Here is a 56598-nt window from a genome sequence, read left to right on the forward strand (position 1 = left end):
CGACGCGCAGGCGGCGCAGTGAGTCTTCAACTTCCTTGCGGATGCGCGCTGGGCGGGAGTCCCGGAAGACCTTCATGTTCTTTTCGTCTTCGCCAGCCCAGTGCAGACCGAGTTTGGTGGCGATATGGGCCTTGTTCGGCTTTTCGGCGAGGGCGCGACCGACGACTTCTTCCGAATGGCCAAAACCATAGACCGGGGCCGTGTCGATCAGGTTGATCCCTTCGTCGAGGGCCGCATGAATGGTGCGGACGCCATTGTCATCGTCGGGGCCGCCCCACATCCAGCCGCCGATGGCCCATGTGCCAAGAGCGACGCGGGAAAGGGGCGTGTCGATGCCGGGGATGAGGATGGTGTCGGATGCCATGATTGTCTCCACTCGAAATAGACAGTAACGAAAAAGCGCTTCGGACTGTAAGTGGTTGCATGCGAAGCCGAAACCTTCCATCCACTTAAGATGCGCTTCTCTCCTTCCACTGTGACCCGGATCGGCCGATGGGCCGCCCTGGTCCTGCCTCTGGCCTTGACGCATGTGCGCGTGGCAGGTGAGGCCGATCTTGATCTTCTGGCTGTTCTGCTGCTGCTCCATTCTTCGCTGATCGGGCGGCGTGAGGGCGGGTGGGACTGGCTCCGGGAGCCTTGGGTCATCGCCACGTTCTGCTGGTGGAGTTGGCAAGTTCTGTGCACGCTGTGGGTATCGCCGGGACATGGCGCGCTGGGTCAGGCGCTGCTGGCGATCCGTTTTCCACTTGCGGCGGCTGCGTTGGGCTGCTGGCTGCTCCGGGATGCGGTCTGGCGCAGGCGTGTGCTGTGGCTGACCTGTGCGTGCGGGGTTTACATTGCCGTGCAGATGCTGGTTCAGGCCGTGTTCGGGCGCAATTTGTTCGGAATCCCGCGCTTTCATGACGGAACGCTGACGGGACCGTATGAGCACCCCCGTGCTGCTGCACCATTGTCCCGACTGATCCTGCCGCTGTTGATGGTGGGCTGTGCGGTGGCGGAAAAGGCGCGAAGTCGTCTGATGCGGACGTTTGGACTGTGTGTTGCCACAATTCTGGCCGTCGGGATCATGGTGCTGGCGGGGCAGCGGATGCCGCTTGTGCTCTCGCTTCTGGGGATCGGGGTGTGTGCGCTGCTGTATCGGCCCATGCGTCCGGCCGCGCTGGCGGCGGCGGCGATGCTGCCGGTTCTGGTGCTGGTGGCGCGGGTGTTTTCGCCCGGCAGCTTTTTCCATCTCGTGACACTGGCGCGGCAGCAGCTCACGCATTTCGGTCAGTCGCCTTATGGGGAAATCTACACCCATGCGGTCGTGATGGCGCAGGCGCACCCCTGGATCGGGCAGGGCTATGACGCCTACCGGCATTTCTGCTCAGACCCGTCCACCTTTCATGGCCTGCCAGGACTGTCGGAGGCCGTGCCCGAGAGGGGGTGGCTGGATCTGTGTGTGCAGCATCCGCACAACCATTATCTTCAGGCGCTGGTCAATGCCGGAGTGCCGGGGCTGATCCTGTTCGTCTTGATGATTGCGACATGGCTGAAGGCGATCTGGCCGGGACGGAACGGCCATGCGATTGCGATCGGTCTGTTTGCGGCGGTGCTGATTCAGGAATGGCCCATCGCCTCCACGTCGGACTTCCTGAACCTGCCGCTGAGTGGCTGGGGGTTCCTGCTGCTCGGGTTGGCACTGGCCTATCGGGGCTTGCCGATACGGAACGGGTTTCAAGCGGACGGGGTCCGGCCTATATCGTAAGGCAGATTACGGAGGCCTTATGTCCAGCACCCCTGACAACACTGCGCCCGCACGAACCGGAACCGTTCCCGTGACGGTTCTGACCGGCTTTCTTGGCGCCGGAAAGACGACGCTTCTCAATCATATCCTGACGGCCGAGCATGGTCGCAAATATGCGGTTGTTGTGAACGAGTTCGGCGAACTCGGGATCGACAACGACCTCGTGGTGGATGCTGACGAGGAAGTGTTCGAAATGAACAACGGCTGCATCTGCTGTACGGTGCGCGGAGATCTGATCCGCATTCTGGGTAGTCTGCTGCGGCGTCGGAACCGGTTTGACGGCATCATCGTCGAAACGACCGGACTGGCCGATCCGGCCCCGGTCGCGCAGACGTTCTTCGTGGACGAGAACCTCCGCGAAAAGGCGCGTCTGGACGCGGTCGTGACGGTTGTGGATGCATTCAACGTCATGGAAACGCTGGATGAAAGTCCTGAAGCCATCAACCAGATCGCTTTCGCGGATGTGATCGTGCTGAACAAAATCGATCTGGCGGATGAAGAACGCCGCAAGGACATCGTGGCGCGTCTGAAGAAGATCAACGCCGTGGCGCAGATCCATGAGGCGCAGCATGGCGGCGTGAAGCTGACGGATATTCTGGACCGGGGTGGCTTCGATCTGGCGCGTGCGCTTAAGACGATGCCGGACTTTCTGGAGAACGATCATCATTCCCACGAGGAAGGTATCACCAGCATTTCCCTGAGCATCAAGGAGCCGATCGACCAGCCCCGTTTTCAGGCATGGATCGGAGCGATCCTTCAGGAGCAGGGCGCGGACATTCTGCGGGCCAAGGGCATTCTGCATTTCAAGGGCGAGCAGAACCGTTTTGCATTTCAGGCCGTGCATATGATGGCAGATGGGGATTTCATCGGCCCGTTTCGTGAGGGCGAGAGTCGGGAGTCCCGTCTGGTGTTTATCGGGCGCAATCTGAACCGCCCGCAGCTTCGGCGCGGCTTTGAAAGCTGCATTGCGGTATGATGCAGGATCTTCTGGCGGACCGGGGTGCTGAGCGCCGGTTCGAGAGCCCGATCGTTCATGTGGTCTCCTCCCGCGACGGGCGCAGCTTTGCGGCGCTGACGGTGGATGGGGAGCTTGTTCTCATTCCGCGGGATCGTCTGCGGGATGCGGAAAGCTGGACGGTCGTCTCCGTGCATGACGGCGGGTTATGTCTGGCTCAGGGCTGTGAGCCGGATTCGTTCCTGTCGGGCGGTGAGGACGGGAAGCTCGTCCGGACTTTTGCCGATGGGCGCACGGACGTATTGCACGAAGGGCGCCGCTGGATCGACTGCGTGGCCAGTACGACAGATCATCTGGCGTTTTCGTCCGGCAAGCAGATCGAGGTCCGTGCGGCGGAAGGGCACCAGACGCTCAAGGTTCTGGAACATCCCTCCACCGTGACTGGTATCGTGTTCGATGCGAAGGGCAAGCGGATTGCGGCGTCACATTATAATGGTGTGTCGATGTGGTTCGTGCAGGCCAAGGTCGACAGCGTGCGGCCGTTCGAATGGAAGGGCAGCCATATTGCGATTGCCATCCATCCGGGTGGTGAGGCGCTGGTGACGTCCATGCAGGAAAACGATCTGCATGGCTGGCGCCTGTCTGACGGGCACAATATGCGTATGAGCGGCTATCCGAAGCAGGTGAAGTCCATGGGCTTCACGCGTAACGGGCGCTGGCTTGCGACGGCGGGAGCCGATGCGATTGTGCTGTGGCCGTTTACGGGTGGTGGCCCGATGGGCAAGGCTCCGGCGGAACTGGCGCGGCTGCCGGGTCTGTTCGTCAGTGCGGTTTGCCCCAATCCCAAGGAAGACATCATCGCTGCGGGTTATGAGGACGGGACGGTCGTTCTGGCGGAAATCGGCGGCGGGGACCAGCGCGTTCTGCCGCTGTGCTCGGGACAGGATACGAAGCGCGGCAAGGTGACGTCGCTGGGCTTTACGCCGCAGGGTGGCGCGCTGGCCTTCGGGACGGAAGACGGGGTTCTGGCAGCAATCGATCTATCCAGCGGCGGTTGAGCTATGTTTGTGCCCGATGCGTACTGACGCAGCGGGTCAATTGTTGCTGGAGCGGAAACGCGGTATGTCTGTCTGATGCAGGACAGGGTTCCTGTTCAGGAGGCGGATCTGGAGACTCTATCATCGTCCGCCGTGCAACCGGGCAACTCTGCCGGGCTGGGCGCCTACGGAGACCTGGAAGCATTTTCTGATCTCGATCTGGACGATCTTGCCATCGCTGCGGCATCATTATGCCGCACGCCAATCGCACTGGTCAGTATTCTGGATGGAGATCAGCTCTGGTTTTCCGCGCGTGTCGGAACCGATCAGACCTATGGCGCGCTGGAAAATTCCGGATGTGCGGCTGTCATAGCTCGTCGGGCGCCGGTGGTGATCACCGATATGATGGCCGATCCGGAGACGCGCAGGAACAGTCTTGTCTGCGGTGCGCCGGGTCTGCGGTTCTATGCGGGATATCCGTTGTTTACAGCCGACAACGAGATTTTCGGGACATTATGCGTCGTAGATCTGCAAAAACGTCCGCAGGGGCTTTCACAGCGCGAGCATGACGGCCTGGCCGCTCTGGCCCGGCAGACCATGCGGCTGATGGAACTGCGTCGGGAGACGATCGCACAGGAACGGCGACTGGCTGCGCAACAGCTCCGTCGCAAGCGTGTTGCCCGAGAGGCCCGGCAGGCGGAAGCGGAACGGCGGCAGGCGCGCGAAAAATATGCACTCCATCAGGCTGCGGGCGCGGCAGGAGGCGTGGGTATTTATGAATACGATCTGGTCAGTGGGGACATCACCGTTTCTCCTGAAGTCTGTCGTATTATCGGCATGCCCGTCACCGAAGTCGTGACTGCACCACAATGGGCCCAGCGGGTGCATGAGGATGACAAGGCGCGGATTCCGCTTCTGTCAGAACTTCTGGACGGTTCTGCTCCCCTGAAACTGGAGTACCGGATTGTCCGGGATGATGACCGCAAAGAGCGCTGGGTTCTGCGTCAGGGCGTGTTGGACAGGGACGCGACCGGACGTCCGGTCCGACTGATCGGAACGCTTCAGGACATCACCCCGGAGAAAAACGCCACCAGTCGTCTGACCACGTTGCTCGCGGTTGAGGATGCCCTGCGTGCCGCCACGACCCGCAGGCAGGCGCTGACAGAGGCCTGCGAACTTCTCGGGCGCAGGCTTGAGGTCCAGCGTGTCGGGTTTGCGGCCATTACAATGCGTGATGAGGTTTTCACCATCGATCATGGCTGGTGCAGCCCTGATGTGCCGCCGATTTCGGGGGTTTTTACATTTCAGACGTTTCGCCGTACCTCCAATTTTCTTCGCAGTGGCGCTGTTCTCATTCTGGACGATCTTTCCAATCCGTCATGGATGGAGGAAGAACAGGAGGCCTGTCGCGCGTTGGGTGTGGAGGCGCAGATCATTGTTCCAAAAATGGATCATGGAGAACTGACGGGCTGTCTGTTTGTCCATAGCGCCACGCCACGAGACTGGACGCTGGATGAGACGTCTTTCATCCGCACAGGCTCTGACCGGATTTTTACGGCGCTGGACGAATGGGAGGCCGAGGCGCGGCAGGAAATCGTCAATCATGAAATCCTGCATCGTCTCAAGAATACGCTCAGCATCGTCCAAAGTCTTGCGCATCAGGGATTCCGGAACGTGGATGATCAGGGGCCGCTTGCAACGTTCACATCCCGTCTGGTGGCGCTCAGTGCGGCGCACGATCTGCTGATGCGCCGGAACTGGCAGTCCACCGATCTGGCCAGTCTGGTTCGCGGAGTGCTGACGCCGCTGGGCGTTGAAGAGCGGGTCGAGGTGTCCGGACCGTTTCTCAAGCTCGGACCCGATACGGCGACCTCCTTTTCGATGGCGCTGCACGAACTGGCAACCAACGCCGTGAAATATGGCGCCCTCAGTGTTCCGGACGGAAAGGTGTCCCTGAGCTGGACGATTACGGGCGCAGAGGCCGTGATGACGCTGAAGTGGCGGGAGACAGGCGGACCGCCCGTTACAGCGCCGAAGCGGACCGGATTTGGCGTCCGTCTTCTCAGGTCCGGACTGGGCCGACACGGAAAAACGGAACTTCATTACGCGTCAACGGGTTTATGTGCGGATCTGACTGCGCCGACCCTGTCGCTCGCAACACTCTGAGACTGACCGGAGACCTGTGATTTTTATGCCCCAGGACCCTGAGACACGGCCCACCATCCTGATTGTCGAAGACATCGTGTTCATTCGCATGATGACGGAAGACTATTTCGAGAGTGCCGGTTTCAGAACCCTGAGCGCGCGTTCGACGGCGGATGCCATTGCGTTGCTTGAGACAGACCCGACGATCCGTTACCTGTTCGCCGATATTCATCTGCCTGATGGAGAAGACGGTCAGAAGCTGGCGGAAATTGCACGCAAACGCTGGCCCCCCGTGAAAATCATCCTGACATCCGCGGACATGCCCGCAGATCAGGTCCGACTGCCGATACGCGGTCTGTTTGTTCCCAAACCCTATAGTCTCGATCAGGTCAGAAAGACTTTCGAGACAATGACCTGATCAGGACTGCTGACTTGAAGGGCGGTCGGTATGCCCAAGGTCCCGGTCGGGGGCGATGATGTCCCGCACGCGCTGTTTCAGGTCTTTCGGGCCGGGAAACCCTCCGTCACGTTTACGCTCCCAGATCAGCGTTTCGTCCACATGAATTTCGAAACGGCCTCCGGTATCGGGGATCAGCGCGACTTCGCCTAGAGCCTGACCGAATGTCGACAGCAGTTCCTGGGCCATCCAGCCGGAACGGAGCAGCCAGTTGCACTGTGTGCAGTAGCGGATGGAAATGCGGGGCGCAGTGGACGTCATGGGGCGATCCTGTCGGGCTCTGGAGCTTGGATACTGTCATGAGGGCTTCATGCGGAAAAGCCTTCGCATCAGAGGCGGCCGTCGTTAAGGGTATGGGTTATTACTCTCTGACGGGATGTTCCGGTCCATGCGTTCTGCCATTCGTTTGCCTGTTGCCTTGCTTTTATGTGCGACTGTTCTCTCTGCCTGTGCTCCGTCAGCGCGGCATAACGAGGCATTGCCTGAAAGTGCGGCACCGGACGAGCGGCTTGTTCTGGCGCCCCCTCCCGTGGCAGGCAGCGCGGCACAGCTTGACGATGACCGGGTGTTCCGTGCCACGCGCGCCCTGAAGGACACGCCGCGCTGGAAACTGGCGCAGAGCGACGCGGATCTGGACCCGGTGCATCTGGTTCGGGATTTCTCGTGTGCGGCAGGGTTCGATCTCGACCTCGCACAGGCGCCCCATCTGGCGACGGTGCTGGAACGGATCCGTCATGCCGTTGGCCGCCGGACGTCCGAAGCCAAGACATACTGGCACCGCACGCGCCCTTTTGTGGGCACGAATCTGCCGATCTGCACGTCTCCTGAAGGGCTCGGGCTGCACGCGTCTTATCCTTCAGGCCATACGACGGCGGGATATGGTATGGCGCTGCTTTTGGCACATCTGATGCCCGAACATGCCACGGCGCTGCTTCAGCGTGGTCGGGTGTTCGGGGAAAGCCGGATCGTGTGTGGCGCGCATTGGAAATCTGACGTTCAGGCCGGTTATCTGAACGCGTCGTCCCTGATGGATGCGCTTTTGGCCAATCCGGACCTTCAGGACGATCTGACAGCGGCACGGCGTGAACTGCTGGCGATGCAGGTCCATCCGGTCGCGCCCGATGCGGCACGTTGCGCGGTAGAACAGGACGCTGCGACGCACTCTTTGCTCAGCGAACCCTGAGGCGGGACGGACGGCACTCCTGAAAAAATCAGGGTGCCGGTTTTTGCTTGTCCGAGGGAGGCGGGCTGTGATGGGCGCCGCGATCGTTCGCTTCCATGAAGCGGTCGGCGAGGCAGCTATAAAGCGAATGCGGGCAGATCATTTTTGACACACCGAACGCCAGAAAGGACGTGGCCAGCAGTGCCAGCGTAACCTGCTGGTTGTCGCACATTTCCATGACGATGATGGTTGCGGTCAGGGGGGACTGCGACATGCCGCAGAAATACGCCACCGTACCCAGCAGGACGACCGCGCCGGGCGTGGTGTGCGGCAGGAACTGCTCCACCCAGCCGCCAATTCCTGCGCCGATGGCGAGTGACGGGGCGAACATGCCGCCGGGGATGCCGGAGCAGTACGAGACGATCATCGCCAGATATTTGAGGACGAAGAACGAGGCCGGATAATGCTCGGTGCCGTTGAAAATGGCGCTGGCCTGATCGTAGCCCGTGCCGTAGGTCGCGCCTTTGGAAAGGAGGCCGATCAGAGCGAGTATGAAGCCGCAGGATGCCGCAAAGGCGATCGGACGTATGGCGGCGAAGTGTCCGACCCACCCCGGAATGCCGCGTGAGGCTTTGATGAGAATGGCCGAGAAGCTGCCTCCCGCAAGGCCGCCGAGAATCCCGCAGGTCAGAACCGCGATCCATGCCGTGCCGACAGGAACGTCCACGTCCGCATGGCCGAAATAGGTGTAGTTGCCGATCAGGGCGATAGCCGTGACGCCAGACAGGACAACAACCGTGAGGGTACGGCCAGAGGTCTTCTGTTCGAAGGAATGAGAGAGTTCCTCAATGGCGAACATGATTCCAGCGAGGGGCGTATTGAACGCCGCGGCCATGCCTGCTGCGCCGCCTGCAAGGATCATGCTGCGCCGTGCGGCGATGTTCGACTGTCCCAGCAGACGCGAGAAGGCGTGCATGATGGACGCCCCAACCTGCACGCTCGGGCCTTCACGCCCGATGGACGCGCCGCAGATCAGGCCGAACGAGGTCAGCAGGATTTTACCAAGCGAGGTCTTGAGGGACAGCACACGGTCCACGACTGCAACGTTTTCGATGTGCAGGGTCGCGATTGTTTGAGGGATGCCGGAGCCCTGTGCGCCCTTGAAGATGGTCCGCGTGGCCCATGTGATGAGCGCCAGTCCGACCGGGGCTACGACCAGCATGGCCGCAGGGTGCCAGGCAATGATCTGATGGCGCACACTTGCCGCCCAGTCGCCCACTCTCGCAAACAGCACAGCCACGATACCGACCAGAACCGCGCCGAGCCAGTAGACCGCCGTGCGGCGCCACTGGTTTGTCGTTACTTGTGCCGAACGCTTCAGATGCAGAATGCGGTCTTTGCGGCGCATGGCATGGGCAGAGGAACGTACGTCCGTGGCCGGAGGCTCTGCGGGAACAGCAGCAACGGGAGAAGGAGGCGGTGTATCGGCCAATATTCGGACGTCCGGGAAGGAGGGTCGGGCTGTGGAGGATACGCCCGGTTCAGGCCCGTGCGCTGATGATGTGCACCTGCCACCAACGCGGGAGGAGGGTCAAGGGTTCTCCGCCGATGAGGCGCGAGGGGCTGAATCCGTTCCGGGCTGTGTCATAAACCGCACAGTCAGCGCCGCTTTGGCCATCTTCAGCTCAGGACGAGAACGCCGGAATGTTTGGCCTTGTCTTCAGGCTCGACATGGATGTGGATGGAGGCGCGGCCCAGTTCGGAGCGGATGGCGGCTTCGATCTGGTCGCAGATTTCGTGGGCGTCATGCACGGTCAGGGCGCTCGGCACCACGAGATGGAACTCCACGAAGGACAGGGCGCCGACCTTGCGGATGCGGAGGTCATGGGCTTCCAGCGCGCCGGTTGCGCTGGAGGAAATCACGGCCTTGACTGCTTCCATCTGTTCGGGTGACGGCGCTTCGTCCATCAGGCCGGACAGGGAATGCTTCATCATGGAGAAGCCGGCGCGCATAACGTTCAGAGCGACCAGCCCGGACAGAATGGCGTCGAGGCGGTCCCATTTGAGCAGCGGGATCAGCGAGACGCCGATCACGAGTGCCACGGTCGCCCAGACATCCGAAACAACATGTTCGCCTGCGGCCTGAAGCGCCTGTGAGGACTGTTTGCGCCCGACCGTGATCAGGATGCGGCCCCACACAAGATTGACCAGCCCGGCCAGCGCGTTCAGCGCCACGCCGGAGAGGGGCGCGCGAATGGGTTCGGGATGGCGCCAGTCATGAACGGCGATGACCAGAATGCCGATCGCCGTCAGGACGACCAGAACGCCTTCGAGGACGGCGGACAGATATTCCGCCTTGCCGTGGCCGTAGGGGTGGTTGTCATCGGCGGGAAGGGCCGCGACGGACATCGCCCAGAGCGTTCCGACAGCGGCCACGACGTTCAGGATAGTCTCGATCGCGTCCGAAAGCAGGGCGCTTGAGCCCGAGACCACATAGGCCGCGTATTTGATGGCGAGCACCACCACGCTCAGCGCGATGGAGGCTCGGGCGACCTTGATGCGGGTTGATGTCATGACGCGTCCTCAGCAGCAGGGCTGGTGCGTGTCGCAGACAGAGGGCTGTGTTTCAAGCTGGAAAGTGGGATGAGCGATGTCAAACTGCGTCCGCAGCAGCGCGGCGGCGTTGGCGATGATCCGGTCTGGAGAGACGGGATGTGCAGGATCGCACAGCAGATGGACGGTCAGGGCGGTTTCGGTCGTGCTCATGGCCCAGATATGCAGATGATGCAGCCCGGACACGCCTTCGACGGAAAGCAACGCGGTCTGAACGGCATCGGGATCGATCCCCGCCGGAACCGCATCCAGCGCCAGATCCAGCGAACGGCGGAGTAGGGACCACGTGCCGATGACGATGGAGGCCGAGACGATCAGGCTCATGATGGGGTCGATGATCGTATAGCCCGTAAAGGAAATGAGCAGACCGGCGATGACGACCGAGAACGCCATGACGGCATCTGCGGCCATGTGCAGGAAAGCGCCACGGATGTTGAGATCGTTCGAGGCGCCTTTCATGAACAGCAGGGCCGTGACGGCGTTGACGGCGATCCCGACCAGCGCGACCCAACTGATGACCTCGCCTTGCACCATCTCGTGGGAAAACAGGCGCAGCACGGATTCCCAAACGATGCCGCCAGTCACGAGCAGCAGGATCGTGGCATTCGCAAGAGCAGAAAGGATCGTGGAGCGGCGCAGGCCATAGGTGAAGCGTGCGCTCGAAGGGCGGGTCGCCAGAACCTGCGCCAGCCATACGCCCGCGAGACCCAGCACATCGGACAGGTTGTGGCCCGCATCCGCCAGCAGGGACATCGAATGCGCCCAGACGCCCCACAGCGCTTCTCCGGCGACATAGGCCGTATTCAGGGCGATCCCGATGGCGAAGGCTGCGCCGAAACTTGCCGGGGCATGGACGTGCTGGTGTCCGAATCCGAAGCCATGACTGTGCCCGTCACAATCCGCGTGGTCATGATCGTGGTGGGCATGGTCCGCATGGTCGTGTCCTGCATGATCATGCGGCGACGCGGTGTCATGATGGTCGTGATCGCAGGCGTGGTGGGGATCTGAAGTCATGGAGGCCAGTGCTGCAAGAATGAAGGCCTAACCTTACCGCATGTGACGCGACCGTCCCATCTCTATATCCCCATACGTGACGATATTGCCGAACGGCGCGGAGCGTGGTGTCGTTAGAGGGTGAAGAATGGCCACAGTCTTCAGGGCTGTGATTGTGAAGAAGGACAGGAAACGATGGCCGAAAAACGTATTCTCATCATCGCCGGTGATTTCGTTGAGGATTACGAAATCATGGTGCCGTTCCAGATGCTGCTTCTGGTCGGGCACAAGGTCGATGTGGTCTCGCCGGGCAAAAAGGCCGGGGAGCAGGTCGTTACGGCGATCCACGATTTCGAAGGCCATCAGACCTACACCGAAAAGCGCGGCCATAATTTCACGCTGAACGCGACCTATGCAGGCGTGACGGCAGATTCTTACGACGCACTGATTATTCCGGGCGGACGTGCGCCGGAACAGCTTAGCACCGACGAAAGCGTGCTGGATCTGGTGCGGGCATTCGTTGAGAGCGGCAAGCCGGTTGCGGCTGTGTGTCATGGTCCGCAGCTTTTGGCGGCGGCGGGCGTCATCAAGGGTAAGAAGATTTCGGCCTATCCGGCCTGCCGTGCGGAAGTGCTGCTCGCTGGGGCCGAGTACCAGTCTCTCCCGATGGATGGCGCCGTGACGGACGGCCAGTTCGTCACCGGTCCGGCCTGGCCCGCGCATCCGGCCTGGATCGGGCAGTTCCTCAAGGTTCTGGGCACGCAGATCACACCGTAAGGGATTTACGCCCGGCGTTCACAACACTGTGGCGAAACATCCCCTGAAATCGTAGAGAGGAAGCATGACGACTTCCTCTCCTTCTCCCGATCCGCAGTCCACCCGACGTACCGGCAGTTTTGGCCGTGCCGAAGGCTTCATGGAACGCGCGTTTTTCGCCACGCGCTGGATCGCCGCACCGCTCTATTTCGGCCTGACCATCGGGCTGCTGCTGGTGGCGTTCAAGTTCTTCCAGCAGCTGATCGGACTGGTGTTGAAGGCGACGGGGCTGGATTTCGACGATGTGTTCGTTGGCGTTCTGGATCTGATTGATCTGGTCCTGCTGGCCAATCTGCTGCTGATCGTCATGTTCTCAGGCTACGAGAACTTTGTTTCGCGCCTCGATATCCGCAGTCATGAGGATTATCCGAGCTGGATCGGGCATGTCACGTTCGGGGACATCAAGATCAAGCTCATGGCCTCGATCGTGGCCATGTCCGCGATCCATGTGCTGGCGGATTTCATCCGTGTGGATGAGACCTCGACGCGCGCTCTGGAATGGAGCGTGGGCATCCATCTCGCTTTCGTGGTCTCGGGCGTGCTGATGGCCATCATGGACCGGATCATGGAAGGCTCCCCCGACACGCATCATGCCGATCCTGCGCCGCCGGTTGCAGGAAAAGCAGGGAATGATTCGGGGAACGGGCACCACTGATGATCCGCATTACCGAACTGCGCCTTCCGCTCGATCATGCGGCGGAGGCGCTGCGCGACGCCGTGCTTGCGCGTCTGAACATTCCATCTGAAGACCTGCAAAGCCTGACTGTGGCGCGTCGCGGCTATGATGCCCGCAAACGCGGCCATATCGTGCTGGTCTATAACGTGGACTGTGATGTCGCGGACGAGGTTGCGGTTCTGGCCGCCCATGCGAGCGATCAGCATATCCGCCCGACGCCGGACACGACCTATCATTTGCCCGAGGCGACCTTGCCCGAGGGGGCACCGCGTCCTGTCGTGATCGGGGCGGGGCCGTGCGGGATCATGGCGGCGCTGACGCTGGCGCAGGCCGGTCTAAAACCCATCATTATCGAACGCGGTAAGGACGTGAAGGCGCGGACGGTCGATACGTTCGCCCTGTGGCGTAAATCCGTTCTGACGCCTGAGAGCAACGTCCAGTTCGGCGAAGGCGGGGCCGGGACATTCTCGGACGGCAAGCTCTATTCCGGTGTGTCTGACCAGCGACATCTGGGGCGGCATGTTCTGGAAGAATTCGTCCGGGCGGGTGCCCCGGAAGAAATTCTGACGATCTCTAAACCCCATATCGGCACGTTTCGTCTGGTCACAATGGTCATGTTCATTCGCACTGAAATCGAGCGTCTGGGCGGCGAATACCGGTTCGAGACTCGTGTTGAGGGATTTGAGATGGACGGCGAGGGCGCGGAGCGTCGTCTGCGCGGCCTGCATCTGTCGAACGGTGAAACCCTTCCGGCGGAGCGGGTCATTCTGGCGGTCGGACACTCAGCGCGCGATACGTTTGAAATGCTGCGTCAGGCCCATGTGGAAATGGACCCCAAACCGTTCTCCATCGGCGTACGGATCGAACACCCGCAATCCGTGATTGACGTAGCCCGTTTCGGCGCCAGTGCCGGACACGAGATGCTGGGGGCGGCGGATTACAAGCTCGTCCATCATGCCTCGAATGGTCGTGCGGTTTATTCGTTCTGCATGTGCCCCGGCGGGCAGGTCGTGGCGGCAACGTCCGAAACAGGGCAGGTCGTCACCAACGGGATGAGCCAGTATTCGCGGGCCGAGCGAAATGCGAATAGCGGCATCGTTGTTGAAGTGAAGCCCGAGCTTGATTTCCCGGACGACGTTCTGGGCGGCATGGCCTTTCAGCGCCAGTGGGAAAAAGCGGCGTTCGTCGTGGGTGGCCGCAATTACAACGCCCCTGCCCAGCGGGTCGGAGATTTTCTGGCGGGGCGTCCGTCCACGTCGTTGGGGGACGTCGTGCCGTCCTATCAGCCGGGTGTGACGCCGACGGATTTGACACTGTGTCTGCCGCCCTTCGTAACGGACGCCATCCGTGAAGCCCTGCCGCAGTTTGAACGCAAGCTGCGTGGTTTTTCCATGGATGATGCCGTCATGACAGGCGTGGAAACGCGCACATCCTCGCCGATCCGCCTGCGTCGTGACCGTGACGGGCAAAGCCCGACCCTGCGCGGGTTGTTCCCGGCAGGTGAGGGGGCAGGCTATGCTGGCGGTATCCTTTCCGCCGGAATTGATGGCATCCGGGCGGCGGAGTGGCTGGCGGCCTCTCTTTAAGAGACCGCCGCACAGCCCTCACATATGTTCGCCGGGAAGTTCTTTGGGGCGGATCAGGGCGATGGCACCCGTCACGAGACTGGTGCCCAGCACGAAAAGTTCGGCTGAGAGCGGCAGTGTAAGAATGGTCGGGCCAAACATGGGTACGAGTTTCTGCGCCATGCCCTGCCCGATGGAGCCGAGCGCATAGCCCAGCCCCATACCGAAGCTGCGGGTGTCGGACGGGAAACGCTGTGCCAGATAATGCGGAACAAGTGCGAAAATTCCCGAAGCCGCAGCACCCATGACGAAGGCTGCAACCAGCAGCATGGTCCAGGTCGGTGCGCTCAGGAACGGCCAGATCGTCAGCATCACGACGACAAGCGCGCTGAGCATGACCCGGACTTCCCCGAAACGCTCTGCCAGCCAGCCGCACAGGACTTTTCCGCCAAACGATCCGAGACAATAGAGCGTTACCGGCCAGAAAACGGCCTGTTGTGTCAGGTGGTGACTGCCACGCAGAATGGTCGGGTAATAGGTGTAGATCGCGGCTTTCTGGAATTCGAGAAAGCTCATGAAAGCGATTGCCTGAAGTGCTGCACCCGTCAGACGGAATTTGGGACGCGGTGGCGGGGCTGTGTGGTGCTGCTTTCTGGTCAGACGGTCTTCGTGGGTCCGCAGCCAGACCGGGCTTTCCGGTACGCCAATCCGGATGAACAGCGCCAGCGCAGCAGGGACGAGACCGATGAAGAACAGCACGCGCCATCCATAATGCGGCAGGATCAGGGCCTGCACGCCAGCGGCGGCGAAATAGCCGACTTCATAGCCGGACATCATGAGTGCGGAAGCCATGGGACGTGTCCAGGCTGGGACGCTTTCCATCAGCAGAGCGGCCGAAGCGGTCCATTCGCCGCCAAAGCCGATTCCGAACAGGAACTGCACAGCCATCAGCACATAAAAGTGATGTGAGAGCCCGGTCATGGCGGAAAAGACCGCAAACCATACGACGCCGAGCATGAAAGCAGGCTTGCGACCATAGCGGTCAGCCAGCCATCCCCAGCCTGTATTGCCGACGGCGCGCCCGATGGACTGCCCCATCAGCACAGCCCCCAGATCGGCAATCGTGCATCCGAAATCATGGGCGATGTCGGGGAGGGTAAACATGAGCGTCGTCTGGTCGAAAGCATCCAGAAACCAGCCCAGAAAGGAGGCAAAAGTGACCTGCCAGTAGGGCAGAAGGGCAATAAGAGAGCCTTGGGAAGATGTAGATACGGCGGAGCGGGTTGTGGCATCCGTCATGCAGAATGGTCCTGTCTCGGAGGGGAAAAGACCCCACGCCCAAGGGTGTCACAGGCCCGGAAGAAGGTCCGGGCATGAAACCGTAGCAGCTTTGTCCGGATTGATCGAACGAAGAGTTTGGATGCATCCAAAACAGATAGGCCGGGCGGGTATAAGCCAGCGATCACGGTTCAAACGACAGCAGAAATGCCTGCGCCATTAAGGAAAAATTAGGAGGTTCAGCGGCATTGTTCTGACATGAAGAACGGAGGTGTCCGCATTGGATGATCTAGGACGGGGAGCGACTTCGGTGGCGACAACCCCTCAGGGCCTGCATGTCGGCCAGACAGTCAGGGTGGATGGGCTGTCCGAACTACCCGAAGGTAAACCGGACTATGCTGCCTCTATGGCAGAGTCCAGTGCGGGAATGTTTGCCACGACACTTCGGAGTCGCAGGGCGCGTCAAAAAAGCGCACTGCCTCCCCTGCGATGGCTCCCACGTTTCGTTCTGGGGCGCAACGGAACAGACAAGGTCATCGGCGCGCAGGTGGATATGAGTCAGCTCTGGCTCTCGGTTCCCCGTCGAACCCTGCGCAAGAGCCGACGCAAGAGTCTGGGACAGCAACAGCGGGAATTTGATTCCGATCTCCTGGGAAACGCGTGTTCACAGGCCGCGACATGGCCGGAGGCGATGCGGCTGATGGTTTCTCTGGAGGATGATCAGGCGCCTGACGGAGACTTTAACGGTCGACTGAATACAGTTCTTCAGAACAGTGGTTTCCCTGTCAGTCGTCTGGATCTGGTTTTTCAGGAAAGTGGCCTGGCCCAGGACGACAAGGAGACGTGTTACACGCTCTCAGCCCTGCGCGATCAGGGATGCCAGATTTTCCTTGGCGGCTTTGGAAGCGCCCCCTCCAGCCTGAGTCTTCTGCGTGAGCGGGCCGTCGGAGGATTACTGGACGGCGTGCAGTTTGATACGTCTTTGCTGGCGCCTTCGGACATGACTTGGCGGCAGTCGGGAGAGGCTCCCCTTCTGGACGAGGGTGCAGTGCTTTTTTATCGGGCTGCTCTGGAAGCCGTCAAAGCACTGGGGCTCAAGGTTCGGGGTATTGGTCTGGATTTTCCGGATCTTCTTGCGTTTGCACAGAAGGTTGGATGTGTCGAAGCATCCGGGACGGTTTTGGCCGCCCCGGAAACGACGGCCCAGATCAGTGAGCGGTTTGAAGAAAACGCCGGACGACCGCGTCGTCGTCGTATGGCACGAACGGCTGAGGGTCTCTGACGAGACCTCCGCCGTTCGGAAATCTGGAAGTCGTGTTCAGTTGATCTTACATTGATAACTGAAGAGACGTTCCGGATTTTCCCGAAGCATGGAGGCCAGCATTGGAAGCACTTCGGTTAAAGCTGTTTCCACAGCTTCCGGCGACTGACCGGTCTGATCGCAAATATGGTTTATCCTCTTTTCCCCCATGAGATCCTCGACCTGCTCTGGTGAAAGCGGGGTTGAGGGGAGAACGCGGATTTCACTAACCGTTGTCGCGAACTGACAGTCATCTTTCATCATCTTGATGGTGACTTCAGTCAGTCCCGAGCGATCGGTGCTGGCTCCACTCAGCCAGTCCCCAAAACGGGTGAAAACCGACGTTGAGGCCTGGGCTTCGGTTTGGCCCTTGCCGGACTTCTGTGTGTATGTGCTCTGGATGGTCATTGTCAGGCTCCTTCTGTCAGAAGAAAACGGGCCTTTTCCGGGCTGGTGGCCCTGTCTTCCTAACGTCTGGCTCCTGATCAGGATGCGAGGAGGAAGAAACACCTTTCTGTGTTGTTTGTCACAGAATTTCCTCCTCTTGTCACAAAACCTTACCCTCCGTCGTGTCAGCGCAAGGCTGCGCTTTCCACGAGGACGATTTCCGCATCTTCCCGCGCGGTGATCGTGATGCTTTCTACATCATGAAGGGCCGCACCGTCCCGGTGCCCAACGATCCGCCCTTCGATTTCCACGCTGCCTGTAGCGGGAACAAGATAGGTAAACATGGCGCGGTCCGTCTGGACGGTCAGGGTTTCTCCGGCCTTGAGTGTCGCACCGGAGACCCGGCCACGGGTGCGGATGGGAAGGGCGTTGTCTTCCGGAAAGCCCGAAGCGAGTGGGACGAGGCGCCCGTTGCGCTCATGACGTGGAAACGGTCGGGTACCCCAGGACGGTTTTCCGCCCGTCTCATCGGGGATCAGCCAGATCTGGAAGAGCGTCGTGGCGTCGTCTTCGCGGTTGAATTCGGAATGCGTAATTCCGCTACCGGCTGACATGACCTGCACATCGCCCGCTTCGGTTCGACCACGATTGCCGAGGCTGTCTTCATGCGTGATAGCACCCGTACGGACATAGGTGATGATTTCCATGTCGCGATGTGGATGGGCGCCGAAGCCGTTATGGGGCGCGATACGATCGTCGTTCCACACGCGCAGCCGCCCCCAGTGCATCCGGTTACGGTCCTGATAGTCCGAAAAGGAAAAATGATAATGCGCGTCGAGCCACCCGTGATCGGCATGACCGAGAGTAGCAAAAGGTCTGATATCCAGCATGGCTGCATGCTCCTGAGTGATGTCTTGTGAAAGATAATGGGATGGGGCGTGCGTGAAGAAAATGGAAAGTATGGAAATACAAGGTTTCCAGAAAAGAGCTGGAAAATCAGTCTCACCATGCAGGTCGGATGGTTTGTAGTATTGAGAAATAAAACAGCTGCTATGTGGTCTTATCTGGCGGGAGAGCTTGGCGAGACCGTGTCACAGGATTACAGTGCCGGGCAGGAGAAAAACGCGATGAACTATGATGCGATGTTTCAGTCCGCTCTCGACGGTCTGCATGCGGATGGCAGCTACCGGTACTTTGCGGATCTGGAGCGCCGGGCGGGTCATTTTCCCAAAGCTTTCCATCATGGCCTGGGCCGTGATGTGACGGTCTGGTGTTCGAACGACTATCTCGGCATGGGGCAGCACCCAGAGGTCCTGACGGCCATGCACGCTGCACTGGACGAAACGGGTGCTGGCGCTGGTGGAACCCGTAATATTTCGGGCACCAACCACTATCATGTGGAGCTGGAAAAAGAGCTCGCTTCCTTGCATGGCAAGGAAAGCGCGCTGCTTTTTAACTCCGGTTACCTGTCGAACTGGGTGACGCTCGGGACCATTGCAGGACGCCTTCGCAACTGTGTTGTGCTGTCCGATGAACTCAATCATGCGTCCATGATCGAGGGTATCCGTCACTCGCGGGCCGAGAAGCAGATCTTCCGTCACAACGATGTCGCGGATCTGGAACGTCGTCTGAAAGAATTGCCTGCGGACGTTCCCAAGATCATCGCGTTCGAGTCCGTCTATTCGATGGACGGTGATATTGCCCCGATCGAGGCGTTCTGCGATCTGGCCGATAAATATGGCGCCATGACCTATCTCGATGAGGTCCATGCGGTTGGCATGTATGGCGATCATGGCGCGGGCGTGGCCGAGAAGCTTGGTCTGTCCCATCGTCTGACGGTGATCGAGGGAACGCTGGGCAAGGGATATGGTGTTGTGGGTGGCTATATTGCTGCCTCTGCCGCGCTTTGTGACTTTGTTCGCTCGTTCGGGTCAGGCTTCATTTTCTCCACGGCTCTTCCGCCGATGATCGCGGCTGGTGCGCTGGCTAGTGTGCGGTATCTGCGTAACAGCAGTGCCGAGCGTGACGGTCAGCAGCGGGCCGTGGCCTATCTGCGTCAGGCATTGGACAAGGCTGGTCTCCCGCATGTCATGAATCCGAGCCATATCGTGCCGGTCATGGTGGGGGAGGCCGAACTGTGCCGCAGCCTCTCGGATGAACTGCTGAACCGTTTCGGGAATTATATCCAGCCCATCAACTTCCCGACCGTTCCGCGCGGAACGGAGCGTCTGCGGATCACGCCGACGCCACTTCATACGAACGAGATGATTGACGAACTGGTCGAGGCGCTTGCCACGTTGTGGGAAGAACGCCAGCTCAAGACGTCAAAGTCCGCGGCAGCCTGAAGGGTGTGAGGGCGGATTTTTCCGCCCTTTCTCTCAGGCCACAAAAAAAGGCAGCCTTTGAAAAAGGGCTGCCTTTTTTTGTTTTCGTTGAGGCGTCGGGAGATCAGGCGGCGACGGCTGCCTGATCCCCCTGTGACAGAATATGGAGGCTCAGAATCCCCCCGGATGTTCTGAGCGCCCCGCCGAGGTCCAGTCGCGCATTGCCTGTCGTCCAGCGGGCGTGACTGGCTTCGACGCCCCACCAGCCGTCAGCGTATGGGTCTGACAGATGGCTGGACAGATGCCGGGTCTGTTCATCGCTCCACACTGTCACGTCGCCAATCAGAAGGCCCAGCATCCGGCGGTCATCCACGAACGGTCCGATCCGGTCAGACGGCCGGGCGGTCGGGCTCAGAATGCGGACGCTCTGACAGCCTTCGGGTAGCATGAAAACAAACTGTTCGCCGTTGGTGCGGATGGGATACAGGACTGTTCCGTCTTCCAGCACGAGACGGGTTCTATCCGCGCTGTCTGTCGATGAGAGTGTCTGGGGAGCCGTGTAACCAAGAGCCTGCGCGCGGAGTGCGATTGCTGCGAAGATCGGTTCGACATGGGCGCGATCCGTGACCAATGGTGCGGCAGCATCCTTTTCCCAGCTTAGAGCATGCAGGCGCTCGATCTGAGATCCGTGCATGAGGGCATCCGGGCGATGGCCGACATCCATGAAGCTTTCTGACAACGCGCCGTTTGCGGTCAGAATGGCATGTTGCTCGGTTTCGATATGATAATAGTCGTATTCGGTAATGGAATGGTCGTAGGCGATGGTCATTCCGTTGACGAGCATTCGCACGGGAATGAAGGTGCTTTCAAGCATCATGCAGTGCTCTGGCGTGACCAGAAGATCCCGGTTGGGAATGCCGTCTGCCAGAGCCCCTGCACGGATGCGAACAGGCACGGCGTCCATATCTGGCAGTCCGCTAGTGCCGACTGTCGTATGGGCGTGGCCGACGCGCAGGATTGTCCGGCTGTGGCGTTCACCGTTTTCGCAGATCGTCACCTGATCCCCGGCCTTCAGGGTTTCAATGGCGCGCTCGCCGTCGGGGGTGAGGATCATGGATCCGGCCAGATAGCAGATCTGCCCGTTATATCCGATTGCTCCGCCGATAACACTCCAGCTTCCATTGGCATTCTGTACGATCGTCGGGGTGCCGGGGGTGGAGTTGGGTCCGAAGGAGACGTTCGAGAGCGTGATGCCGTTATTATAGTTGTCGAAGGCAATTTTCAGCGTGTAGGTGCCGTTGCTGTTGGCAACGAAGGTCGCGCTGATAGGGGGCGATCCACCGTGACCGATGGTGATGACGGAAGTGGCATCATACCCCGTGATCGGGGTGGAGACCGTCTGGTTGTAGTCGGCCAGAATGAGCTGGTTTGGAGCGTCATCCACGGCATCACGGCCAAACACGATTCTTCCACCGGCGGTGGCGTTGTTGACATACAGAGACGCGCCATTCTGAAGAACCGTCGTCAGGGACGAACCCATCTGAAACTGGGCATTCGTGCTGCCCAGCGTCGTGTGATCCAGAATCAGGGTGCCTGAGCCGCCGACGCTGTTGCTGTTGATCGAAATGGACGGGTTGCCCGAGATCTGAAGGGTGCCGTTGATGGTCGGGTTGCTGCCGAGATTGACGGTACTGGGCGTGTTGACAAGCATCGTTCCGCCCTGCGCGACGGTCAGGCTGTTGGCATAGAATGCCGTAGCGCTGGGCGTGGCAGACGTCGCGGTGATGTTCAGGGTGGCGTTGGTGCCAACCTTCAGAGTGGTGATCTGTGTGGCGTTGGCCTGCGCAACGTTGATCGTTACCGCGCTTCCGTCCTGCTTTCCGGCCAGAACATCCACCCATCCCTTGTTCGGGGGGGCCGTGCCTTCGCTCCAGTTTGTGGCTGCGAACCAGTCGCCGGTTGCGCCGCCAACCCAGTAATTTGTCATCTCATTGCATCCTGATGGCGTCAGGAGCGAGAGGAAAGAGTTCCACACCTGACCTGTTGAGCATTTTTCAGAAAAAGAGTTAATTATTGGATGACACAGGTTCAAGATCACGCATATTTCAAAAATAAAAATATTGATGACAAAACATCGCGGAAATATTTCCTCTGAAATACGTTCTAACATCGAAATTAGTGGTTTTTTCGTAAAAGCGCCCTGAACGGCCTTGGGAAAAGAGCGGTAACGGCTTGCCTGACAGTGGGCTTCCGCTCATCATGTCGTGATGACGCCACAGGAAAAATCAGTTCCGTTCCGTAAGAATCGAAAAGTAACAAAGCTCTCGCGGCGTCTGGGTGTTGCGGGTGCAAGCTGTGTGCTTGATGTCATGATCAATGACCGTCCGGCGCTGGTTCGGGACAGCGCGGCGTTTATTGTGCTGCTGGAGAAAATCTGGAAAGCGCGGGACGTCGAGGCCGGGCTGGTGTGGGCGGAAATCGAGGAGCGCATCCGTCTGGCGGACGAGTTGCGCGTTGGTGGCATACGTCCCTACAAGGGGGGCCGTTTTCGTTCGACGAAGCTGCCGTGACATGCCGCCTCTGCCAGACCTTTCCCATATCACGCTCGCGGATCTGACCCGTCTCGACATTGTCGCTTTGTGCATCATGGGGCTTTCGGCCCTGTGGGGGCTGACGCGCGGCTTTGCTACAGAACTGGCCGGACTGCTGGCATGGGTAGGAGCAATCGTCCTGACCTATCGGTTTCATGGGCTGCTTGAACCTTATCTGACGCCCTATCTGCATCAGGCCGCGCTGGCGGGCAGTGTGAGTACGGCGATTCTGTTTGTTGTCGTGCTCCTGTTTTTTACCATGATCGGTGCCAAGGTCGGGGCTGCGGCGCGGGGTGTTCTGTTCGGGGGCGTGGACCGCATTCTGGGCACGGTGTTCGGTGTGGCGCGGGGTTATGTGGCCCTGATTGTCCTTTATCTGCTGGCAGGCTCTTTTTTTGGCTCGTGGATGTCCTATGTGATGCAGGGAAGCCTCATCGGTCCTTACATTGCCGCTGGGGCAACCCATCTGACAGGTTATCTGCCTCATTTCCTGCAACCGCATCTTGCGTCTGAGGTCACAAGCGGCCATGAGGCGTCCTTGTGAAACCAGTCCGGAAAGGCCGCGCCGCATGACCCAGTCCGACAGTCTCAACCGCCCGTATGAAGAATGCGGGGTTTTTGGCGTCTGGGGTGTGCCTGATGCATCGGCCCTGACAGCCTTGGGCCTGCACGCCCTCCAGCATCGTGGACAGGAAGCGGCGGGCATCGTCAGTTTCGATGGCGAACGATTCCACCAGCATAAAGGTCTGGGTCTGGTGGGCGATGTGTTCGGAGACAGCCGCGTTATGGCGACGCTGCCCGGCACGGTTGCCATTGGCCATAACCGCTACGCCACGACAGGCGGCACGCATGTCCGCAATGTTCAGCCGCTTTATGCCGATTACGAATTCGGCGGTCTGGCGGTCGCGCATAACGGCAATCTGACGAATTCCGCGACGCTCAAGCAGGCGCTGGTCAAGCGGGGATGTATTTTCCATTCCTCGACGGATACGGAAGTTTTCATCCATCTGATCGCCATTTCGCTCTATACGACCGTGCTCGACCGCTTCATTGATGCCGTCAAACAGGTCAAGGGCGCGTATTCGCTGATTACGCTGACCCCGGATGATGGTCTAATCGGAATGCGCGATCCGCTTGGCGTGCGTCCGCTCGTTCTCGGCCGGATGCCGGGTCATGAGCAGGGGAATGGCGGCTGGGTTCTGGCCAGCGAGACCTGTGCGCTGGACATCATCGGGGCGGATTATGTCCGCGATATCGAACCGGGCGAGATCGTTGTCATCAACAATGACGGTCTGCGCTCGCTGCGTCCTTTCGGGGATCAGGGCGGCCGGTTCTGTGTGTTCGAATATATTTACTTCGCGCGGCCTGATTCCGTGCTTGAAGGCCAGCCGGTCTATGAAGCGCGTCGCCAGATCGGTTGCGAACTGGCCCGTGAAAGCGCGATTGAGGCGGATGTTGTGGTGCCGGTGCCAGATTCAGGCGTGCCGTCCGCGATCGGCTATGCGGCGGAAAGTGGTATTCCGTTCGAACTAGGGATCATCCGCAACCATTATGTGGGCCGGACCTTCATTGAGCCGACGGATCAGATCCGTAACCTTGGTGTGAAGATGAAGCACTCAGCCAATCGGCCGGTACTTGCGGGCAAGCGCGTCATTCTTGTGGATGACTCGATCGTCCGTGGCACGACGTCGCGCAAGATTGTGGACATGGTTCGGGCTGCTGGTGCGACGGAAGTGCATATGCGCATCACGTCTCCGCCGACCAAACATGCCTGCTTCTACGGCATTGATACGCCTGAAGAGAGCAAGTTGATGGCCGCGACCCATACGCTTGAGGAGATGGCGAGAGCCATTGGTGTGGACAGTCTGGCGTTTGTCAGTTTCGACGGGCTTTACCGGGCGCTGGGCCATGCGAACCGTGCCGAGGGTGCGCGCCGTTATTGCGATGCCTGTTTTACCGGGGATTATCCGATCCAGCTGGTGGACAAGGAAGGTAATCTCGTCGCGTAACTCTCCTCCTGCGGCAGTAATAAAAAAGGCGCCGGACCAGTGGTCAGGCGCCTTTTTGTTTGTTGGGTGTTCAGGGATATGGATAGGGCGTCTGCGAGGCGGCCTGCGGAGGGGTGGGCACTTCCGTGGGGAGCAGGGAATCCAGAGGCAGTGTCATGACGGCTTCCAGACCCGGGTTCAGTGTTGTGTAGGTCAGTGTGCCGGAAAGGCTGCTGACGACGGCGTTCATCATGCGCGTCCCGAAGCCTGTTCCCTTGAGTTGGGGGGTGCATTCGCCCTGATCCGAAACCGTCAGGACCAGCCGGGAGCCGGTCTGGGTCAGTCCGACATAGAGCGGCCCGGCATGGCCGTCATAGGCGTATTTGCTGGTATTGATGATCAGTTCGGTCAGGACCAGGCCGATATTGATGGCACGGTCTGCAGCAATCAGGATTGGAAAGAGGGAGAGATGCATCTGGTCGTGCCAGCCCTCACCCAGTGACGTGCACAATTCTTCCATCAGCTCTTCGATATAGCGGCCCAGATCCACGACGCCGACATGCTCGTCACGATACAGGCGACGATGTACGAGGCCGATGGCGGCAATCCGGTGCTGCGCTTCCTTCAGAGCTGTTGTGGTGTCTTCATTTGACGCGCTTCGGGCCTGAAGTTTGAGGAAGGATGCGACCATCTGAAGCGAGTTCTGGACGCGGTGATTGACCTCGCGGATCAGGAAGTCTTTCTGGCGCAGCAGGTCTTCGCGTTCTTCCAGAGTGGCGGCAAGGGTCGCGTTGAGTTCGCGGAGCTGCTGCGTCTGGTCGTCCGCGATCAGGAGGCGGCGGATGCGACGGGCTGCCTGTTTCTGTTCGCTGGTCCAGCGGGTACTGTGCCCGCGGATGGTCTGCTCCCATGTTCGAAAGGACGTGCGGGGGCGCAGAATGCCGTCGCTGCCCGTATCGTCCTTGTGTGGATGACCGGCCCATTCGATGGTCTGGATGATTTCGACCCGACTCCATACGATACAGATAGGGGTGCGAAGAGGGAGTGTGATAGCCAGAAGACCGGCGCAGCGTTCAGGCCACTCGGTGGCAGGGGGGTAGTCCCTTCCCAGCATGGCAGTGCTGAAAATTCCGCCAATGCTGCCCGCTCTCAACCAGTCATGCAGCTTGTGCAGGCTATCCGTATCGGGGAGCACACCGGTTGCACTGATGGTCTCGGAACTGATGACGGCAAACCCGTTGCAGGGAAAAAGGGCCTGTAATTCGTTGATGCAGTTGCGAAGGTTGTTTTCAAGCGGACGGCGCACGTCAAAATGGGACGTGACGGCTTCCATCGCGTTGCGCAGGCGCAGACGCTCCTGATAGGTCACCAGCTCTTCTTTGTTTCGCAACTGGCGGGACATGACGCCTGCCAGTGTGCGACACGCCGCGCGAATATCCTCGGGCAGGCGCCTTGGAGAAGAGTTGTGGCAGGCGATCAGTCCCCAAAGCACACCATCGACGACTAGCGAGACGGAGGCCGAGGCCCGCACACCCATATTGGCCATGTATTGAAGGTGGATCGGCGAGACGCTGCGGAGTTGCACGTCGCTGAGATTGATCCCTGCAAGCCCGGCTTCGGGCGGGCGAATGGGGGCGGCTTCGTAAGTGATGTCCGGGATGACGCGGATGCGGTTGCGGACATAGAGAGTCCGGGCTTGCGCAGGAATGTCGCTGGCCGGGAAGTGGTGGTTCATCAGGGAGGGGAAGGCGTTGTTGCGGCTTTCGCCTACGACGCGGCCTGTGCCGTCTTCCATGAAACGATAGATCAGGACGCGGTCAAAGCCGGTCAGTCGCTGAAAGATTGTCGCACCGTGACGACAGACGGACGCGATATCGGGGCAGCGTTCGAAACGGTCTGCCGTTCTGTCGATCTCGCCGAAAATATCCCAGGTGAGCAGATTGTGGGATTCGATGGGTTCGAGTTCGATGAGAAGATGTGTGTTCTGGGTATGGCGTACGACGCTGAAGGTCTCGCCTGCGAGCCCTGGGATACGAAGATCGGACAGGGATGCGCGTTTTTCGTCCTGAAAACGTTCGGGCGGGACGTTCAGGACGCTCGCAAGATCACGCCCCAGCCAGTCTGTGGTCAGACGGCCTTCGATGTCTCCTGCTCCACCGAGAATGGTCCGGGTTGCGCTATCGGCGATCAGCAGGAGGCCGTGCGGCTGAATGGCGTCCGGGCGATGGATGGGTTCGCGGTCACAGGATGTCGTGACCGCATGTTCCAGCGAATAACCCGGTTCCGAGCCCGCAGGACGCTGGATCGTCAAACGGTGGTCCGCCTGAAGGACAGAGAGAGTATTTTGCAGGCAGTCTGACATGCAGCGGACATAAAGGTCTCTCTATTGGCGGCCACTGTGTTCCGCGCGAAAGGTCCGGTCAGGTGAGGCCCGGAACTCATCATATTCATTATCCGTTCCTCACCACCTGCTGTCAATTTATGACTTTTTATTTCAGGGCTGGCGGCTGTCTGCCTGCATCCAGGACGCGACGTCTGCCGAAAGGGCATGACGGCTGGCCGGGCGGGTATAGAGCATATGGCCGCCCTGATAGAGATGCAGCGACACGCGATCTGCGCCGACGGTCAGGTGATCTTTCATCCAGCGCGCGGTCGCGAACGGGCAGGCCACGTCATAATAGCCGTTCGCCACAAAAACGCGCAGTCCCGGGTCGAGCGCCAGAAGGCGGTTCAGAACCGGGATCTGATGGATGGGCGACGGGCCGCCCGCGCTCCACTTCCAGCTTCCATTCACCTTGAAGGAGAGCAGGTCGTAGGTCAGGGGTGTCTTGAAGCCGAGGTCGTTTGCGGCATAGCCCGAGAAGGCATTGCCATAGGCGCGGCCAAAGCCGAACAGAGTCGGATCGGGGCTTTCGTCCAGACCGTCAGCCGAGGGGTCGGCGATGGACTGCGTGAAATCGTACAGTCCGTACAGGCGACCGTCGCGGGACATGATGTCATGCGAGCCGATGGCGGGAATGCCGTGCTGACGGGCAATCACGTCCTGCGGCAGGCCGGTGCGCTGGGCAATCTCGGCATAAAGCGCCTGACCTTCGCTTCCGGAGGGCAGCTTTCCGGCGATTTTCGGCAGATAGGTGTTCAGGGACCACTGATAGGCTTCGTCTGCCGTCTTTTCCGTCACGTTCGGGCTCTGATGCGCGGCGATCAGGCTTGGCATCATGAGAGCGGCGGAGAGCGGATTGTCGTCCGAATCGAGCAGAGGCATCTCGATGGCCGGGGAGATCATGACGATGCCGTTGAGCAGGATGCCCTGTTCCATCTGGAGCGCATTGGCGACCTGAATGGAGCGGATGCCACCATAGCTTTCGCCCACGAGATAATGCGGCGAGGCTTCACGGCCATTCGCTGCCGTCCACAGGCCAATGGCCTTGGCGAAAGTGCTGGCATCCTGTTTGACGCCGTAGAACTGGTCTCCGGCCTTGGCCGTATCGGTGGGGCGGGAATAGCCCGTGCCCACGGCGTCGATGAAGACCATGTCGGTGACGGGGAGCCAGCTGTCGGGGTTGTCCGCAAGCTGGGCATGGGTGCCGTCCGTCGGGTCTTTGGCGGGCATGGTCAGGGCCTTGGGGCCAGCCGCGCCGAGGTTCAGATAGGCCGTGGCCGCACCGGGTCCGCCATTGAAGAAATACGAGATAGGACGGGTGCCAGCCGGGACGCCGTCCTTCGTGTAGGACACGTAGAACATGCGGGCTGTGGGTTTCCCGTCAGGGCCGCGCAGGACGAGCGTTCCGGCATGGGCAGTGTAGGCGATGCCGTTCAGATGATGCTGGGTGACGGAATCTGCCGGGAGCAGGGCGGGTTCGCCCGTGAAAGCGTCGGTTGTCTTGCCAGCTTCGACCTTGGTGTCGGGCTTGGGGGCATCGGCCGCCGCAGCCGTACAGACGGGGGTGAGGAGCGTTAAAGCGAGCAGGGCTGCACGGCGGGTCATCATCTGACGGGCATCTCCGGGAAAAAAGCAGAAGAGTCCGCCCTATCAGTCCTGAGCTGTAACGACCATCGCTTCCGCATGAAGTTTTCGTCATGCGGAAGCGGTCTGACGCGGGTGTTCGGTCAGGCTTTGGGGGCTGTGATGTTCGGACGCAGCATGAGGCGCGGGTCGGCGACGCGGTCATACTCTTCGGATGTCATGAAGCCCAGTTCCAGCGCGGCGTCACGCGGGCTCAGATCCTTTTCCATTGCGTGATGCGCGACCTGTGCGGCGCGGTCGTAGCCGATGGCCGGGGAGAGGGCGGTGACGAGAACCAGCGAACGCTCCAGATCCTGCTTCAGCTTCTCCGTATTGGCTTTCGTGCCTTCGACGAGGAAGCGGCGGAAGTTTTCCGACCCATCATGCAGAAGGGTGATGCCCTGCATGATGTTGTGGATCATGAGCGGCTTGTAGACATTCATGTCCAGCATGCCCGCAGCCCCGCCGAGGCCGACCGCAACATCGTTGCTCATGACCTGAAGGGCGAGCATGGCCAGCGCCTCGGCCTGCGTCGGGTTGATCTTGCCCGGCATGATCGACGATCCCGGCTCGTTCTCCGGCAGGTGCAGTTCGCCCAGACCCGCGCGCGGGCCGCAGGCGAGCAGGCGAATGTCGTTGGCGATCTTGAACAGACTGCCCGCCGTCGTGCGCAGCGCGCCTGACAGATGCACCAGCGCATCATGCGCGCCCTGAAGCGCGAACTTGTTTTCGCCCGCCGTGAAGCCGAGGTCCGTCAGACGGGCGATTTCCGCGCAGGCGCGGTGGTCGAAGCCTTCATCCGTGCTGACACCGGTGCCGAGGGCCGTGCCACCGAGGGCGAGGGCGAACAGACCGTCGCGGGCCTGTTCGAGGCGGGCGATGTTGTCCGTCAGCATTCCCGCATAGCCGTGCCATTCCTGACCCAACGTGATGGGGACGGCATCCTGAAGATGCGTGCGGCCGACCTTGACCAGATCGCGCCATTCTTCGGCCTTGGCGGCCATGGCGTCACGCAGGCGCGTCAGGGCCGGGATCAGGCGACGATGCGTGCCGAGAACGGCTGCGATGTGCATGGCAGTCGGGAAGTTGCAGTTGGTGGACTGCGACATGTTGACGTGATCGTTCGGATGCAGAGGCGTTTTGCTGCCGAGCGGGTTGCCTGTGATCTGGCAGCCGCGGTTCGCGATCACTTCATTGACGTTCATGTTGAACTGCGTGCCCGAGCCCGTCATCCAGACATGGAGCGGGAACATCCGGTCATGCTCACCCTTGATGATCTCGTCACAAACGGTCTGGATCAGATCCGCCCGCTCCTGAGACAGACGGCCGCTGGCGGCATTGGCCGTCGCGCAGGCCCGCTTCATGATCGCATAGGCTTCGATCATTTCATGCGGCATCAGTTCGCGGCCGATGCTGAAATATTTCAGGGAGCGCTGGGTCTGCGCGCCCCACAGCACATCGTCAGCGACGTCGATCGGGCCCATGCCATCGGTTTCGGTACGGCTCATTGTCTGTTTTCGGCTTTCCTGCGGGTGATCGGGCTCATTTCACGGGGGAAATTATCGCACAATCGCCGCAGGACAAAGGAACCGAGCCATAGAAAATCCGGATGTCGTCACAGCAAGAAAACGGCTTCAGGATTCCACGATCTGGGCCACCGGGTGACGGCCATAGGTATTTGTCAGAATTACACCCGCCATGACGACCGCACCGCCGATCAGGGTTCGCAGGGATGGGACTTCGCCGGTGAGGAAATAGGCCAGAACCATCGTCACGGGCGGCAGCAGGTAAAGCAGGGCCGCACCGCGTGAAGCGCCGAGATGGCCGATGACGAAACCCCAGGCGGCATAACCGAACGCTGCCGGGAAAATGCCAAGTTCCAGCACAGCCGCCTGTCCCTGCCATGAGGCATGGGAGAAGCTCGTAAGGCCTTGAGGCAGCCAGGGGGTCAGGAAAATCGCACCCGAAATCAGGACATAGGCGATTGTCGGCAGGGCACCGTAGCGGCGGATCAAGCCTTTCTGGAGGATCGTGTAGAACGCCGCGCAGACGGCCGCGCCGAACACCAGCGTGGCGCCGGAGCCAAAGGAGAGACCGCCGCTTTGCCCCTTGGCGATCATGGCGACGCCGCTGAAGCTCAGAATCGATCCGGCCCAGCCCCAACGGGACATACGCTCGCCGAGGAACACCATAGCGAGAAGCCCCGCCATCAGCGGTGCGGCGCTGATGAGAAGGCTGGCCGCTCCGGACGAGACGGTCATTTCTCCGCAGTTGAACAGGATATTGTAGAGCATGATCCCGATCATGCCGCAGGCAAGAATTTGCGGAATATCGGCGGTCAGCGGGCGTGTGGGGCGTTTCCACCAAAGCCAGAGAGCCGCCATGACGGCCGCGACGGCATAACGCAATGCCGCCAGCGGCACGGGTGCAAAATCATGCAGGGCAATTCGGACGACGGGATAGGCGCTCGCCCAGGAGAGGATGGCCACGGCGACGAAAAAGGGCAGGGAACGTCCGGAAGATTGGGTCATTCCTGTTTATTAGCAGGAATGTTTCGAGAGCGGGAAGAGTTGCAAAAGTGGGATAAGCGCGTCGCCCATCCCAACACGTTATTGCAGCCAGCGATCCCCACTGAAACGGTTGTGGGAAAAGAGAAAACCGGCCACCAGACCGATGGCGGCGAACATGATGGTCCACAGCGAGATCGGCAGAATCAGGGTGGAAACCGCCGAGAGCAGGACCATTCCGGCAAAGGCGCAGACGGCGGATTCAAGAAGTCGCGGGCCGTAATGACGTTCAGCACCGCAATGTGGGCATTTCTCCGATGTCGGGCGCATGGGTTTGCGACAGACGGGGCACAGCGCGATGGCGTTGGCTTCGGGTTTTCTCACTGACCGTTATTCTCCTGATGTTCGCCAACCGCAATACGGGCTTCTACGGCCATACGCCAGGGCGCATCGGCCGGTGCCGCTGCCAGGGCGCGGCGATAGAGGTCAAGGCTTTCGCCAGAGATGTGGCTGCCGTTACGACTTTCAAGCTCGGCGAGGCGAATGGCCAGCTCGGGCTCGAAATGGGCGTCGAGAGCGGCTTTCCAGTCCCGGATCGCATCTTCCGTCAGCCCGGACTTGGCTTCGACCTGCCCCAACATGAAGTGTCCGGTCGCATAAGTCGAGGATGTCGCAGGGATCGTAGCGACTTCAGCCTGAAGTTTATGGATCATTTCCAGACCCTTCGCATCCGGCCCTGTCTGACGCTCGCTCAGCGGCTGTGGCGGGAGGGAGGGGTGGCCGTTAACGATATAGAGGGCAAATGCCAGGACCGGGATGCCGAGTCCGACCGCCAGAACGGGAAGAACCCGGCGGCGCTTGGCCGGTTCGGCCGAAAGATCCTCGACAGCGGCTTCGCCATCCGTGGCCAGCAGACGGCGCTGAACTTCAAGGCGCGCGGCCTGATATTCTTCATCATTGATGAGGGCGAGGGCGTGATCGCGTTCCAGATCCCCAAGCTGTCCGCGATAGAGCGTGAGGGCGGAGTCGCGGGCGTTGACGCGCCGACGAAGGGTTCGCAGGCCCAGAAAGGCGGGACACAGGGCCACCGCAGCGATAATCAGGATTCCCAACCAGAACAAACAGTTTACTCCCGGCCCGAAAGGGCATCCAGACGCGCGCGCTCGTCATCAGTGAGCGGCGCAGGCGTCGCGACGACGCGGCGTCTGGCCGTCCGCCATGCAATGACAAGTCCGGCCACCAGCGCGAGCGCCGGCATCAGCCAGAGCAGGGCGGTAGACCATGAAAACTGTGGGGCCAGACGGATGAATTCGCCGTAGCGTTCGGTCATCCAGTCCATGATCTGCTGATCGCTTTTGCCTGCCGCAACCTGTTCGCGGACAACCTTGCGGAGATCACGGGCGAGGGGCGCGCTGCTGTCCTCGATGCTCTCGTTCTGACAGACGAGGCAGCGCAGATGCGCGCCGATGGCTTCGGCCCGTTTTTCCTGCGCCGGGTTGGGCAGCATTTCGGCGGGATCGTCCACGGCAAGCGCTACGCCGCCGCCGATCAGTCCAACCGCGAGCAGCAAGGCCGGAAAACGTCTGGAGGCCTTCATAGTCCGGCCAGCCTCGGGCGGATTTCCGCCTCGTAGATCTGGGGGTCGAGAGCCGCGCTACCATGCCAGATGATGCGGCCTCCCGGTGCGACCAGGAAGCTTTCGGGCACACCGGTCACGCCCCAGTCGATCGCCACGCGGCCATGCCGGTCGGAAGCGACGCGGGCGTAAGGGGAGCCGTCGCGCTGGATGAAGGCGCTGGCGTTTTCGGGCTTGTCCTCATAGGCGATGCCCCAGATCGGCATATTGCGCGAAATGGCGCGCAGGCCGGGCATTTCCGCCACGCAGGGAATGCACCATGAGGCAAAGAAATTGACCAGAACCGGGCGATGCTGGGCCTTGAGTTCCGCATCGGTAAAGCCGTCGCCAAGCCCGGGGAGGCCGGGCATGGCGAAGGTCGGGATGGGTTTGCCAACATTGGGGTTCTTGATCGCGCGGGGGTCGAAGGCGCCGCTGCGCATGTCGCTCAGCATCCGCCAGAACCCGACGCCGAGGACGCCTGCGCCGATGATGGGCACGGCGGTGAGGATGCCGCGTCGTGTTACGCTCATGTCCGTTTCTCCTCAGGCGCGGGCCATGTTGCGGGCGGCGGCACGCTTGGGCACGCCGATCCGCATCCGGCGGTCGGACAGCGAGAACGCGCCGCCAATCGCCATGACCAGTCCGCCCAGCCACATCCAAGGCGCGAGCGGATTGCGGTGCAGGCGCAGGACGTAGGTCGTGTCCTTACCCGTACCGTGACGGTCACCGACTACACCGTACAGATCGGTGATGAAATTGGTGTGGATGGCGACTTCGGTCGTGGTCTGGCTCTGCGTCGTGAAGTCGCGTTTTTCAGGGTGCAGGATGGTCACGAGCTTGCCGTTGTGACGGATGGCGATGTCGGCCTGCATGGCCTTGTAGTTCGGGCCGATATAGTCATGCACGTCCAGCAGCGTCCAGTCGTCCCCGGCCAGAGAGCGCGTTTCGCCGATATGGACTTCTACGATGGCGTGCTCGGCCTGAGACATGCCGCACAGGCCGAGAATGGTGATGCCTGCGCCGATATGGGCGAGTGCCGCCCCCCAGCTTGAACGCGGCAGGTTCTTCATGCGCTCCCACACGCCTTGCGCGGACGTATGGCCAATGCCGATCCGGCGCAGCACGTCGGAAACGGACGCCGCGATGACCCAGACCGCCAGCGTACCGCAGGCGATGGGCAGGATGCCGGAAAGCTTCCAGAAGCACAGGACCAGCCCGATCGCAGCAATGCCAGCCGCGGCATAGAGATGCGAGAACGTCCGGGCGAGCTGCGCGCGCTTCCACGGCAGGGCCGTGCCGACGCCCATCGCCAGCAGGAGCGGCAGGGTCAGCGGGATCGTGGCGGCGTCAAAGAACGGCTTGCCGACGGAAATGGTGCGCCCGGCCAGAAGCTGCATGAAGGGCGGGTACATCGTGCCCGTCACGACGACGGCGCAGATCGAGCACAGCAGGATGTTGTTCAGGACCAGAGAGCCTTCACGCGAAACCGGGGAGAACAGCCCGGTCGAGGTGAGGGAGGGGGCGCGCCATGCGAACAAAGCGAGCGAGCCGCCGATGACGATGGCGAGCAGGGCCAGAATGAACACGCCGCGGGCGGGATCGTTGGCGAAGGCGTGGACCGAGTTCAGGATGCCCGAGCGGACGAGAAACGTGCCCGACAGAGAAAACGAGAACGTCGCGATGGCGAGCAGGACCGTCCAGATTTTCAGGCCTTCGCGCTTTTCTACGACGATGGCGGAATGCACGAGGGCCGTACCCGTCAGCCACGGAATGAGGGAGGCGTTTTCCACCGGGTCCCAGAACCAGTAGCCGCCCCAGCCCAGCACATAATAGGACCACCAAGAACCCAGCGCGATGCCGCAGGTCAGGAAGCACCAGGCCGCCACGGCCCATGGGCGGACCCAGCGGCCCCACGCGGCATCGACGCGGCCTTCGATCAAGGCTGCGACGGCGAAGGCGAAGGGGACGGCGAAACCGACATAACCGGTGTAGAGAATGGGCGGATGGAAAGCGAGGCCGGGGTCCTGAAGCAGCGGATTCATGCCCTGACCGTCCATTGGCGCGGGGAAGACGCGCTCAAACGGATCGGAGGTCAGGAGGCAGAACATCTGGAACCCGGCGGAAACGCCGCCGAGAATGGCCAGCACGCGTCCGCGCAGGATGTCCGGCAGGTTGCGGCCGAACAGGGACACCGCACCGCCGCAGACGGCAAGGATCAGCGTCCAGAGCAGGACGGACCCTTCATGATTTCCCCAGACGCCCGTAATTTTATACAGCAGCGGCTTGGAGACAGCGGAGTTTGCCGCGACGTTCTGGACCGAGAAATCGTCGCTGACGGCGCACATCACGAGGCACAGGAACGAATAGCCCAATGCAAGCAACTGCGAGACTGCGAGATAGGGCGCAAGTCCCACAAGGCGCGCGTCACGGCGGTTGGCGCCCCAGAGTGGGACGGCGAACTGCACGAGGGCGAGCACGCAGGCGAGGGCCAGGGCGAAATGGCCCTGTTCTGGTCCGAACATCAGGCGATCAGCCCCCTGCTTTCTTTGCGGTCATGGTGTCCCAGCTTGAGGCGTCCGGCGCTTTGCCGAAGCGTGGGTCCCATTTGCCGGTGCGTTTGAGTTCGTCCGCGACTTCCTTGGGCATGTAGGTCTCGTCATGCTTGGCGAGGACTTCGCTGGCGGTGAAGCCGCCGTCCTTCTGGACGGTGCCGAGGGCGACGACGCTCTGTCCTTCGCGGAACAGGTCGGGGAGGATACCGGTGTAATGGACTTCGACCGCGGCCTGTCCGTCCGTCACCTGAAAGGCGTTCACGGGGGTGCCGTTTTCGTTGATACGGTGCAGGCTGCCCGCCATGACCATGCCGCCGAGGCGGATGGTGCGATCGGGTGAGGGCGGATTGGCCTTCACCTGTGAGGGCGCCATGAAAAAGACGATGTTGGACGAGAACGCCCGCAGCGTCAGGGCGGCGGCGGAGCCGACACAGGCCAGACAGGCAATGACGATCCAGAGACGACGGGTCTTGCGGGTCATGAGGCTGACCTTTCACGGCGGCGGGCATGGCCTTCAACAGCGGCCAGACGGGCCTTGGATTTTCGCAGACGCAGGGCAGCACCGACGCCGAGGACGAGCGAACAGCCCAGAGTCAGGGCATAGGAGGCCGCGATATAGGGCCAGTGATTCGGGAGATGCATCATGCTGCTTGACTGTCCCTGCGGTCGAGACGCGAACGGGCCATCATCTGGCGCGCACGGCTTTCATGGATGGCGGCGCTGAGCCGGGTGAAAATGACGGCCGCAACACCGAGCGTGAAGCCGATCGTGCAGATCAGCAGCGGCCAGAGCATCATCATGGACATGGTGGGTGCGCCGGTCAGGGTGATGCTGTCGGGCTGGTGCAGGGTGTTCCACCACTGGACGCTGAACTTGATGATCGGAAGGTCAATGACGCCGGCCAGAGCGAGGATCGCGGCGGCGCGCTGGCCGCGGGCGGGTTCGTCAAAGGCGCGGATCAGGGCGATATGGCCCAGATACAGGAAGAACAGCACCAGCATGGATGTCAGGCGCGCGTCCCAGACCCACCATGTGCCCCACATCGGCTCACCCCACAGCGAGCCCGTAATCAGGCACAAAGCGGCGGCGCAGGCGCCGACGGGTCCGATTTCTATGGCGGCCAGATCGGCCAGCGGATGGCGCCAGACCAGCGAAAGCACGCCGCAGGTTGCAAGCCCGAGGTAGCAGGACGATGCCAGCCACGCCATTGGGACATGCACATACATAATGCGGACGGTGTCGCCCTGCTGCCAGTCGGCCGGGGCGATGAAGAGACCCCAGATCACACCGACCACGAGAAACACGATTGCGCCACCGGTCAGCCAGGGCAGCAGCGTGCGCGCCAGACGCAGGAACTGCCCCGGATTGGCATAGCGATGGAGCAGGTTGGGGGTAGGGCGCACTGGGACACGGACCTCGGCAGAGTGGCAACGCGGCGATGGGTTCCCCGCGACAGGTTCCCCATTGAAATAGTCCGAAGCAATCATATTCGGAAGAGGCGCGTTGTCCCATTGTTCCGATCACTGTTATCACGTTTCACGGAATTGAGCGCAAAATGCCCCAAGGGTAGCTTTTGGGGCAGCCTTTGTGGCGGGAGTGAGAGATGGCTTTCTGGCTGGTGAAATCGGAACCCGAGGCGTTCTCATGGGCGCAGCAGGTGCATAATAATGTCGAGCCGTGGACCGGCGTACGCAACTATCAGGCGCGCAACAATCTTGCGGCGATGAAAAACGGCGATCTGGCGTTTTTCTACCATTCCGTTAGCGAAAAACGGATTGTGGGTGTGGTGGAAGTCGTGCGGGAGGCCTATCCGGACCCGACTGCGGATGATCCGCGCTGGGTCTGTGTGGATGTGAAGGCGATGGGGGCTTTTGGCCGTCCCGTGAGTCTTGCCGAAATCAAGGCCGATCCGGCTCTGGCGGAGATGGCGCTGTTGAAACAGTCCAGACTGTCCGTGGCGCCGGTGACGGAGGAGGAGTTCCGACACCTGACGCAGATCGGGGACTGGGTGCGCCCCTGAAGACCGTATTTCTTAGTGAATGGGAGAGGCGTCGCCGTTCACGAGGATGTTCGTCTGGCCATTGACCGGATGACCGGCATAGCTCGTCGGTGAGTCTTCGTCTTCATAAGGCGACTGCACGGGGGCGTTGAACTTCACCGGCATACCAAACAGCGTGAAATGGGACGGTAGGTTGTTGGGGCCGTTGGTTTTCTGCTGCGCGTTCGGGCCGGGCATGCCGACCGGCAGATGCGTCCGGACCCGGTCGCTGTAGCTGGCGAGGGCGGTTTCCGAGTCTTCCACTTCCGTATAGCCATGCGGCGGGGGCGGGGCGCCTTCATCGGGGAGGGCTGCCGTCTGGGCCGGGGTCAGGGGTTTTGCGGGCGCGCCGACGATCTGACCGGAGGTTGGGCCCATCTGCGGCAGATTGGCCGTGCCGTGAGCGGCATGGTGGTGGCTGTGACTCGGGGCGGCAAAAGCTGGAGAAACCGCCGGAACGAGGAGGGTGGCTGTCAGCGGGGCCGACAGGATCAAGCGCGATAATGCGGTCATTGGTGTAATTCTCCTCACCCCGACGGTGCTCGTCCGGATAGTTGGCCCGGGTAGTCTTCTGGCGCCGATATCCCCATGATGGTGCCATGTTAGGATATGAAACCTGCTATCCGGTAAACGGTTTCGGGTCTTACGAACAGGAGTTTTGATCGTCATGACCTCAGTGAATGACACGCAGCTTCCGACCAGCAATTTCGCCTCGACGGCGCTGGACGGGGATTCCCTTGCACAGCTTCAGTCCGTTCTTGAAAAGGTGGAGCAGGGCCGTGGGGTTCTCGTGCGTCTGGCCGACCTGATGGGCGGCGCGGTCGGACAGGCCACGCGACTCGGCATGCAGGGACTCGGACTGGCCCCGGCGGTGCAGGAAAAATTCCACAAGACGGCGGAAGCTGCCATCGAACGGGCGTTTCGTGTGGCTGTTCTGGGTATCGACAACGATGCGCCGGCCCCGCGTGATCCGATGCGTGAGAATCTGGGACAGGCCGCCGTGGCCGTCTCTGGTGCGCTGGGCGGTTTCGGGGGAATTTTCGGTCTTGCGCCGGATGTCGGATTCACAACGCTAACTATCATGCGCGAAATCGCCCGCATTGCGCGCGAGGAAGGCGAGGATCTGCGTAACGAAGATACGCGCCGGGCCTGTCTGGAAGTTTTTGCGCTCCGCAGTTTTCCGGCGCGTCAGAGCGACGAGGAAGGCGAACTGGGTTTCTTCTCGGCGCGTGCGCTGCTGCGCGGACGGCCTATCGTGATGCTGATGGCGGAAGTGGCGTCGCATTACGGAATCGGTCTGTCGCGCAAGTTCGCGTTGCAGATGGTGCCGGTTGCGGGCGCGCTGTGTGGGGCGTCTCTCAACACGGCGTTTCTGGCGCATTACCGCGCGCTGGCACGGGCCCATTTCACGATCCGTCGTCTGGAACGCACGCATGGGCTGGCCGTTAAGGAGGCTGCTGCCGACCTGCGGGCCGGTGGGATGGGTACGTCTGAGACATTTTCCTGAACTCAGGAGTCTCAGGCTTCTGTTGCTCCTTCTGTGGTCAGGGACGCTTCGGTCATCGTCGCAGGTTCGACGTTTTTGCGCATCGTCCACAGATCCACGAGCGCGGAGATAACCAGACAGGCCGCGCTGATTTTGGCCAGAACCATCAACAGGCCGTGTATTTCGGGCATCAGCAGGCGCAGGGCGCCAAGTATGACGAGGATGATGGCGTAAATGAAAGCAAGCGGCACTGGCGGTCTCCCTGATGGCAGGCCACCTTTATCATGGTCGTTGTCTCCACGGCCATGATTTCGCACGACAGGATCCATACATGTGCTCTGCGGCGCCTCAGTTCAGGAAACGGGTAGAAACTGTGTCGTCATGGATGAGATAACGCCGGACCTGCTGCTTCAGGCTTATGCCTCGGGGATTTTTCCCATGGCTCCGGATGCGGAAAGCGCGGAACTGACATGGTATCTGCCGGAAGAGCGCGGGATCATGCCGCTGGACGGGATGCATGTTCCCAAAAAGCTCATGCGTCTCGTGATGTCGGGCAGGATGATGGTGACGGCGGATCGGGCGTTCGATGACGTCATGCTGGCCTGTGCCGAAGCGGCTCCGGGGCGGGAGACGACATGGATCAGCGGGCGCATCCGCAGTCTTTATGGTGACCTGCACCGTCAGGGAAACGCCCATTCCATTGAAGTCTGGGACGGCGGGGCTCTGGTTGGGGGGCTGTATGGCGTGTCGCTGCGGGGGGCTTTTTTCGGCGAGAGCATGTTTTCGCGGGAACGTGATGCTTCTAAGGTGGCGCTGGTCCATCTTGTCGCAGGGCTGCGACAGGGGCGATACACGCTGCTGGATACGCAATACACCACGCCCCATCTGACGGGGCTGGGTGGGATCGGAATTCCGGCGGAGGATTATCAGTCCCTGCTTCATCAGGCGCTGACCGTGCGTGCGGTCTGGCCTGACGATTTCAGCCTTCAGGCCCTGCGTGAATCCATTGCGTCCCTGCGCGCGCTTCCCGGGCGCGTGCCTGCCGGAGATCCGCCATGACTGTTTTTACGCGCCCTGTTTTTCTGAGCGCCGCGCCGATCGGGCTGCTGGTGGCCGGTTTGTCTGTGATGACACCGGCTCATGCGGACGATCATCCCCGCCTGACGCCGACGCGGGATGTGACGGTCGTGTATGAGCTTTCCACGCTGTCGAGTGCGACGAAAGGTCATCCCGAGAGTGTCAAAGTCGCGTTCTCGGGCGCGGGCGATCTGCTGCGGATCGATTCGCAGGATGGCAACGGGGTGACGATTCTTGATCGTCCGGCGCAGCAGGTCACGCTCGTGATGATGAAGCAGCAGCTCTATACGCGCCTTCATCCAAGCCACGGTCTGCACAATCCGTTCATGCTTGATCTGGACATGCAGTATAAGGCTGCTGGTCATGACACCGTGGCGGGGGTGGCGTGCGATCGCTGGACCATCCAGAGCAGTCACGGCACGGCCAGCGCCTGCGTGACGCCGGATGGTGTTATTCTGGCCGAAAACGGCGTGGATGCGGACGGTGTGGAAGGCTCCATCAAGGCGCTTTCGGTATCCTATCAGGACATCCCGTCCTCCACGTTCGAGCCTCCGGCAGGATTTCATATGCTGGAGCCGAAAATGCGTCCCGCGCATCAGAGCCAGGCAGGGAGTGCGACGCCCTCTCCGGTGCCGGAAGCCTCGGGCACGGATATGAAGACGACAACGCATGAGGCCGCGACGCCCGACGTGTCGGATTCCGATACGCCCGTGATCGGGGATAGGGATGCGCCTGCGCCAGTCACGACAACGCCGGGTGGGCATACGGCACTGCTGCCGGGCCAGAGCGCTCAGCCCGATACGACGCAGCCCTCCGTTTCGAATGATTCTTCAGGAGATGGTTCCGTGTCTGCGCCGGATCAGCCGCCGAGTGGCCCGGCTGATGGAAATCACAAATGAGCCTGATGGGACTGCGCACAGCTGGAATGACGGTCTGTCTGTTGATGGAGGCTGTGGCCGGATTTTCCGCAAAGGCGGATGTCCTCGCAACTCCTGCGCCGCTTCAGGCACAGGCTCCGCTCGTGACGCCGCTGCATGATGCCGATATCGATTATATTCTGACGGGTCCGGCTGGACAGCATCTGCATCAGCGGATGCGCTGGACGTCCACGTCGTGGCGGCAGCGGATCGAGCCCGAAGGGTCAGCAACGGTCATGCTGACGGATTACCGCACCCATATTCTGATGGTGCTGGATGGGACCAAGCGCACGGCGACGGTCATGCCAGCGCCGGGCGGTAGTTTCGCGGCGCCCGGAACGCCCGCAGCCGGATTATGGCGCCGAATGGGGCAGGGCCGGATTGCCGGGGAAGCCTGCACGATCTGGGAAAGTGCCGACACTGACCGTCATCCGACCACCTTCTGTTACACGGAGGACGGGTTGATGCTGGGGGCGGTGCATGACGGAAAGCCGGTCGTGGAAGCGGTCTCGGTCAGCCGTTCTCCGCAGCCGCTCGATGTTTTTGACCCGCCGCCGGGTTATCACCGGGTCGAGTCGCCGCACTGAGGGGCGCTTTCTGAGGCTGGGCGGGTGTCTGTTACAATTTGTCCGGCTCCTGCCATGATTGGCGCCTCTTGCTGCCATTTTCAGCGGGCATGATCTTTCTCATGGACGGACAAGCCTGTTTTAACCGGCTTTTCTGGTCCACGTGTTTCGAGGAGAAAGATGCCATGCGTCGCATCACACGTGCAGTTCTTATGGCCGCTCCGCTGCTGATCGGTTCCGCAATCGTCCCGAATGCCATCGTGCCTCAGGCACAGGCTCACTGGCATGGCGGTGGGCCGGGATATGGTCCGGGTTACGGTCGCGGGTATGGATATGGCGGGCCTCCGGGCGGTGGGCGCGGCGGCTGGCATCATGACCATTCCGGCGCGATTGTCGGGGGTATTCTGGGTGGTCTGGCTCTCGGTGCCGTAGGCGGCGCGCTGCTGGCCCAGCCTTATGGTCCGCCGCCCCCTCCGCCGCCGCAGGTCGTGTATGCTCCACCGCCGGTCGTCTATGCGCCGCCGCCACGGGTTGTGTACGGACCGCCCCCCGTTGTGATGTATCCGGGATACTGATCCCGGAATACTGAACGGTTTTCGTCCGGTTTGCCTTGATCGGATCGAACGGGTCGGGCAATCATGCCGCTTATGACCGTTTCTGCACAGAATACAGACCTGCAACCGGGCGACCGGGCGCCAGATTTTACGCTTCCCGCTTCTGCCGGGCGCACTGTGAGCAGTGCCGCACTGAGCGGGAAGCCTTATCTGCTGTATTTCTATCCGAAAGCCGACACCCCCGGCTGTACGACGCAGGCCTGTGGTCTTCAGGAGGTTCTGCCCCAATTCGATGTCGAGGGTCTGACGATCATTGGTGTCAGCCCCGATCCGGTGGCGAAAATTGAAAAATTCGCCACGAAATATGGCCTAAAGTTCCCGCTGGCCTCGGATGAGGACCATGCCGTCGCCGAGGCTTACGGAACCTGGGTCGAGAAATCCATGTATGGCCGGACCTATATGGGGATGGAGCGCAGTTCCTTTCTGGTGGATGGACAGGGCGTCATCCGGAACGTGTGGCGTAAGGTGAAACCTGCTGCACATGCAGTTCTGGTGGCGGAGGCTTTCCGGAACCTTCCGAAGGCCTGAGGGCTTACACCTCCAACTCTCACGAGGGAGACAGGCCGGAAACGCGCCGATGACCGTCTATGGCCGTCCACGACTTCCCGCGTCCTCCCCGCAGGCGTTTGCATCCTTTTTGCCCGGGCCCACACATGCCGCGACACTGGCATGTGGCGCGCTGGGTTGCCCTGATCTGTGTTGCGCCGGTTGCGCTCGTGGCGGCTGCGGGCAGTGTGTTCCTGTGGAAATTGGCCCACGGCCCCGTGGAGATCACGCGCGTCTCCCATGTTGTGGAGCCGGTCTCGATTGCGGCGGGCAAACGCCCCGGACATCCGGCTGGTCGGCTGAGCTGGGACAGGCTCTGGATCCAGTGGCAGCCGAGCGCGGGCGGCGTTCCGGCTGGGCTGGTGCTGATGGCGCGCGGGCTGAAAGTCACCCGGTTTGACAATCTGGTGGCGGAACGCGCGACTGAGGCGGATGCCGTTCTTTCACTAAGTGCGTTGTTTGAAGGCGTGATTGCGCCGCGCACCCTGCGTCTCGAAGGCGCCACTCTGGCCCTGCGCCGTTTGCCTGACGGCGATGTGGACATGGATTTGCCGGAGCAGAAACGGGGCGGCCGGGGTGTGCCGACGCGGCTCGACCGTTTACGCGCCGTGGATATCCATAATGTTTCCATCACATTCGCCGGGCTTCCACAGGACCGGACCGCCGTCATCGGTGACGTGGACATGAAGGCGCGCCGGATCCGGGTGGCGCCACATTCACGGGATTTCGTGTGGGTCGGGTCCGGGCGGGCCGCGGTTGCGCTCGATGGATTCCATACCATCCTGACGGCACAGGCCCGTCAGGTCAGGCATAATGGACTGTTGCATCTGCAGGCGGCGCCATTTGAGCCGGCTCAGCTTGGGGTTTTCAATCCACAAGCTGCGAACTGGCATGTTCCGGTGTCTATCGCGGCCGATGCGGTGTTCGTGCCGAAAGGAATGGATGCACTTCCATCGGAACTGACGCTGAACCTGTCTCTCAGGGATGGGAAGGTTTTTCAGAAAACCGCCGACCCGATCCATCTTCATGCAGGGCAGGCGAGCGTGCATCTGCGGATGGACCGTCCGGGCCTGAAGGGTGGTGCGCGGCTCGACGTTCCTTCAGCAGCGCTGGATGTGGCCGATACCGACGGTACGCTGACCCATCTGAAGGCTTCGGCCAGTGCCAGCTTGGACAATCTGCTCAAGCCGACAGTGCTGGACGCAGACGTGGAGGCCGGGCTGGATGCGATCCGCTTTGCAACACTGGGGTCCATCTGGCCCGCAACCATCGTCAAAGGCGGGCGACGCTGGGTTTCGAAGAACATCACGGACGGGACAGGGCGGGATCTGCACGTCAAAGCCCATCTGCACAGCGATCATGGTCCGGACAAAATCCTGCCGACCGCGATTGAAGGAAAACTGACGGGGCATGGCCTGACGGTCCATTGGCTGCGCCCTGTTCCTCCGGCCAGGGGGCTTGATGCGTCCCTGCATTTCGATGGTCCCGAAACGCTCGTCATTGATCTGAGCCGGGGCGTTCAGCCCACGGATGTGAAGCAGAACGTGCTGCTTCCAGATGGCGAAATCCGGATCGGCAAGCTCTATGACAAAGACCAGACGGGCGATATTTCCGCGCATCTGACGGGGCCTCTGGCGGGGTTCATGTCCGCTCTGGCGCATCCGCGATTGCATCTTCTGTCACGGCATCCGCTGCCGTTCACGCAGCCAGCAGGCACGGTGGACGCGCATGTCCGCATGACGCTGCCGCTGGTGGCGCATATCCCGGACGGGGCGTTGCATGTCTGGACGCAGGCGGCGTTTTCGGGAGTGCATCTGGGAAATGTCCTGATGGGACATGCGGTGGACGGGGCTTCGGGCAAGATGTCCGCCACCGAGGATGCGCTAGACCTGACAGGAGATGGCCAGCTTGCGGGTATTCCCACGCATGTGGTCCTGCATGAAAATTTCCGGGGTGGTGCGCCGTCGCGCGTATTGCAGACGATTGATGCGCGCTCGGTTCTAGACCCGCAGTCTGCGGCAAAGGCCCGGATCGCGCCGGTTGGTCTGTTTGATGGCCATGCGGTTCTGAATGCGCATTTTGTGCAGCAGGCGAACGAAACGTCCGATCTGAAACTGTCGCTGGACATGGCCCAGGCCGCTCTGAGTGTGCCGATCTGGGCCAAGCCGCTGGGTGAGCCTGCGACGGCCATGGTGCATATTGGGTTTCAGGACGGGAAAATGTCCGTTCTGGACGGATTGCAGGCGCATGGGACCGATCTCTCCGTGGCGGGCAGGGGCGTCACGCGGGCAGGCAAGCTGACCGGGATCGTTCTGGAAGGCTTTCGTATCGGTCGGACGCAGGGGGATGCGCGCATTGCCCTGCCGCAGAGTGCGGAACAGCCTGTTGGTGTGACAGTCGATGCCGATCCGCTGGATCTGGCGCCGATGTTCGCGCCGCATCCCCCGGTGGCGGATACGGGAACGCAGAGTGGATCAGGCGGGAAAAGCGCGTCGATGGGAGATAGCTGGTCCATCTCCCTGAACGCGCCGCATGTCTATTATGGCCCTAAAGCGCAGGTGGGCGGTGTCGTCTCGCAGATCGAGCTGCGCAACGGACATCTGACATCGGGGCGGTTTGCGCTGGATGCGCCGACACGGGTGCGGGCGGCTCTGGGCGATACGGGGCGGGAGCATCCGTTCGTTCTGGATATCGACAATCTGGGTCTGCTGCTGGAAAATCTGGGACTGTATGATCGCATCCGGGGGGGGAAGACGCATCTGGACGGGGTGTTTACGCCAGATGAAACCAGTGTTCGGAAAGTTCCGGAAGGACGGAGCGCGAAATCGGCAGGGCTGTGGGGCGGTTTGCCGCCGTTCCGGGGGCATGTGGACATGGGACCGTCCGAGTTCCTGCGGCCGCCGCTGACGCTGACGGCAGTCTCCGACCTCTCGCCGCTGCACTGGCTGACCAATCATCTGGACCGGTTTGAAATCACTCATCTCTCCACGCGGCTCAGTCTGGCGGGGAATATGCTGGTGTTGCGTGACGGGGTGATCGGCAATCAGGCGCTTGGGGCCACGATGGAAGGGCCGATTGATCTGAAAACGTCCGGGCTGAACCTTAACGGGACGATCGTGCCGGTTTTCGGGTTGAATGCGCTTCCGGGGAAGCTGCCGGTTCTGGGGCATCTGATGTCTCCCGAGAAGGGTGGCGGACTATTGGCGGCGACGTTTGAGCTGCATGGAACGGTTGAAAAACCCGATCTGTCAGTCAATCCGCTGTCGATGCTGTTGCCGGGCGTGCTTCGGCGTATTCTGCATTAAGGTTGGGCTTGGGGATTATCCTGACGGGTCGGAAGTCCCATCTCTGATCGGGAAGTCGAAGAACATTTCGGGGAGCGCGGGACGCCAGTGACGGACATGACAGATCTTTTCGGGGGCGCCCCCGGGGCGAAGCGTCCGTCCGGACATGCGCCGCACTTTGCACGGCAGGAGCGTTCGGTCGAAGCGCCGCAGGTCCAGCGTCGGCCACCCTCACGGACGCAGCCTCTGGCGGACCGTCTGCGCCCGAAGCGGCTGGAAGACGTGCGGGGGCAGGATCATCTGCTTGGCCCTGAGGGGACGTTAACGCGGATGCTGGCGCGTGGCACGCTGTCCAGCCTGATCCTGTGGGGTGGTCCGGGATGTGGCAAGACGACGATTGCACGGCTTCTGGCTGGACGGGCCGGGTTATTTTATTCCCAGATTTCCGCCGTGTTTTCTGGCGTGGCGGATCTGCGCCGGGCGTTTGAGGAAGCGGACCAGAAGCAGTCGGCGACGGGCAAGGGCACGCTGCTGTTCGTGGACGAAATCCATCGCTTCAACCGCGCGCAGCAGGACGGGTTTCTGCCGTATGTTGAGCGCGGGACGGTGGTTCTGGTCGGTGCAACCACGGAGAACCCGTCCTTTGCGCTGAATGCGGCGTTGCTCTCGCGGTGTCAGGTTCTGGTGCTGAACCGGCTGGATGATGCGAGCCTTGAAAGCCTGCTCGTGCATGCGGAAGAGGAAGTCGGCCGTCCGCTGCCGCTCGATCCGGAAGCGCGGGCCAGTTTGCGTGCTATGGCGGATGGGGACGGGCGGTATCTGCTGAATATGGTCGAGCAGCTTGTGGCGCTTGATCCGTCGCAGGTGCTGACACCGAGCGATCTGGCGGCAATCCTGTCCCGCCGGGCGATCCTCTATGACCGGGATCGGGAAGAGCACTACAATCTCATTTCCGCGCTGCACAAATCACTGCGCGGCAGCGATCCGGATGCGGCATTGTACTGGTTCGCGCGGATGCTGGAGGGCGGGGAGGACCCGCGCTACATCGCCCGTCGCCTGACGCGCTTTGCGGCCGAGGATGTGGGACAGGCCGATCCGTCCGCGCTGCCGATGGCTGTGGCAGGGTGGCAGACCTATGAACGGCTGGGCTCGCCGGAAGGGGAACTGGCGCTGGCGCAGGTCGTGGTGCATCTGGCGACCGCGCCGAAATCCAATGCGGTCTACACGGCCTATAAGGCAGCCCGTGCTCTGGCGCGCGATACCGGCAGCCTGATGCCGCCGTCGCATATCCTGAATGCGCCGACATCCCTGATGAAGGACATCGGATACGGCAAGGGCTATGAATACGACCACGACAGCGAGGGCGGATTTTCGGGCCAGAACTACTTTCCGGACGGGATGCCCAGAGCGTCTCTTTACCATCCCACGGACCGCGGACATGAGGGGCGTATCAGAAAACTTCTGGACATGCGGGCCGCCAAGAGGGCATCCCGCGAACCATGACAGTTACCAACCGCATCGTGACCGAGGATGAGGCCGATATTCGCCTCGACCGCTGGTTCAGACGTCACTACCCCAATCTGACGCAGGGCGCGCTCCAGAAACTGTGCCGCAAGGGACAGATCCGCGTAGAGGGAGGGCGTGTTCAGACCAATACGCGCCTGATTCCCGGACAGACCGTCCGCATCCCGCCGCTGCCGGACGTGGACAAGCCCGCGCCCCTGCCGCCGCCGGATCCGATGCTGGAGCGCGAGATCCGCAAGATGGTGATTTACGAGGACGAGCACCTGCTTGTTCTCGACAAACCATCGGGCCTTGCGACGCAGGGCGGTCCGGGGATTACGAAGCATGTGGACATGATGCTTGACGGCCTGCGGCCTGAGGGCGGCGATCGGCCGCGTCTGGTGCATCGTATCGACCGTGACACGTCCGGCATCCTTCTGATTGCGCGGACGCCGGGTGTGGCGGCGAAGCTTGCGGCTGCGTTCCGTGGGCGCGATGTGGAGAAGACCTACTGGGCTGTGGTTGTCGGACGGCCTTCGCCGGAATCCGGCATCATCGACCAGCCTCTGGCCAAGATCGGCGCAGGTGGCGCGGCGCTGGTGATCGCGGCTTCACGCGATGAGGAAGACGCGGCTTCGGCCAAGACCGACTATGCGACGCTGGATGCGGCTGGAAAGAAGCTAAGCTGGCTGAAGCTGTCTCCGCTGACGGGGCGGACGCATCAGCTTCGCGTGCATACCGAATCCATCGGCACGCCGATCCTTGGCGATCCGCGCTATGGCGGAAAGGCCGCACATCCGGAAGGTTTTATCGACCGGTTGCATCTTCATGCGCGTCAGCTTGATATTCCCCATCCCGCCGGTGGGCGTTTGATCGTGACGGCCCCTTTGCCGCCGCATATGCGCGAGACGTTCCGCACGCTGGGTTTTGTGCCGGGTGAAACGCCTGCGCCCAAACGTGTTCGTGGAGGCAGCAGCAAAGGCAGGGGGCCTGCGAAATGAAGAAGCTCACCGGCGGTCTAATTGCCGTCATCGTTGCTTTTGTTGGTGTGAGTGTGGCCACGCATGTCCTGATCGATCAGGACGCGCTCCGCGAGCGCGTGGCCGTGGCGCTTCGGCACCAGACAGGGCTTTCGATGCAGGTCCGTCATTCGTCGGTGCAGCTTCTGCCCTGGCCAGCCTTCGAGGCGTCTGATGTCGTACTGACGCGTGATGGGCAGACGCCGCTCCTCAAGGCCCATACGATCCATGCGGGGATCGCTATTTTTGCCCTGCTGCACCGCGAGGTCCGGTTTCAGGATGTCGTCATCGAAAAAGCGACCGTCAATCTGGTGCGCGGTCTGGACGGACAGGCCAACTGGTCTCTGACGCCGGATCGTGAGGACGAGGATGCTTCTCTACCTGTGAAGACACAGAGCGGCCAGCGGATCCATGCGCACTGGAACCTGTCGCTTGATGGGCTGCATGTCGCGCAGACGGCAGTGCTCTGGAACGATCGCCTGAGCCATACGAGCGGATCGTTCGGTCTGGATTCGCTTGATCTGGCGGGGCTCCGCAGTCCCAGTCCGTGGATCAGCCTTCAGGGACATCATGCCGGGACGCCCTTCACGCTCAAGGGGCATGTCGGCACTCTGTCGCAACGTCAGGGCACTCAACCCTGGGCGTTCAGCATCGGCACAACGCTGGGTGAGGGCGACAGGCGCGACTGGTTGAATCTGGACGGGCGGATCGGCAATCCGTCTAAGATGGAAAACGTGCTGCTGACGGTCCAGGGCGAGTGGCCCAATCTTCAGGACGCGCACCGTCTGTTCCCTCACGCCAATCTGCCGGATGTTCCGGCACTGGGCGGCGATGTTGCGCTTCAGGGCAGTCCGGGTCCGCTGACTGGTCTGGACGGAAATGCGCTGCTGCACCGTCTTGCGGAGACGATGACGCCCACGCGCGTTCATCTGCATGCCGGCTCTGTTGTGCTGAAACAGGGCGCGGTACAGAATCTTCATCTTGATTCCGCTGGCCCGGATGCAGCGCTGACGGTTACGGCGGATACGCAGTGGCGCGATACGGCGTGGCATGTGGAAGCCGGGGCCGGGACGATGCAGCAGGCGGTTGCCGCATGGCGGAACGGCCTGCAGACCGCAGTGCCGCTGACGGCGGAACTGCGTAGCCAGACCACGCTCCTCTCCGGTGGGCCATCCCTCAATGCGCAAGACAAGGCCCGCGTCGCCGTTTCGGGAACGATCGGTGCGGAGAATGGGCATCTGACGGCGGACGGGAGCGGGAAGACGCTCCATCTGCCGGGTGCGCTTCTGCATGATGTGAGCTTGCATGGCACGCTGGAGACGCATGACCGCGAGAGCCTTTCGCTTGATGGCGTGACGTTCGGCAGTCAGGAACTGGCTCTGGATGGGGCGCTCAAGGTGGTTCTGGGGCAGGATGTGCCGCCCGTTGTGAGCGGAAATATTCATGCCGCAAAAATGGATCTGGACGTGCTCAAGGGGATTTGGCTTGAGCCAGCGCTTCCGGCAGTGGCTGTTCCAACCGTAACGCCAGCGACGTCGCAGGGTAACAAGACTGTTTCGGCGCAAGACGAGCATCCTGTCGCAATTCCGAGTGCGCCGGACCTGACGCCCTCTTGGGTCAAACGGCTGCGGGCGCAGGATGTGAACCTGCATCTGACAGCCGATCACGTCGTGTTTGCGGGACGGGACTATACCGATCTGGCGACGCGACTGACGCTGTCAGGCGGTCATCTGCGTCTGGACCCGATTTCCGGACAGGCGCAGGGTCTGGCGCTTTCGGGAATGATGGAACTGGATGCCAGTGCGCTGCCTGTCTCGGGGAACGTGACCTTCCAACCGCTTATTCTGCCAGCCGGTCTGCTGGAGACGCGTTTTGGAATGCCGCTGCTGCTTCAGGGGCCTGTGCAGGTCTTGGGGTATCTCTCAGCCAAGGGCAACGACGCTGATGAACTGAGGCAATCGCTGGAGGGGCATCTGGGCCTGTCGATGGTGGATGGTCAGGTGCAGAGTACGCTGCTCGGGCAGATGGCGGGATCTGCGGCCAGTGTGGTCCTCGGGAAAGGCGACCGCTCGCTGCGGTGTCTGGGGCTGCATATGACCATTGCAAACGATATGGCGCATATCGACACGCTGGGGCTCCAGTCCGGGCGCTTTTCCGTTTCGGGTAATGGTACGGTCGGTCTAGGGACGCAGGTTCTGGATCTGCGCCTTCTGCCTGTGGTGGATTTTGAAGGGGCAGGGGCCTCCACACCGGTTGTGCTGACGGGAACGCTCGCGGCCCCGCATGTCGCGCAGGACCGGGATGCTGGCGGTAATTTCCACGTCACAATCGGTGGGGACGGCAATGCTGCCGATCCATGCACGGCGCCCCTTGCGACTGCACGTGAAGGACAGCCCGGTCCGACGCCGGAGGCAATCAAGTCTCATCATTCAAAGGCCGGGGATATCCTTCGGGCTCTGGGAGTTCTGCATTGAGCGGGCACAAGCGTTTCTGGAAAGCGGTCTCGGTCGTATCTGAGGGCGGCCTGTTCGAACCGCGTCTCGATGGACGACCGATCCGTCTGCCAAAGGGACGGGTTCTGGCCGTCCGTTCGTCCGCTCTGGCCGACGCCATTGCGGGGGAGTGGGGAGGGATTGCGGAAAATGCGTCCTTCACGCCGGACGCTCTGCCTCTGACCCGGATTGCCGGGACGATGATCGAGCGGATCGCGCCTGATCCGCAGGCCGCACGGGATATGCTGCTCGGACTCGGGGTGGATGACGGGCTCTGTTATTGTGAAGACGGGATCGGGCCGGTTGCGAAGCAGGTTTTCGCCTGGCTTTCGGGTTACGGGATCCACCCGAGTGTAACAGATGGTCTCATGCCAGTGGCGCAGCCGGACGGATATCTGGATGCTCTGGCGCAGCTACTGGCGGCGCAGGGTGATTTGGAGCTTGCGGTTCTGGGGGTGTTGGCACAGGCGACAGGCAGCCTGCTTCTGGCGCTTGCCGTCGTGGGCGGCGCTGTCAGCCTCGTGGATGCCGTGTTGTGGGCCAATAACGACGAAAAATCCCAGCTTGCGACATGGGGGCAGGATGAGGAACTCGTCCGCACGATGGAAAATCGCGAGAAGGATATTCTCGATGCGGGACTGTTTCTGACATTGGGACGTAAGGTTTCGATCTAAGAGGAAAATGCCCTGAATAGGGCATGATCTTGCCATATTCGAGGATCATTGAAGGCCCTGCCATGTGACAGAACGAGATGATTGGTGACTCGCCCCGACCGGGGAGCGGGCGCTATTTCCGGTTCTGTCGAACACTGTCAGAGTCGAGGAAGTTATGTCCGTATCCGTTCGTAGGCCCCTGCTGCGTCACATGGGTACCCGTGTCGTGAAGACCTGCTCCATTGGAGCATGGCTTTTTCTGGCTGCGACCCCGCTGATCGTGGTGGTCTGTGCCATTCACGGCTGATTTTTCCTGCAATTCAGGCAATAAAAAAGCCCGGTCCCCTTAGAGGAACCGGGCTTTTTCGTATCGGAACTGCGGATCAGGCTTCCCCGTTATCCGGGACCATGATGCTGACGGTTGCGGTGGCGGCGATGCCTTCTTCGCGGCCCGTAAAGCCCAGACGCTCAGAGGTCGTGGCCTTGACCGATATCCGGCTGACACTGACCTTCAGAAGGTCGGCAAGGCGCTGACGCATGGTTTCGGCATGGGGGCCGATCTTGGGGCGTTCGCAGATCAGCGTGATGTCGGCGTTCACGAGGAAGCCGCCGCGCTCACGGATGCGCTCGCCGGCGTGGATCAGGAAGCGGGCCGAATCCATGTCCTTCCACTCATTGTCGGAAGGCGGGAAATGGCGGCCGATATCGCCTTCAGCCAGTGCGCCGTAAATGGCGTCGCACAGCGTGTGGATGCCGACATCGGCGTCGGAATGTCCGGCGAGGCCCTTCGTGTGGGGTACCTCGATGCCGCACAGGATCAGCTTGCGGCCTTCCTCGAAAGCATGGACGTCATAGCCCAGTCCGACGCGGGGCAGCAGGTTCCGGTCAATCACACCTTCAAGACGCATCAGGTCCTCCGCAACAGTCAGTTTGATATTGTCTTCCGACCCTTGAACGATCGCCACCGGATGGCCAGCCTGTTCGAGCAGGGCGGCATCGTCGGTGCGGGCATCGCGCAGGGTGCGGTGAAGTTCGAGCAGGGTGCCGAAGCGGAAGCCCTGCGGGGTCTGGGCACGCCACAGCCCGTCACGCGGGACGGTATCGATAATGATGCCGTCGGCGGCCTTCTTGATTGTGTCGATGACGGCGACGGCCGGGATCACGCCCTCATGGGTTTTCAGGGCCTCGATGACGTTCTGCACCACCTCTGCGGGGACGCAGGGGCGGGCGCCGTCATGGACCAGCACCAGATCGGGCGGCTCGGGGAGAGCGCCGAGGGCTTCGAGGCCGTTGCGCACGCTGTCATGGCGTTCCGCACCACCGCTGACGGGCGGCAGAACGTCCAGCCCTTTCAGGCTGTCGGCCAGCAGGGGATCATCTCCGACCGGCAGGAGCACGTCCACGTGCGGCAGAAGGGCTTCGGCGGCTCTGCGGATGACGGGTTTGCCCCGCAGCATCCGGAACTGCTTGGAAGAAGTGTCCCCGTTCTGTGAGGACGCATCGAAGCGCCGGCCACGACCGGCAGCGAGAAGAAGGGCAGCGATACGCATGGGGGAGGAATGGGCCGGGACGGCAGGGACGTCAAGGTCGCGCTGCGGTCCGCGCCGTTCTCCGCTGGTGCCCGGCACGGCCTGTCAGTGGATCAGCGTGCTGTCATGGGGGCTGTCGAGGCTGAACACGGGAATGCTGACATCGAAGCGATGGCCCGAACGTGGCTCCAGCATGTGGTAAGTGCCGTGCATGAAGCCCGAGGGCGTGGTCAGCATGGCGCCAGACGTATAGTCGAACTGTTCCTGCGGAGCGATTACGGGCTGTTCGCCGACAACGCCATCGCCATGGACATGCTCCTTGCGGCCAAGCCCATCCACGATTTCCCAACTCCGGGACAGGAGCTGGAAGGTGTCCTTCCGCTCGTTCTCGATGCTGATGTGATAGGCCCATGCATATTGGTGGTCTTCAGGATGGGACTGATCGTCCAGCCAGAAGGTCCGGACCGTGACTGTTACGTCGTCGGTGGTTTTGCTGAAGCAGGGCGCAGTTTCCATGGCTTCGGCGAGGGCTGTCTCGGGATCGGCATGGAGAAGGGGATGGGATGACTTGTCAGGCATAATGCCGTTGTAAAGCCATCCCGGTCTTTTGTCAGAAAAACTTATGCAAGGGCCGCAACTGCTGCGGCGCCGCGCTTCAGATCGTCGATCAGGTCTGCGGGATCTTCCAGACCGACGGAAAGACGGATGGCTCCGTCCGTGATGCCCAGACGCGCACGCTCGTCTTCGCTGACGCGCATATGGGTCGTTGTCGCGGGATGAGTTGCAAGGCTCCGGGCGTCGCCGAGATTGTTGGAAATCGCGATGATTTTGAAGGCATTCATGAAGGCGAATGCGCCCTCACGGCCCTTGTCCACCACGAACGCGACCATGGAGCCGCCATTGCTCATCTGGGTTTTGGCAAGTTCATGCTGCGGATGGTCGGCGCGCCCCGGATAGCGGACCTGAACGACACCCGGAAGTTCGGCCAGCGCATCGGCGACGGCAGCGGCATTGCGGGCCATGGCATCCGTACGGAGCTGGAGCGTTTCCAGACCCTTGAGCAGAACCCAGGCGTTGAACGGCGACAGGGCATTGCCGGTATTGCGGGTGTAGGGCTGAAGTGTCTCGTTGATCCATGCACTGGAACCGAGCACCGCGCCTCCAAGAACGCGGCCCTGACCGTCGATATGTTTCGTACAGGAATAGACGATCACATCCGCGCCCAGCTTGAGCGGGGACTGGCCGAGCGGTGTTGCGAACACGTTGTCCACGATCAGCAGGCCGCCAGCCTTATGCGTCAGCTCAGCAACGCGGGCGATGTCGAGGACGTCGAGCATCGGGTTGGACGGGCTTTCGATCAGCACGGCGGCGGTTGGCTTGGACAGGGCACGCTCCCAGGCGTCGTAGTCCGTGCCGTCCACCAGTTCGGTCTCAATGCCATAGCGGGGCAGGAGGTTGGTCACGATCCAGTAGCAGGAACCAAAAATGGCGCGGGAGGCCACGACGCGGTCCCCGGCTTTTACATGCGACAGGATGGCCGAGGAGACCGCGCCCATGCCGGTCGCGGTGGCAACGCAGGCTTCGGCGCCCTCGAGGAGTGCGAGGCGCTCCTGAAGCGTATCGACGGTCGGGTTGCCGAAGCGGGAATACTGGAAGTGCTGGACGTCGCCTGTAAAGGTCGCAGCGGCCTGTTCGGCACTGTCATAGACGAAGCCGGATGTCAGGAAGAGGGCTTCCGACGTTTCACCGAATTCCGTACGGTTCGGAGCTTCGTGCAGAAGGCGGGTGGCTGTGCGCCAGTTTTCTGAAGACATAATGTGTCCCTCCATAAGACGCCCCCTAGAGGAAGGGCGCATGTGGCGGGCCGTGGAAGTCCTGGGAATCGTTCGATAACGACGCAGGGCCTCTTTAGCGCAATTCTTTAACCTCGCCGCAAGCCGGCCGCTCAAATCACGAGGGTCAGTCACGCCGAAGCATTTGTGACACCCGGACTATGGGCTGTATTTCGGTTTTGCGTCAACACCCTGCAGTTCGGGTGGGGTGGATTGCGGAAGAAAGGCAGAGCAGCTATGCTCAACGCCGAGTGCGGGCGTAGTTCAATGGTAGAACGGCAGCTTCCCAAGCTGCATACGGGGGTTCGATTCCCCTCGCCCGCTCCAGATTTTCCAGAAAAATCAGTGATTATTTTGGCATCGGCGGTGCGCTGAGCGTGTCCTGATATTCCTTGCCGTTCCAGATCCAGCGATCGTTCGGGCTGACCAGAAGGTCGTGCATGCCTTTATGACGCGTGGGGAGGACGGAAATATCGCCGTTCACTGAGTCCAGAACCGTGTTCCAAGTATCGTTGTGCTTCAGATAAACGGACGTCGTGCAGCCTGCGGAGCCGCAGAGACGGGCGGACTGAAGCTGGACGAACAGGGCTTCGTCATTCTTGCCGGACGAGAGCGATGCGGAACCGACGAGGACGACAGGTTGATCGTGATGTTTCGCCGCGTCCTGAAGATCGTCTTCGTTCAGTTTGCGGGCGTCTTCATCCAGCTTCGTGCCAGGATGCGCTGTCAGGATGACTGGCGCTGCACCCGCATTGGCGGGCTGCGCGGCGTGGCGCGTGTGGTGATGGCTTTTGCCTGTCGCAGCATCCGCACAGGACAACGCTGCGGGGAGCATGAAGGACAGGGCCAGAACTGCCGCGCGGCGGGAAAGAATCTGCTGGATCGACATGGCACCAATCATAACACGAAATTGAAGACGGGCGTCTGTGAAGGTTTTGATGTCATTCATGACGCAGCGTGACCACCAGCACGTCCCGATAGGCTGGTTGCGATGGATCGACAGGCTGCACCGCCGTAACGCCGTGATAGACGCGATGATCGTCCACAATCGCGGCATCGAGCGGGTTGATGAGGGTGAAGGACCCCAGCGGTTCTTTCCGCATATCGTGGATCGTGGTGACGCCCTGTTCCACGTTGTGACGGGCGACCATGAGGACCAGAACCCAGTCCACACCGTCGCGGTGCAGGCCTTCTGGCGTGGGGCGTCCTTCATTGCCGGGGCGGGCCTCAATGCGGAACTGATGCACTTCCACATGCCATGACGGGGGCTTTTCCGTGGGTGGCGTCAGGGCATCCGCGATTGTGCTGATGGTGCGGATGGCGGCGGTCATGGCCGGGTGGGATGCGATCGAATCCGCCACAGCCGGAAACCAGCGTTCAACGCCGCCATTGAGCAGGTTGTAGTCCCGGCTCTGGTAATGGGGCTGATGTTTTTTGCGTGTGATGGTCTCGCCTGAGACGGCGAAAGTCGCGTAACGGCGGCGGCGGTAACGGCCACCATCCGCCATGTAGCGATCAAGACCCAGATGATTCCAGCTTTCCGCGAAGCCCTGCCAGTCAGTCAGGCCTTCATGGTCGAGCAGCGGCTGTGTGGTCTGGGCCTGAAGGAAGGCGAACCCTTTTTCCAGCAGGGTGTCTTCGATGTCGGTCAGAACCCTGTCAAAGGGCGGGGAGAGATCGTTAGGGCTCATGAATCCTCGGAACAGGGGACGCAGGGTCTGGGGACACTACGTTCCACATTCCCCCTTTGACGGAATTCTGAAAAGGGTTTTCAGCCCCCCAGATCAGGTTTGACCGGAGAAAGATGCTCGCGGAGCGTGCTGCAGGCCGTCGGCGCGATGCCCAGAATGCCTGCAAGATGCTGACGGTACAGCCCTTCATGAATCAGCCGTGCCGCCAGACCTGAGAGCAAGCCGCCGCCGAAGCTGCGTTTGGCGTCCAGCATGCCCCAGCCGTTATAATCCCCAAGGGCCACGACGGCACCGCGATCGTTATAGGCGAACGGGGCAGGCGTTTTGCCTGCGATGATCTCCGGCAGGGCACGACCGATATACTGGCCCTGCTGCCGTGCGGCCTGTGCCGTGGGGGCAATCGGCGCGGCGTCAATGCGGGAGCAGTCACCGATCGCGAAGACGGTCGGGTCCTGCGTGGTCTGAAGCGTCGTGGTAACGCCAAGCTGGCCCGAGCGGCCGCGTTCCAGACCTTCGAGAAGGCTCGTGGCATCCGAAGCGCGAACGCCAGCGGCCCAGACGCGGAGGCTGGCAGGGATATGTTCGCCGGATTTGA

General features: G+C 61.3%; 56 protein-coding genes, 1 tRNA gene and 1 riboswitch (2 of these 58 only partly in view). Of the genes, 28 read left to right on the forward strand and 29 right to left on the reverse strand.

Annotation, left to right across the window (positions count from 1 at the left end; genetic code table 11):
* On the reverse strand, window positions 1-364 hold the 5' end (the start) of the coding sequence (locus tag JK208_RS00795; RefSeq protein ID WP_211573990.1) for an aldo/keto reductase. The gene continues 635 nt to the left of window position 1, outside the view; the window shows 364 of its 999 coding nt (coding positions 1-364); its start codon is at window positions 362-364; its stop codon lies beyond the left edge, outside the window.
* Window positions 365-415: 51 nt separating this feature from the next.
* On the opposite strand from JK208_RS00795, the gene JK208_RS00800 reads away from it, so the two are divergent.
* From JK208_RS00800 to JK208_RS00820, 5 genes are all read left to right on the forward strand, one after another.
* Window positions 416-1747 carry an O-antigen ligase family protein gene (locus JK208_RS00800; protein ID WP_349291949.1) on the forward strand — a complete coding sequence of 444 codons (1332 nt, stop codon included), beginning with the start codon at window positions 416-418 and terminating at the stop codon, window positions 1745-1747.
* A 19-nt stretch (window positions 1748-1766) separates the two neighbouring features.
* The gene (locus JK208_RS00805) at window positions 1767-2762 is read left to right on the forward strand and encodes a GTP-binding protein (RefSeq protein ID WP_211573991.1); all 996 of its coding nucleotides are present in this window, start codon (window positions 1767-1769) and stop codon (window positions 2760-2762) included.
* Window positions 2759-3799 (forward strand): WD40 repeat domain-containing protein, encoded by a 1041-nt coding sequence (locus tag JK208_RS00810; RefSeq protein ID WP_211573992.1) that lies wholly within the window; start codon window positions 2759-2761, stop codon window positions 3797-3799. The genes JK208_RS00805 and JK208_RS00810 overlap by 4 nt, the downstream gene beginning before the upstream one ends.
* Before the next feature lie 75 nt (window positions 3800-3874).
* On the forward strand, window positions 3875-5944 hold the full coding sequence (locus JK208_RS00815) for an HWE histidine kinase domain-containing protein (RefSeq protein ID WP_211573993.1): 2070 nt from the start codon (window positions 3875-3877) through the stop codon (window positions 5942-5944).
* 25 nt (window positions 5945-5969) lie between these two features.
* The gene (locus tag JK208_RS00820) at window positions 5970-6341 is read left to right on the forward strand and encodes a response regulator (RefSeq protein WP_211573994.1); all 372 of its coding nucleotides are present in this window, start codon (window positions 5970-5972) and stop codon (window positions 6339-6341) included.
* Here JK208_RS00820 and JK208_RS00825 read toward each other — a convergent pair whose 3' ends face one another.
* The gene (locus JK208_RS00825) at window positions 6342-6641 is read right to left on the reverse strand and encodes a SelT/SelW/SelH family protein (RefSeq protein WP_211573995.1); all 300 of its coding nucleotides are present in this window, start codon (window positions 6639-6641) and stop codon (window positions 6342-6344) included.
* 127 nt (window positions 6642-6768) lie between these two features.
* Between JK208_RS00825 and JK208_RS00830 the strand changes: the two genes are divergently transcribed.
* Window positions 6769-7563, forward strand: a complete 795-nt coding sequence (locus JK208_RS00830) for a phosphatase PAP2 family protein (protein ID WP_211573996.1) — start codon at window positions 6769-6771, stop codon at window positions 7561-7563.
* Window positions 7564-7591: 28 nt separating this feature from the next.
* Here the strand turns inward: JK208_RS00830 and JK208_RS00835 are convergent, their stop codons facing one another.
* From JK208_RS00835 to JK208_RS00845, 3 genes are all read right to left on the reverse strand, one after another.
* The gene (locus JK208_RS00835; RefSeq protein ID WP_408872096.1) at window positions 7592-9034 is read right to left on the reverse strand and encodes a chloride channel protein; all 1443 of its coding nucleotides are present in this window, start codon (window positions 9032-9034) and stop codon (window positions 7592-7594) included.
* A gap of 188 nt (window positions 9035-9222) precedes the next feature.
* The gene (locus JK208_RS00840; protein WP_211573997.1) at window positions 9223-10116 is read right to left on the reverse strand and encodes a cation diffusion facilitator family transporter; all 894 of its coding nucleotides are present in this window, start codon (window positions 10114-10116) and stop codon (window positions 9223-9225) included.
* 9 nt (window positions 10117-10125) lie between these two features.
* Window positions 10126-11169: a cation diffusion facilitator family transporter gene (locus JK208_RS00845; protein WP_211573998.1), complete on the reverse strand. Its 1044-nt coding sequence runs from the start codon at window positions 11167-11169 to the stop codon at window positions 10126-10128.
* A gap of 174 nt (window positions 11170-11343) precedes the next feature.
* On the opposite strand from JK208_RS00845, the gene JK208_RS00850 reads away from it, so the two are divergent.
* From JK208_RS00850 to JK208_RS00860, 3 genes are all read left to right on the forward strand, one after another.
* Entirely contained in the window at window positions 11344-11925 is a 582-nt protein-coding gene (locus JK208_RS00850; protein ID WP_099285592.1) for a DJ-1/PfpI family protein, read from the forward strand.
* 64 nt (window positions 11926-11989) lie between these two features.
* Window positions 11990-12619, forward strand: coding sequence for a TIGR00645 family protein (locus JK208_RS00855; protein WP_099285501.1), 630 nt, complete (start codon window positions 11990-11992; stop codon window positions 12617-12619).
* Complete coding sequence (locus tag JK208_RS00860) at window positions 12619-14226, forward strand: NAD(P)/FAD-dependent oxidoreductase (RefSeq protein WP_211573999.1); 1608 nt, start codon at window positions 12619-12621, stop codon at window positions 14224-14226. Before JK208_RS00855 ends, JK208_RS00860 begins: the two co-directional genes overlap by 1 nt.
* Before the next feature lie 18 nt (window positions 14227-14244).
* Here the strand turns inward: JK208_RS00860 and JK208_RS00865 are convergent, their stop codons facing one another.
* Window positions 14245-15504: an MFS transporter gene (locus JK208_RS00865; RefSeq protein WP_211574000.1), complete on the reverse strand. Its 1260-nt coding sequence runs from the start codon at window positions 15502-15504 to the stop codon at window positions 14245-14247.
* Window positions 15505-15793: 289 nt separating this feature from the next.
* Here JK208_RS00865 and JK208_RS00870 point away from each other — a divergent pair, with 289 nt between their 5' ends.
* Complete coding sequence (locus JK208_RS00870) at window positions 15794-16765, forward strand: EAL domain-containing protein (protein WP_322783032.1); 972 nt, start codon at window positions 15794-15796, stop codon at window positions 16763-16765.
* Window positions 16766-16801: 36 nt separating this feature from the next.
* On the opposite strand, the gene JK208_RS00875 is transcribed toward JK208_RS00870, so the two are convergent.
* Both JK208_RS00875 and JK208_RS00880 read right to left on the reverse strand, forming a co-directional pair.
* Complete coding sequence (locus JK208_RS00875; RefSeq protein WP_211574001.1) at window positions 16802-17191, reverse strand: YidB family protein; 390 nt, start codon at window positions 17189-17191, stop codon at window positions 16802-16804.
* A gap of 164 nt (window positions 17192-17355) precedes the next feature.
* Window positions 17356-18060, reverse strand: coding sequence for a pirin family protein (locus JK208_RS00880; protein ID WP_194261866.1), 705 nt, complete (start codon window positions 18058-18060; stop codon window positions 17356-17358).
* Between the two features lie 237 nt (window positions 18061-18297).
* Here JK208_RS00880 and hemA point away from each other — a divergent pair, with 237 nt between their 5' ends.
* Window positions 18298-19515, forward strand: a complete 1218-nt coding sequence (hemA, locus tag JK208_RS00885; protein WP_211574313.1) for a 5-aminolevulinate synthase — start codon at window positions 18298-18300, stop codon at window positions 19513-19515.
* Window positions 19516-19618: 103 nt separating this feature from the next.
* Here the strand turns inward: hemA and JK208_RS00890 are convergent, their stop codons facing one another.
* On the reverse strand, window positions 19619-21481 hold the full coding sequence (locus JK208_RS00890; RefSeq protein WP_211574002.1) for a Hint domain-containing protein: 1863 nt from the start codon (window positions 21479-21481) through the stop codon (window positions 19619-19621).
* 370 nt (window positions 21482-21851) lie between these two features.
* Here JK208_RS00890 and JK208_RS00895 point away from each other — a divergent pair, with 370 nt between their 5' ends.
* From JK208_RS00895 to purF, 3 genes are read left to right on the forward strand one after another with little or no spacing between them, the layout of a single operon-like run.
* Entirely contained in the window at window positions 21852-22064 is a 213-nt protein-coding gene (locus JK208_RS00895) for a hypothetical protein (RefSeq protein WP_235993241.1), read from the forward strand.
* 1 nt (window position 22065) lies between these two features.
* Window positions 22066-22629, forward strand: a complete 564-nt coding sequence (locus tag JK208_RS00900; RefSeq protein WP_211574003.1) for a CvpA family protein — start codon at window positions 22066-22068, stop codon at window positions 22627-22629.
* Window positions 22630-22654: 25 nt separating this feature from the next.
* On the forward strand, window positions 22655-24094 hold the full coding sequence (purF, locus tag JK208_RS00905) for an amidophosphoribosyltransferase (protein WP_211574004.1): 1440 nt from the start codon (window positions 22655-22657) through the stop codon (window positions 24092-24094).
* A gap of 70 nt (window positions 24095-24164) precedes the next feature.
* Here purF and JK208_RS00910 read toward each other — a convergent pair whose 3' ends face one another.
* The 12 genes from JK208_RS00910 to JK208_RS00965 all read right to left on the reverse strand — a co-directional run bounded on the left by JK208_RS00910 (window position 24165) and on the right by JK208_RS00965 (window position 36159).
* Complete coding sequence (locus JK208_RS00910) at window positions 24165-26384, reverse strand: histidine kinase dimerization/phosphoacceptor domain -containing protein (RefSeq protein ID WP_249201861.1); 2220 nt, start codon at window positions 26382-26384, stop codon at window positions 24165-24167.
* Between the two features lie 183 nt (window positions 26385-26567).
* Entirely contained in the window at window positions 26568-28064 is a 1497-nt protein-coding gene (locus JK208_RS00915) for a S10 family peptidase (protein WP_211574006.1), read from the reverse strand.
* Between the two features lie 119 nt (window positions 28065-28183).
* Window positions 28184-29587, reverse strand: coding sequence for a lyase family protein (locus JK208_RS00920; protein ID WP_211574007.1), 1404 nt, complete (start codon window positions 29585-29587; stop codon window positions 28184-28186).
* Window positions 29588-29713: 126 nt separating this feature from the next.
* Window positions 29714-30610 (reverse strand): DMT family transporter, encoded by an 897-nt coding sequence (locus JK208_RS00925; protein ID WP_211574008.1) that lies wholly within the window; start codon window positions 30608-30610, stop codon window positions 29714-29716.
* A gap of 78 nt (window positions 30611-30688) precedes the next feature.
* On the reverse strand, window positions 30689-30970 hold the full coding sequence (locus tag JK208_RS00930; protein ID WP_062108981.1) for a hypothetical protein: 282 nt from the start codon (window positions 30968-30970) through the stop codon (window positions 30689-30691).
* Window positions 30967-31707, reverse strand: coding sequence for a c-type cytochrome biogenesis protein CcmI (ccmI, locus tag JK208_RS00935; protein WP_206033016.1), 741 nt, complete (start codon window positions 31705-31707; stop codon window positions 30967-30969). The genes JK208_RS00930 and ccmI overlap by 4 nt, the downstream gene beginning before the upstream one ends.
* A 5-nt stretch (window positions 31708-31712) precedes the next feature.
* Window positions 31713-32183, reverse strand: coding sequence for a cytochrome c-type biogenesis protein (locus JK208_RS00940; protein WP_194261875.1), 471 nt, complete (start codon window positions 32181-32183; stop codon window positions 31713-31715).
* Complete coding sequence (locus tag JK208_RS00945) at window positions 32180-32734, reverse strand: DsbE family thiol:disulfide interchange protein (protein ID WP_099285486.1); 555 nt, start codon at window positions 32732-32734, stop codon at window positions 32180-32182. Before JK208_RS00945 ends, JK208_RS00940 begins: the two co-directional genes overlap by 4 nt.
* Before the next feature lie 12 nt (window positions 32735-32746).
* Window positions 32747-34726, reverse strand: a complete 1980-nt coding sequence (locus JK208_RS00950) for a heme lyase CcmF/NrfE family subunit (RefSeq protein WP_211574009.1) — start codon at window positions 34724-34726, stop codon at window positions 32747-32749.
* Between the two features lie 7 nt (window positions 34727-34733).
* Window positions 34734-35237, reverse strand: coding sequence for a cytochrome c maturation protein CcmE (gene ccmE / locus JK208_RS00955; RefSeq protein WP_172492861.1), 504 nt, complete (start codon window positions 35235-35237; stop codon window positions 34734-34736).
* Window positions 35234-35401, reverse strand: coding sequence for a hypothetical protein (locus JK208_RS00960; RefSeq protein WP_167315815.1), 168 nt, complete (start codon window positions 35399-35401; stop codon window positions 35234-35236). Before JK208_RS00960 ends, ccmE begins: the two co-directional genes overlap by 4 nt.
* Window positions 35398-36159, reverse strand: a complete 762-nt coding sequence (locus tag JK208_RS00965) for a heme ABC transporter permease (RefSeq protein ID WP_099285589.1) — start codon at window positions 36157-36159, stop codon at window positions 35398-35400. The genes JK208_RS00960 and JK208_RS00965 overlap by 4 nt, the downstream gene beginning before the upstream one ends.
* A 200-nt stretch (window positions 36160-36359) precedes the next feature.
* Between JK208_RS00965 and JK208_RS00970 the strand changes: the two genes are divergently transcribed.
* Window positions 36360-36776 (forward strand): EVE domain-containing protein, encoded by a 417-nt coding sequence (locus tag JK208_RS00970; RefSeq protein ID WP_211574010.1) that lies wholly within the window; start codon window positions 36360-36362, stop codon window positions 36774-36776.
* Between the two features lie 12 nt (window positions 36777-36788).
* Here JK208_RS00970 and JK208_RS00975 read toward each other — a convergent pair whose 3' ends face one another.
* Window positions 36789-37307, reverse strand: coding sequence for a hypothetical protein (locus tag JK208_RS00975; protein WP_194266686.1), 519 nt, complete (start codon window positions 37305-37307; stop codon window positions 36789-36791).
* 154 nt (window positions 37308-37461) lie between these two features.
* On the opposite strand from JK208_RS00975, the gene JK208_RS00980 reads away from it, so the two are divergent.
* Window positions 37462-38301: an EcsC family protein gene (locus JK208_RS00980; protein WP_194261880.1), complete on the forward strand. Its 840-nt coding sequence runs from the start codon at window positions 37462-37464 to the stop codon at window positions 38299-38301.
* Window positions 38302-38312: 11 nt separating this feature from the next.
* Here the strand turns inward: JK208_RS00980 and JK208_RS00985 are convergent, their stop codons facing one another.
* Window positions 38313-38531, reverse strand: a complete 219-nt coding sequence (locus JK208_RS00985; RefSeq protein ID WP_194261960.1) for a hypothetical protein — start codon at window positions 38529-38531, stop codon at window positions 38313-38315.
* A gap of 130 nt (window positions 38532-38661) precedes the next feature.
* Here JK208_RS00985 and aat point away from each other — a divergent pair, with 130 nt between their 5' ends.
* The 11 genes from aat to JK208_RS16040 all read left to right on the forward strand — a co-directional run bounded on the left by aat (window position 38662) and on the right by JK208_RS16040 (window position 51258).
* A complete protein-coding gene (aat, locus tag JK208_RS00990) occupies window positions 38662-39339 on the forward strand; it encodes a leucyl/phenylalanyl-tRNA--protein transferase (protein ID WP_211574011.1) in 678 nt (225 codons plus the stop codon).
* The gene (locus tag JK208_RS00995; protein WP_211574012.1) at window positions 39336-40256 is read left to right on the forward strand and encodes a hypothetical protein; all 921 of its coding nucleotides are present in this window, start codon (window positions 39336-39338) and stop codon (window positions 40254-40256) included. Before aat ends, JK208_RS00995 begins: the two co-directional genes overlap by 4 nt.
* Window positions 40253-40861: a hypothetical protein gene (locus JK208_RS01000; protein WP_211574013.1), complete on the forward strand. Its 609-nt coding sequence runs from the start codon at window positions 40253-40255 to the stop codon at window positions 40859-40861. Before JK208_RS00995 ends, JK208_RS01000 begins: the two co-directional genes overlap by 4 nt.
* Before the next feature lie 164 nt (window positions 40862-41025).
* Window positions 41026-41415, forward strand: coding sequence for a hypothetical protein (locus JK208_RS01005; protein WP_099285587.1), 390 nt, complete (start codon window positions 41026-41028; stop codon window positions 41413-41415).
* 63 nt (window positions 41416-41478) lie between these two features.
* Window positions 41479-41982, forward strand: coding sequence for a thioredoxin-dependent thiol peroxidase (gene bcp, locus JK208_RS01010; protein ID WP_211574014.1), 504 nt, complete (start codon window positions 41479-41481; stop codon window positions 41980-41982).
* A 125-nt stretch (window positions 41983-42107) separates the two neighbouring features.
* Window positions 42108-45305, forward strand: a complete 3198-nt coding sequence (locus JK208_RS01015; protein WP_249201862.1) for a DUF3971 domain-containing protein — start codon at window positions 42108-42110, stop codon at window positions 45303-45305.
* Between the two features lie 96 nt (window positions 45306-45401).
* Window positions 45402-46787: a replication-associated recombination protein A gene (locus tag JK208_RS01020; protein ID WP_211574016.1), complete on the forward strand. Its 1386-nt coding sequence runs from the start codon at window positions 45402-45404 to the stop codon at window positions 46785-46787.
* A complete protein-coding gene (locus JK208_RS01025; RefSeq protein WP_194261887.1) occupies window positions 46784-47788 on the forward strand; it encodes an RluA family pseudouridine synthase in 1005 nt (334 codons plus the stop codon). The genes JK208_RS01020 and JK208_RS01025 overlap by 4 nt, the downstream gene beginning before the upstream one ends.
* Window positions 47785-50280 (forward strand): AsmA family protein, encoded by a 2496-nt coding sequence (locus JK208_RS01030; protein WP_211574017.1) that lies wholly within the window; start codon window positions 47785-47787, stop codon window positions 50278-50280. Before JK208_RS01025 ends, JK208_RS01030 begins: the two co-directional genes overlap by 4 nt.
* Window positions 50277-50972 (forward strand): ATP12 family protein, encoded by a 696-nt coding sequence (locus tag JK208_RS01035; protein ID WP_211574018.1) that lies wholly within the window; start codon window positions 50277-50279, stop codon window positions 50970-50972. Before JK208_RS01030 ends, JK208_RS01035 begins: the two co-directional genes overlap by 4 nt.
* A 154-nt stretch (window positions 50973-51126) precedes the next feature.
* Window positions 51127-51258, forward strand: coding sequence for a hypothetical protein (locus tag JK208_RS16040; protein ID WP_255314061.1), 132 nt, complete (start codon window positions 51127-51129; stop codon window positions 51256-51258).
* Window positions 51259-51334: 76 nt separating this feature from the next.
* Here JK208_RS16040 and JK208_RS01040 read toward each other — a convergent pair whose 3' ends face one another.
* The 3 genes from JK208_RS01040 to metZ form a co-directional block, all read right to left on the reverse strand.
* Window positions 51335-52501 carry a bifunctional 2-C-methyl-D-erythritol 4-phosphate cytidylyltransferase/2-C-methyl-D-erythritol 2,4-cyclodiphosphate synthase gene (locus tag JK208_RS01040; RefSeq protein ID WP_211574314.1) on the reverse strand — a complete coding sequence of 389 codons (1167 nt, stop codon included), beginning with the start codon at window positions 52499-52501 and terminating at the stop codon, window positions 51335-51337.
* Window positions 52502-52585: 84 nt separating this feature from the next.
* A complete protein-coding gene (apaG, locus tag JK208_RS01045) occupies window positions 52586-53059 on the reverse strand; it encodes a Co2+/Mg2+ efflux protein ApaG (protein ID WP_062030082.1) in 474 nt (157 codons plus the stop codon).
* Window positions 53060-53100: 41 nt separating this feature from the next.
* On the reverse strand, window positions 53101-54294 hold the full coding sequence (metZ, locus tag JK208_RS01050) for an O-succinylhomoserine sulfhydrylase (protein ID WP_211574019.1): 1194 nt from the start codon (window positions 54292-54294) through the stop codon (window positions 53101-53103).
* Between the two features lie 73 nt (window positions 54295-54367).
* A riboswitch (SAM riboswitch) is annotated at window positions 54368-54447 on the reverse strand.
* A gap of 118 nt (window positions 54448-54565) precedes the next feature.
* On the opposite strand from metZ, the gene JK208_RS01055 reads away from it, so the two are divergent.
* A tRNA-Gly gene (locus tag JK208_RS01055) sits at window positions 54566-54639 on the forward strand.
* A gap of 22 nt (window positions 54640-54661) precedes the next feature.
* Here the strand turns inward: JK208_RS01055 and JK208_RS01060 are convergent.
* From JK208_RS01060 to JK208_RS01070, 3 genes are all read right to left on the reverse strand, one after another.
* Window positions 54662-55201 carry a hypothetical protein gene (locus tag JK208_RS01060; protein WP_194266672.1) on the reverse strand — a complete coding sequence of 180 codons (540 nt, stop codon included), beginning with the start codon at window positions 55199-55201 and terminating at the stop codon, window positions 54662-54664.
* Between the two features lie 52 nt (window positions 55202-55253).
* Window positions 55254-56003, reverse strand: a complete 750-nt coding sequence (locus JK208_RS01065; protein WP_211574020.1) for a 2OG-Fe dioxygenase family protein — start codon at window positions 56001-56003, stop codon at window positions 55254-55256.
* Window positions 56004-56083: 80 nt separating this feature from the next.
* On the reverse strand, window positions 56084-56598 hold the final stretch of the coding sequence (locus JK208_RS01070) for an NAD(P)/FAD-dependent oxidoreductase (RefSeq protein WP_211574021.1). The gene runs 715 nt beyond the window's last position; the window shows 515 of its 1230 coding nt (coding positions 716-1230); the start codon falls outside the window, past its right edge; its stop codon occupies window positions 56084-56086.

The sequence above is a fragment of the Gluconobacter sp. Dm-74 genome, from assembly GCF_018256135.1.
Taxonomy (GTDB): domain Bacteria; phylum Pseudomonadota; class Alphaproteobacteria; order Acetobacterales; family Acetobacteraceae; genus Gluconobacter; species Gluconobacter cadivus.

Coding starts and splice junctions, on each gene's coding strand:
- JK208_RS00805 (WP_211573991.1), top strand. CDS start 1,767: ATGTCCAGCACCCCTGACAACACTGCGCCCGCACGAACCGGAACCGTT.
- JK208_RS00810 (WP_211573992.1), top strand. CDS start 2,759: ATGATGCAGGATCTTCTGGCGGACCGGGGTGCTGAGCGCCGGTTCGAG.
- JK208_RS00815 (WP_211573993.1), top strand. CDS start 3,875: ATGCAGGACAGGGTTCCTGTTCAGGAGGCGGATCTGGAGACTCTATCA.
- JK208_RS00820 (WP_211573994.1), top strand. CDS start 5,970: ATGCCCCAGGACCCTGAGACACGGCCCACCATCCTGATTGTCGAAGAC.
- JK208_RS00825 (WP_211573995.1), bottom strand. CDS start 6,641: ATGACGTCCACTGCGCCCCGCATTTCCATCCGCTACTGCACACAGTGC.
- JK208_RS00830 (WP_211573996.1), top strand. CDS start 6,769: ATGCGTTCTGCCATTCGTTTGCCTGTTGCCTTGCTTTTATGTGCGACT.
- JK208_RS00840 (WP_211573997.1), bottom strand. CDS start 10,116: ATGACATCAACCCGCATCAAGGTCGCCCGAGCCTCCATCGCGCTGAGC.
- JK208_RS00845 (WP_211573998.1), bottom strand. CDS start 11,169: ATGACTTCAGATCCCCACCACGCCTGCGATCACGACCATCATGACACC.
- JK208_RS00850 (WP_099285592.1), top strand. CDS start 11,344: ATGGCCGAAAAACGTATTCTCATCATCGCCGGTGATTTCGTTGAGGAT.
- JK208_RS00855 (WP_099285501.1), top strand. CDS start 11,990: ATGACGACTTCCTCTCCTTCTCCCGATCCGCAGTCCACCCGACGTACC.
- JK208_RS00860 (WP_211573999.1), top strand. CDS start 12,619: ATGATCCGCATTACCGAACTGCGCCTTCCGCTCGATCATGCGGCGGAG.
- JK208_RS00865 (WP_211574000.1), bottom strand. CDS start 15,504: ATGACGGATGCCACAACCCGCTCCGCCGTATCTACATCTTCCCAAGGC.
- JK208_RS00875 (WP_211574001.1), bottom strand. CDS start 17,191: ATGACCATCCAGAGCACATACACACAGAAGTCCGGCAAGGGCCAAACC.
- JK208_RS00880 (WP_194261866.1), bottom strand. CDS start 18,060: ATGCTGGATATCAGACCTTTTGCTACTCTCGGTCATGCCGATCACGGG.
- hemA (WP_211574313.1), top strand. CDS start 18,298: ATGAACTATGATGCGATGTTTCAGTCCGCTCTCGACGGTCTGCATGCG.
- JK208_RS00890 (WP_211574002.1), bottom strand. CDS start 21,481: ATGACAAATTACTGGGTTGGCGGCGCAACCGGCGACTGGTTCGCAGCC.
- JK208_RS00900 (WP_211574003.1), top strand. CDS start 22,066: ATGCCGCCTCTGCCAGACCTTTCCCATATCACGCTCGCGGATCTGACC.
- purF (WP_211574004.1), top strand. CDS start 22,655: ATGACCCAGTCCGACAGTCTCAACCGCCCGTATGAAGAATGCGGGGTT.
- JK208_RS00915 (WP_211574006.1), bottom strand. CDS start 28,064: ATGATGACCCGCCGTGCAGCCCTGCTCGCTTTAACGCTCCTCACCCCC.
- JK208_RS00920 (WP_211574007.1), bottom strand. CDS start 29,587: ATGAGCCGTACCGAAACCGATGGCATGGGCCCGATCGACGTCGCTGAC.
- JK208_RS00925 (WP_211574008.1), bottom strand. CDS start 30,610: ATGACCCAATCTTCCGGACGTTCCCTGCCCTTTTTCGTCGCCGTGGCC.
- JK208_RS00940 (WP_194261875.1), bottom strand. CDS start 32,183: ATGAAGGCCTCCAGACGTTTTCCGGCCTTGCTGCTCGCGGTTGGACTG.
- JK208_RS00945 (WP_099285486.1), bottom strand. CDS start 32,734: ATGAGCGTAACACGACGCGGCATCCTCACCGCCGTGCCCATCATCGGC.
- JK208_RS00950 (WP_211574009.1), bottom strand. CDS start 34,726: ATGTTCGGACCAGAACAGGGCCATTTCGCCCTGGCCCTCGCCTGCGTG.
- ccmE (WP_172492861.1), bottom strand. CDS start 35,237: ATGACCCGCAAGACCCGTCGTCTCTGGATCGTCATTGCCTGTCTGGCC.
- JK208_RS00960 (WP_167315815.1), bottom strand. CDS start 35,401: ATGATGCATCTCCCGAATCACTGGCCCTATATCGCGGCCTCCTATGCC.
- JK208_RS00970 (WP_211574010.1), top strand. CDS start 36,360: ATGGCTTTCTGGCTGGTGAAATCGGAACCCGAGGCGTTCTCATGGGCG.
- JK208_RS00975 (WP_194266686.1), bottom strand. CDS start 37,307: ATGACCGCATTATCGCGCTTGATCCTGTCGGCCCCGCTGACAGCCACC.
- JK208_RS00980 (WP_194261880.1), top strand. CDS start 37,462: ATGACCTCAGTGAATGACACGCAGCTTCCGACCAGCAATTTCGCCTCG.
- aat (WP_211574011.1), top strand. CDS start 38,662: ATGGATGAGATAACGCCGGACCTGCTGCTTCAGGCTTATGCCTCGGGG.
- JK208_RS00995 (WP_211574012.1), top strand. CDS start 39,336: ATGACTGTTTTTACGCGCCCTGTTTTTCTGAGCGCCGCGCCGATCGGG.
- JK208_RS01000 (WP_211574013.1), top strand. CDS start 40,253: ATGAGCCTGATGGGACTGCGCACAGCTGGAATGACGGTCTGTCTGTTG.
- JK208_RS01005 (WP_099285587.1), top strand. CDS start 41,026: ATGCGTCGCATCACACGTGCAGTTCTTATGGCCGCTCCGCTGCTGATC.
- bcp (WP_211574014.1), top strand. CDS start 41,479: ATGCCGCTTATGACCGTTTCTGCACAGAATACAGACCTGCAACCGGGC.
- JK208_RS01015 (WP_249201862.1), top strand. CDS start 42,108: ATGCCGCGACACTGGCATGTGGCGCGCTGGGTTGCCCTGATCTGTGTT.
- JK208_RS01020 (WP_211574016.1), top strand. CDS start 45,402: ATGACAGATCTTTTCGGGGGCGCCCCCGGGGCGAAGCGTCCGTCCGGA.
- JK208_RS01025 (WP_194261887.1), top strand. CDS start 46,784: ATGACAGTTACCAACCGCATCGTGACCGAGGATGAGGCCGATATTCGC.
- JK208_RS01030 (WP_211574017.1), top strand. CDS start 47,785: ATGAAGAAGCTCACCGGCGGTCTAATTGCCGTCATCGTTGCTTTTGTT.
- JK208_RS16040 (WP_255314061.1), top strand. CDS start 51,127: ATGTCCGTATCCGTTCGTAGGCCCCTGCTGCGTCACATGGGTACCCGT.
- JK208_RS01040 (WP_211574314.1), bottom strand. CDS start 52,501: ATGCGTATCGCTGCCCTTCTTCTCGCTGCCGGTCGTGGCCGGCGCTTC.
- apaG (WP_062030082.1), bottom strand. CDS start 53,059: ATGCCTGACAAGTCATCCCATCCCCTTCTCCATGCCGATCCCGAGACA.
- metZ (WP_211574019.1), bottom strand. CDS start 54,294: ATGTCTTCAGAAAACTGGCGCACAGCCACCCGCCTTCTGCACGAAGCT.
- JK208_RS01060 (WP_194266672.1), bottom strand. CDS start 55,201: ATGTCGATCCAGCAGATTCTTTCCCGCCGCGCGGCAGTTCTGGCCCTG.
- JK208_RS01065 (WP_211574020.1), bottom strand. CDS start 56,003: ATGAGCCCTAACGATCTCTCCCCGCCCTTTGACAGGGTTCTGACCGAC.